The organism is Pseudomonas extremorientalis (assembly GCF_001870465.1).
In the GTDB taxonomy this organism is placed as follows: Bacteria; Pseudomonadota; Gammaproteobacteria; order Pseudomonadales; family Pseudomonadaceae; genus Aquipseudomonas; species Aquipseudomonas extremorientalis.
In genome coordinates this window covers 1-56986 of sequence record NZ_MDGK01000003.1, presented here as the reverse complement: position 1 = coordinate 56986, position 56986 = coordinate 1, and the positions used below count along the sequence as shown (strand labels likewise).

Genomic DNA, 56986 nt, shown 5'->3' with positions numbered 1-56986 from the left:
GGGGCGCGTTTTTCTCGGTGACCAACAATGTCATAGGCTTGGCGCAGCTGGATGCCTTGTCGTTGGTCTACGCCCGCAGCGAGGCCGGGCAACTGGTGGCGTACCCCGCAACAGCCTCCGGTGTCCGCAGTTCCGGCTATGCGGTCGGTGCAGCGGCCGGGGTTAGCCAGGTACTGTTCGCCAGCACCGCCCACTGGAAGTACACCTTTGGCGGGTGCGCATTACTCACTCACCATGATGGCCGCCAGAGTTGGCGCCTGGTGACCCACGACAGCTTCCCCGCGAAAAGGGCGCAGATCGATTTGGCGCCGGGCTGGAGTGCTATCGGCCTGCATCACCACGTGGCCGCGCAGGAGTGCTATGCACTGGTACTGCTGGGCCCGAACCAGCACACCGTCGGCCTGTACTCGGAAGGCCTGCAACAGACGCTGTTCACCACCTCCGCACCGATTGCCCGTGCGAGCTTCTGTCCCATGAGCGGGCTGGTGGCGGTGCTGACCACCGCCCGGGAACTACTGGTGTTCAACGTCACCGAGCGCGACATGCGTCTGCAAGTCATGTGCGACCTGAAACAAGAGCCTGCCGATGCATGAGCACGAACCCCTGCTGATCCGCCGACCGCTGCTGACCGGCCACCAGTCCATCGACGGTGTGTGGTTGCCTGCTGACCGCTTCACCACGCAGGAGCGGGCTCGCCTGATCCTCGGACACTGGCGCACGGGTGCCGCTGCCTACCGTTTTGCCGACGGAGATGTGTTGCAGTTCAGCGCGCCCGTCGCACTGGATTGCCAGACCCTTGCCGGCTGGCCGCTGGTCCGCCAGGGGCGTGGGTTGTGTTCGGCACGGCTGACCGCTGACGAGCTGCGTGCTTTACCCACCGCCGACTTGTGGCTGGTGCGCGGCAGCCAGGTTCACGCCTTGCAGCTGCGCGACGCCGAGGTCCTTGAACCTGGGTTGTGGCTGGAGATCAGTGCCTACACCTTACTCGATACCTTCGATTGTCATGCGCCGGTTGTGCCGCTGCTGCCCGTGCCGGACATCACCGATGTGCGTGAGATCCTTGGCGGCTTGGCGCCGGTCAGTCCCGAGCAGGAAGGCGTGATCCGCGCATTGCTGGAGCGCCAACTGCCAGCGCCGAAAGCAGCGCCTCCCAAGGCGGCCCAGCCATGGGCCAGTGAGGCGCCCGCGCAGTACCCAGCGTTGAAACTGGGCGCTACCCTGGCGTTGGTCGCCGGGTTGATCTGGATGGCCATTCACAGCCAATCCCAACCCTTGACGCCGATTCCTGCTTCGACCACTGAAGACATCAGCCGCGTGATCCTGGGTATGTTGCTAGGCGCAACGGTGTTCACTGCCTTGTTGATGGGCATCAACAAATACCTGCGTCGAGGCGTGCGGCCCGTCGGCGCCGTGCCTTCAGCACCGGCTGATCCGGGCATCGCCGAGCGGGCCAGACCGGCTCGGTATAAACCCTCCGCCTGGCGCCGTTGGCTGACCCGTCTGACCGAGCGTTCAAAATTGTCCAGGCTCTACGGCAAACGCCAGGCCGCCTACATGCAGCGCATGCTGGAGATGTTCGAGGACGGTGATTTTGCCGAAGCCTTGCGCCATGCCATTCCTCTGGGAGGCCAGGAACCGGAGGCTGAACAGAACTTCGGCACGCCGCAGCGGCGCGAGGACCTGACCCTCAGCCAGCAGAGCGGGCCAGGCCGCGCCTATCACTTCGAACAAAGCCTGACCGAGCACCTGCGCGAGGTCTATCGCCGCTCCTACGAGCGCCTGGCCCGGGAAAACCGGATCGAAGAAGCGGTATTTGTCCTCGCCGAACTGCTCAAGGAGCGGCAGGAAGCCCTCGACTACCTGGAAAAACACGCACGTTACCAACAGGCTGCCGACCTGGCCCTGGCCTGGGACATGCCGTCAGCGGTCATCGTGCGCTTGCTGTGCCTGGCCGAGAACTGGCAGCGTGCCTTATTGGTGGCACGGCGTGACGATGCGTTTGCCGATGCCGTGGTGTTGCTCCAGGCCAGGCAGCCGCAGATTGCCGAGCGTTTGCGCCTGGAGTGGGCCGAATCGCTGATCGCCAAGGGCCTGTGGCTGCAAGCCGTCGAGGTGGTGTGGAGCCTGCCGGATGAGCGCCCGCGCGCGGCGCAATGGTTGCTGGATGCCGAAGCGGCCGGTGGGCGGCTGGCGATGGGCGCCTTGGTCAAACGCGCGATTCTGCTGCCGCAGACCCTGGAAGCTTATGGGCCGTGGATCGAACAGTTGCGTGACGATCCCGACCGATACGCCGAGCGTGATGCCCTGGCGCACGCCCTGTTGGCGCACAAATCCGATGCCGCTGCCCTGAGTTGGCTGGCCGGTGCCACCGTGCACGCGGTGATCGCCGACCAACTCAGTGGTCGCGGCGGGCTGAACTTCAATCAGCTGCAAGCGCTGGTCAAGATGAGCCGCGATAAATTATTGCAGGCGGACTTGCCTGGCCAGGCCCTCAAGCGGCCTGCCATGCGCTCGTTGGTACGGGTGGGCGACGCGCTGGAGTGGACCGCCCCGACCCAGGGCAGCCGACCGATATACGACGCGGTGGCGCTGGATGACGAGCGTTACCTGGTGGCGCTGGGCGAGGCCGGTGCGATGGTGACGGATGCCAGCGGCCAGCCACTGTTCCACTTCGCCGTGCCGGCCCAGCGGATTGTCCTGGCCCACAGTCGGCAGATGGCGCTGGTGCTGGCCCGGCGTGACCGGGTGTGGCGCATCAGCAAGCTCGACCTGGTCAACCGTACCGCCACCGATCTGGGCGTGCAGGTGTTGGATGTATTCGCCGAGCAGTTTGACGGCAGCGCCTGGACCCTCGGTCACGACCGGCAACTGCGCGTGGTGGACGTGGACCGCAACTTTCAGACCCTGTGGCATGTCAGCGACTTGCCGGGCGCGCTGCGCGCGCTCAAGAGCAACGAACATAATGAATTCCTCTGGCTCTACAACCCGCGCGAGGGTGTCGAACGCTGGCACTATCGCTTGCCTGAGCGTCGCTTGGCCGGGCGCGATCCGGCATCCGCGCAGTCGGAGGAGAGCCACGCGCTGTACTGTGCACTCGACCAAACCATCGAGTACGGGATCAGGTGTCGCGATGACGAAGAGCCGACGCTGATCCTGGATGTCAATGGCAACCGCAAGGGGTATCGCATGCCGGGCTGTGACGAAGGTTTCTTCGACGGCGACCCGGTGCGCGTTGCCCTCGACGCGCAGTGGTTGGTGTTCGGCTATATCGCTGGTGAACGCGACACGCGCTGGCACTTTATCCATCGCGCCAGTGACCACCTGTGTGCGGTGCTGCACTGGCCTCGTTACGAAGTGAACATCCGTCGCACCGAGGACGGCTGGCTGTTATTCGATGACCAGGGGCGTTTGAGCCATGTCACCGTGGACGGTGCGCGTCTGCGTAACCTCAGCTTGCACTGACCGAGTCCGGCATCAACGTGGCAATCAACGCCCGAATGGTGCCGGGCAGCGCCTCCAGCTCCCGCACCAGGATGCTGCGCTCGCGGATTGCCCATGGCTCATCCAGCTTCACCGCCACCAGTTGCATGGTGCGGCTGTGGCGTACAGCGGCGGACTCGGGAATGATGCCGATGCCCACGCCGGCTTCGACCATGCGGCAGATCGCCTCGAAACTCGACACCTGGATGCGCAGCGACAAGTGTTTGCCCAGTCGCTCGACATGTTCACGCAAGAAGCTCAGCAAGGTGCTGCCTTCATGCAGGCCGATGTGCTGGTAGGCGAGGGTCTGTTCCAGGGTGACTGAGGTTTGTTGCGCCAGTGCATGCCCCACCGGCACCATCAGCACCAGTTTATCCGTGCTGAAGTGCAGCACCTGCAACCCCGAGGCTTCCACGGGGCCGGCGATGATGCCCATGTCGCTGGTGCCATCCAGCACACCACGCACGATGTCGCGGGACAGGCGCTCCTGCAGGTCCACCGTTACGCCAGGGCGCTGGGACAGGAAGCCCGCCAGCACCTCTGGCAAGAATTCGGTGACCGCCGTGGTGTTGGCAAAAATGCGGATATGCCCGGCCGAATCCACGCCGTATTGGGTGAACTCGCTTTTCAGGTAATCCACCTGGCGCATGATCAACCGCGCATGGTGCAGAAGGCGCTCCCCGGCCGGGGTGATCTCCACGCCACGGCTGTCGCGGTACAACAGGCGGGTGTCGAGTTGGCCTTCGAGGGCCTTGATCCGCGCACTGGCGGCGGCCGGCGAAAGAAACGCACGCTTGGCGCCCTGGGTCAGGCTGGGGGATTCGGCGATGTGGATAAACAGGCGCAGGTCGGCCAGATCGAAGTGCATGCAAGACTCCCGGGACAGGATGGCGGCGTTCAGCATAACCGAACGCTGGTTTATTGAAATGCAAATTCCCGGAACGGGTGCGTCCTTGCATGATCCGGGGCAGACACTCACTGCCCGAGGACCTGCACCCGATGAGCGCCACCGATTGGATCGGCCGAAGCGAAACCGCCCACGACCACCTCAGCCATAACCTGCTCAAGCGTATTGCCGCTACCTTCGGCGAAGCCGTGCCCGAAGACGGCGCAGACATCCCGCCGCTGTGGCAGTGGTGTTTCTTCCAGGACCCACTGCCGGAAACCGCCCTGGGCACTGACGGTCATCCGGCCCGTGGCGGCTTCCTGCCGCCAGCCGACAAGCGCAATCGCATGTGGGCCGGTGGGCGCATCGAGTTCCTGCATGCCCTGCGTGCCGGTGAGGCGGCGACCCGGGTGTCGACCATCACCCAGGTCGAAGAAAAGACCGGCCGCACTGGCGCGCTGCTGTTCGTCACCGTGCGCCACGACTACTCCCAGCAAGGCCGCCTGGCGATCCGCGAGGAACAGGACATCGTCTACCGCGAACCCACGCCGCCCAAATCGGGCAGCGGCGAGGCGCTGGAGCAGGGCGAGTGGTCCGAAACCGTCGACCCCACGCCGACCCTGCTGTTTCGCTACAGCGCGGTGACCTTCAACGGCCACCGCATTCACTACGACTACCCCTATGTCACCGGCACCGAAGGCTATTCGGGGTTGGTGGTGCACGGGCCGCTGATCGCCACCCTGGGCCTGCGTGCGTTCTGCCGCGCCCGTCCCGACGCCACCTTGCGCCGGTTTGCCTATCGCGGTGTGCGCCCATTGATTGCGCCGCAACCTTTTGAAGTAGGCGGGCGCGTCACCGAGACCGGCGTAGCCCAACTGTGGGCCGGCAATACCGATGGCCTGGCACAGCAAGCCCAGGTGCATTTCGAATAATCCAAGAACAACAGGCGGAGAGCCGCAGATGAACCCGAATGACAACGAAGAACTCAATGCCATCCGCGACGGCGTGCGCGCCTTGTGCGCTGAATTCGATGCCGCTTACTGGCGCCGGATCGATGAAGAGAAGGGCTTCCCCGAAGCCTTCGTCAAGGCGCTGACCGACGCCGGCTGGCTGTCGGCGATGATCCCCGAAGAATACGGCGGTTCCGGTCTGGGCCTGGCCGAAGCTTCGGTAATCCTTGAAGAAGTGAACCGCTGCGGCGGCAACTCCGGCACCGTGCACGGCCAGATGTACAACATGTTCACCCTGTTGCGGCACGGCAGCGAAGCGCAGAAACGCTTCTACCTGCCCAAGCTGGCCAGCGGCGAATTGCGCCTGCAATCGATGGGCGTGACCGAGCCCACCACCGGCACCGATACCACCAGGATCAAGACCACCGCGATCAAGCGTGGCGACAAGTACGTGATCAACGGCCAGAAGGTGTGGATCTCGCGGATCCAGCATTCCGACCTGATGATCCTGCTCGCGCGCACCACGCCGTTGGCCGAGGTGAAGAAGAAATCCGAAGGCATGTCGATCTTCCTGGTGGACCTGCGCGAAGCCATCGGCAACGGCCTGACCGTGCAGCCCATCGCCAATATGGTCAACCACGAGACCAACGAGCTGTTCTTCGACAACCTGGAGTTGCCGCTGGACAGCCTGATCGGCGAAGAGGGCAAGGGTTTCAAATACATCCTCGACGGCCTCAATGCCGAACGCACGTTGATCGCCGCCGAATGCATCGGCGACGGCCGCTGGTTTATCGAAAAAGCCAGCGCGTATGCCCGTGACCGCGTGGTGTTTGGCCGGCCCATCGGGCAGAACCAGGGCGTGCAATTCCCGATTGCCGAAGCGCATATCGAGATCGAAGCGGCTGACCTGATGCGCTGGCGTGCCTGCGAGGAATACGACAGCGGCAAGCATGCCGGCGCCAGCGCCAACATGGCCAAGTACCTGGCAGCCAAGGCGTCCTGGGAGGCGGCCAATGCCTGCCTGCAAACCCACGGCGGTTTCGGCTTTGCCTGCGAGTACGACGTGGAGCGCAAATTCCGCGAGACGCGCCTGTACCAGGTGGCGCCGATCTCCACCAACCTGATCCTGTCCTACGTGGCCGAGCACTTGCTCGAACTGCCACGCAGCTTCTGAGGGCCCGACCATGAGCCATACCCAAGCCTTGTGTCGCTTCCTGGCAGACCTGCACTACGCACAGTTGCCCGAAAACGTCCTGGCGCGCACCGAAGACCTGTACCTGGACTGGCTGGCCTCGGCGCTGGCGAGCAAGGGCGCGCATCCGATTCCATTGTTCGAGCGTTATGCGCAGAAGATGGGGCCGAGCAGCGGCCCGGCGCAAGTGATCGTCAATGGCGCCGGCAGCAGCGCCTACTTCGCCGCGTTGGTCAACGGTGCTTCGTCGCACCTGGTGGAGCAGGATGACCTGCACAACAGCTCCGTGTTGCACCCGGCCACCGTGGTGTTTCCGGCTGCCCTGGCCGCCGCCCAGGACCTGGGCAAATCCGGCCGTGACTTGCTGCTGGCCTCGGTGGCCGGCTACGAGGCTGGTATCCGTATCGGCGAATTCATGGGGCGCTCCCATTACCGCATCTTCCACACCACGGCCACCGTCGGCACGTTGGCGGCGGCGGTCGCGGTGGGCAAGCTGCTGGATTTCAACCAGGAACAATTCATCAACCTGCTCGGCAGCGCGGGCACCCAGGCCGCCGGCCTGTGGGAGTTCCTGCGCGATGCCGCCGACTCCAAACAACTGCACACCGCCAAGGCGGCAGCGGATGGGTTGCTCGCCGCATACCTGACGGCGGATGGGCTGACGGGGGCGCGTAATATCCTGGAAGGTGACCAGGGCTTGGCGGCGGGCATGTCCAGCGATGCCGAGCCGAGCAAGTTGTCCGCCGGCCTTGGCAGTCGCTGGGCGCTGCTGGAAACCTCGTTCAAGTTCCACGCCTCGTGCCGCCATACCCATCCGGCCGCCGATGCGCTGCTGGACCTGATGCAACGCGAACGTCTCGCCGCCGCCGATATTGCCCGCGTCGAAACCCGCGTGCATCAAGGCGCGATCGATGTGCTGGGGCGCGTGAACGTACCGACCAGCGTGCACCAGGCCAAGTTCTCCATGGGCACCGTGCTGGGCTTGATTGGCGTGCATGGCAAGGCCGGTCTCACCGAGTTCCATGAGCTGGCATTGACCGATCCAGCCGTCTCGGCTTTTCGCGACAAGGTCAGCATGACCCTCGACCCCGAAGTCGACGGCGCCTACCCGCAACGCTGGCTCGGCCGCGTCACCGTCACCACGGTGGACGGTCGCACGCTCACGGCGCTATCGACGAGCCCAAGGGCGACCCGGGCAACACCCTGAGCCGCGCGGAGCTGGCGGATAAATTCCAGCGGCTGAGCCTGTTCAGCGGCGCCCGCACACCGGCCCAGGCCAACGCCCTGATCGAGAAGGTCTGGGATTTGCGCAACGCCACGTCCATGGCCCACTGGCTCTGAGGAACTGTCATGACTAACCCGAGACCGCTGGACGGCATCACCGTTGTCAGCCTGGAACATGCGATTGCCGCGCCATTCTGCACACGCCAGTTGGCAGACCTGGGCGCCCGCGTGATCAAGATCGAACGCCCCGGCGCCGGCGACTTTGCCCGTGGCTACGACGAGCGCGTGCGCGGCCTGGCCTCGCATTTCGTGTGGACCAACCGTTCCAAGGAAAGCCTGACCCTGGACCTCAAGCAGGACGAGGCAGGCGATATCCTCGGCACCCTGCTGGCCGATGCCGATGTGCTGGTGCAGAACCTGGCGCCCGGCGCGGCGGCGCGCATGGGCCTGTCGTTCGAGGCGCTGCACGAGCGTTTCCCACGGTTGATCGTCTGCGATATTTCCGGCTACGGCGAGGGCGGGCCGTACGAGAAAAAGAAGGCCTACGACCTGCTGATCCAGAGCGAAGGCGGTTTTCTCTCGGTGACCGGTGGCCCTGGCGACGACCAGATGGCCAAGGCTGGTTGTTCCATCGCCGACATCTCGGCAGGCATGTACGCCTACAGCGGCATCCTCTCGGCGCTGCTGCTGCGCGGCAAGACCGGCAAGGGCAGTCGCATCGACGTGAGCATGCTGGAAAGCCTGGTGGAGTGGATGGGCTACCCGATGTATTACGCCTTCGACGGCGCACCGCAGCCACCGCGTGCAGGCGCTGCGCACTCAACGATCTACCCCTATGGGCCGTTCCCCACTGGCGATGGTGGCACCGTCATGCTGGGGTTGCAGAACGAGCGCGAATGGGCGGCGTTTTGCGACAAGGTGCTGCTCACGCCTGAACTGGCGGCGGACGAGCGTTTCAGCGCCAACTTCAAGCGCTCGGCCAACCGTGAAGTGTTGCGCCAGATCATCGTCGACCGCTTTGCGCAATTGGATGCGGAAGCGGTGATCCAGCGCCTGGAGGAGGCGCAGATCGCCAGCGCCCGGGTCAACGATATGCAAGGCGTGTGGGACCACCCGCAACTCAAGGCGCGCGACAGCTGGCGTGAAGTCGACAGCCCGGCCGGTCCGCTGCCGTCGCTGTTGCCGCCGGCCCGCAATGCCGCGTTCACCCCACGCATGGACGGCGTTCCGGCATTGGGTCAACACAGCCAGGACATTCTCGATCAGCTCGGTTACTCCGGCGATGCCATCGACAGCCTGCGCGCGCGCGGCGTTATCTGAATAAGGAATTGTGTCATGCCAAAGCCATTGGTGCGTTCGGCGTTGTTTGTACCCGGTAGCCGACCGGAACGATTTTCCAAAGCCCTGGCCAGTGGGGCCGATGCGGTGATCGTGGATTTCGAGGACGCTGTGGAAGAGCCGCTCAAGCGCCAGGCGCGGGATAACCTCGGGGTGTTTTTGACGGCGAACCCCGCTGCCCAGGTGTGGGTGCGCATCAATGCGCCGGAACATGCCGAGCATTTTGAGGATGTGGCGTTCTGCAAGGCCCATGCGAATGTGGCGGGGGTGTTGCTGCCCAAGGTTGAAAGTGCCGCGCAGGTGGCGGTGGTTGCCGCCACCGGCAAAGTGATCTGGCCGATTATCGAAAGCGCCCGTGGCTTGTTGGCTGTGGCCGAGATCGCCCATGCGCCGCAGGTGCAGCGCCTGTCGTTTGGTGGGCTGGACCTGGCGCTGGACCTGAACCTGAGCAGCAACTCCCCGGCTGCGCAGTTCGCCCTGGACCAGGCGCGCCTGGCGCTGATCGTACACTCCCGCGCCGCCGGGTTGGTCGCGCCGTTGGACGGCGTCCACCCGGCCATCGATGACCCGGAGGGCCTGCGCCGTTCGATCCGGCATGCCTATGAAATGGGCTTTGCCGGGGCGTTGTGTATCCATCCCAAGCAGGTGGCCGTGATCCATGAAGCGCTCGCACCGAGCGCCGCAGACCTGGCCTGGGCGCAGCGGGTGGTGGACGCCGGCGCCCATGGGGCAGGGGCCTATCAGATCGATGGGCAGATGGTGGATGCGCCGGTGTTGCTGCGTGCACAAAGGTTGTTGGCGGCCCAGGCGCAGCGTTCAGCCACTCCGAACGCAGGTATCTAAAATTCGAAATTCACTACACGCGTCACATCAGGCACCTTGCCTTACAACACAACAATAAGAAGGTAATTTTCCATGCTCAAGCTCTCCCGGGCGCTGCTGTGCGCCGCCACCTTGTTTGCCGCAGGCCTGGCTCAGGCGGCGGACCCGATCGTGATCAAGTTCGCCCATGTGGTGGCCGAAAACACCCCCAAAGGCCAGGGCGCGTTGTTGTTCAAGAAGCTCGCCGAAGAGCGTCTGCCCGGTAAGGTGAAGGTCGAGGTGTACCCGAACTCGTCGCTGTTCGGCGATGGCAAGGAGATGGAAGCGCTGCTGCTGGGCGACGTGCAGATGCTGGCGCCGTCCCTGGCAAAGTTCGAGCAATACACCAAGCAGGTGCAGATCTATGACCTGCCGTTCCTGTTCAATGACCTGGCTGCTGTCGACCGTTTCCAGGCGGCCCAGGGCAAGGAACTGCTGACCTCGATGCAGGACAAGAACATCCTCGGCCTGGCCTATTGGCACAACGGCCTAAAGCAATTGTCGGCCAACAAAGCGCTGCATGAGCCCAAGGATGCCCGTGGCCTGAAGTTCCGCGTACAGGCCTCCAGCGTGCTGGAAGAGCAGTTCAAGGCGATCCGCGCCAACCCGCGCAAGATGAGCTTCGCCGAGGTGTACCAAGGCCTGCAGACCGGCACGGTCAACGGCACCGAGAACACCTGGTCGAACTATGAAAGCCAGAAGGTCAACGAGGTGCAGAAGTTCTTCACCGAGTCCAATCATGGCCTGATCGACTACATGGTGATCACCAACGCCAAGTTCTGGAACGGCCTGCCACCGGACATCCGCAGCACCCTGGAGCAGATCATGGTCGAGGTCACCGTCGAGGTGAACAAGCAGGCCGAGGCGCTGAACCAGTCGGCCAGGCAGAAGATCGTCGACGCCAAGACCAGCGAAATCATCGAATTGACCCCGGAGCAACGCCAGCTGTGGCGCGAAGCCATGCGCCCGGTGTGGCAGAAGTTCGAAGGTGAGATCGGGGCTGATCTGATCAAGGCCGCGGACGCCTCCAATCGGTAACCCCCAATGTGGGAGGGGGCTTACCCCCGATAGCGGTGTGTCAGCTTGCCCATCTGTCTCTGACCCACCGCTATCGGGGGCAAGCCCCCTCCCACTTATCGATATCTCATTTGCTTTCGCGAGGTTTTGCCATGCAAACGCTAAGGCGCGTCTGGGAGCACCTGGAGGAAGGTTTCATTGCCTTCCTGCTGGCAGCCATGACCCTGGTGACATTCGTCTACGTCATGCTCAACAACATCTACACGCTGTTCTTTGCCCTGTCGGACAAGTGGGCCTTCAGCAGCACCTTCTTCGCTGCCCTGGGCGACCACACCATGACCTGGGCCCAGGACATGACCTGGAGCGTGGCGCTGACCAAGGCCATGTTTGGCTGGCTGATTTTCTTCGGTATTTCCTACGGCGTGCGCACCGCCGGCCATCTGGGCGTGGACGCCCTGGTCAAGCTGACCAAGCGCCCGGTGCAACGCGTGCTCGGGATGTTCGCCTGCCTGTGCTGCCTGGCCTATGCCGGGCTGTTCATGATCGCCAGCTACAAATGGGTGAGTGCGGTGATGACCGCCCATATCGGCGCCGAAGACCTCGACCAGTACGGCATCGACGTCGGTGACATCGTGATCATCGTGCCCATCGGTTTTGCCATGGTGTTTATCCGCTACCTGGAAATTTTCTACCGCATCCTTACCCACCGTCAGGTCGGGCTGGGTTTGGCCGACGAGGCCGGTGAGGCCAGCAAATTGGCCGGCAGCCATGAGGAGCGTCACTGATGGCCGTGCTCTGTCTGTTTCTGTTGTTGTTCGTGTTCATGTTCCTCGGCGTGCCCATCGCGATTTCCCTGGGCCTGTCCGGTGCGGTGTCGATCCTGATGTTCAGCCAGGACTCGGTGAGTTCCCTGGCGATCAAGCTGTTCGAGACCTCCGACGCCTACACCTTCCTGGCGATCCCGTTCTTCCTGTTGTCCGGGGCGTTCATGACCACCGGCGGGGTGGCGCAGCGGCTGATCGACTTTGCCAACGCCTGTGTCGGGCATATTCGTGGCGGCCTGGCGATTGCGGCGGTGTTGGCGTGCATGCTGTTTGCGGCGCTGTCCGGTTCGTCACCGGCGACGGTGGCGGCGGTGGGGTCGATTGCCGTGGCGGGCATGGTGCGTTCCGGTTACCCGAAGGCGTTCGGTGCGGGGATCATCTGTAACGCCGGCACCCTGGGCATCCTGATCCCGCCGTCGATTGTGATGGTGGTGTATTCGGCGGCGACTGAAACCTCGGTCGGCAAGCTGTTCATGGCAGGGGTAATTCCAGGGCTGTTGCTGGGCCTGATGCTGATGATCGCCATCTACATCGTCGCACGCATCAAGAAGCTGCCGGCCCAGCCCCGGGCGACGTTCCGCGAATGGCTGACCTGCGCACGCCGCGCCTTCTGGGGCCTGTTGCTGCTGGTGATCATCCTCGGCGGCATCTACAGCGGCATGTTTACCCCGACCGAAGCGGCCGCAGTGGCGGCGGTATACTCGGCATTCGTGGCGTTGTTCGTCTACAAGGACATGAAGCTGCGCGACTGTCCCAAAGTGCTGCTGGAGTCCGGGCGCCTGGCAATCATGCTGATGTTCATCATTGCCAACGCCATGCTGTTTGCCCATGTGCTGACCACCGAACAGATCCCCCAGGAAATCACCGCGTGGGTGATCTCCGAAGGGCTGACGCCGATTGGCTTCCTGATCATGGTCAACGTAGTGCTGCTGGTAGCGGGCAGCTTCATGGAGCCGTCGGCCATTGTGCTGATCCTGGCGCCGATCTTCTTCCCGATTGCCATGAAGCTGGGCATCGACCCGATCCACCTGGGGATCGTGATGGTGGTGAACATGGAGATCGGCCTAGTGCACCCGCCGGTGGGGCTGAACCTGTTCGTGACCTCGGCGGTGACCGGGTTGACCCTGGGGCAGACCATCCGCGCGGCGATGCCGTGGCTGATGATTCTGTTGGTGTTCCTGATCATGGTCACGTACTTGCCGTTCATTTCGCTGGCGCTGCCGCATTGGCTCGGTATGTAACCCAACGTGCAGGAGCCGGCTTGCCGGTTCCTGCGGGGCGTGTGCATCAGTGGTCCAGCGCACTCAGGATCGCATGGGCCACTTTCACCCGTTCGGCATTCGGGTAGTTCTTGTTGGCCAGAATCACCACCCCCATGTCCTTGCTCGGCACATAGGCCACATAGGCACCGAACCCACGGGTCGAGCCGGTCTTGTTGTACAGCACGTTGGCCGGCTGCGCCTGGGCCGGGGCCAACCATTTCACCGTGTGCGGCTCCATGGCCATCGGTGTGGAGTTGCCCTCCATCAGCGCTTGCAGCGTGATCGGGTAGGGGTAGTACTCCCAGCCCAGGCCCTGGGTCATGCCGTTCACCGTGTAGTAACCGGTGTGGGTGGTGGCGATGGCCTGTTGCAGCGGTTTCTCCAGGGTTTGCGGGTGCATGTTCAGCATCACGTACTGCGCCAGATCCTGCGTGCTGGTCTTGATGCCATAGGCTTCGCTGTCCAGCGCGCCGGGGCCGACGCGCACGGGTTTCTGGTCCTTGTCGTAGCCTTGGGCGTAGGTAGGGATTTTGTCTGCCGGCACGCTGACATGGGTGTTCGTCAGGCCCAGCTTGGGCAGCAGGGTTTTCTCCATGGCGACGTTGAACGGCTGGCCCAGGCTTTGCGCACTGAGGTAGCCGAACAGGCCAATGCTGGGGTTGGAATACAGACGCTGTGCGCCTGGGGCGTAAGTGGGTTTCCAGTGCTGGAAATAATTGAGCATGGTGCCGGCACTGTCGGCGGCATCTGGAAACTGCAGCGGCAGGCCGCCAGGGGTGTAGGTGGCCAATTGCAGCAGGCTGATGCGGTCGAAGGCACTGCCCTTAAGCGCGGCCAAATACTGGCTGGCCATGTCCGACAGTTTCAGCTTGCCGCTTGCCGCAGCGTAGCCGCCGAGGGTGGCAGTGAAGGTCTTGCTCACCGAGCCGATCTCGAACAGCGTGTCTTCGGTCACGCGCTGTTGTTTGTCTTTGTTGGCGACGCCGTAGTTAAAGTATTGCACCTTGCCCTTGTTCACCACCGCCACCGACAGGCCGGCGATGCCTTGCTGCTGCATCAGGGGTTCGACGCTGCTGTCTACGACCTGGCGCAGGTCGGTGGCGGCCATGCAGGTGCCGGAGCTGATAAATAAGGCTGAAATCAGGAAATTTCTAACGTTGGAATTCATGGTTATTCGCTTCCATGTAAATGATGCACTGACGATCGGGGCCTGCGCAGGCGTGGCAAATCTAGTCAGGTTCGGTTCCTTCGACAAACGATGATATCTTGCAGCTGCCATTAGAAAATCTAGGGTAGGACATGCTGCGTTCCCATTTGCCCCTCAACGCCCTGCGCGCGTTCGAGGCGTCGGCCCGCCATTTGAGCTTTACCCGGGCGGCCATCGAGTTGTGTGTGACCCAGGCTGCGGTCAGCCATCAGGTGAAAAGCCTGGAGGCGCAACTGAATGTCACCTTGTTCAAACGCCTGCCACGAGGGCTGATGCTGACGCGCGAAGGTGAAACCCTGCTGCCGGTGTTGCGCGAGTCCTTCGACCGCATTGCTCACACCCTCGGCCAATTTGAAGGCGGGCATTACCGCGAGGTCCTCACCGTCGGTGCGGTCGGCACGTTCGCGGTCGGCTGGTTGCTGCCACGCCTGGCGGATTTTCAGCAGCGCTACCCGTTTATCGACCTGCGCCTGTCGACCCACAACAACCGTGTCGACGTGGCCGCCGAAGGCCTGGATTACGCCGTCCGTTTCGGTGCCGGCGCCTGGCACGGTACGGATGCCTGCGAACTGCTGGAGGCCCCGCTTACCGTACTCTGCATACCGCAACTGGCCGAACAGTTGCACGCACCGGCCGACCTCTTGAAACACACCTTGCTGCGGTCCTACCGCGCCGATGAGTGGAACCTGTGGTTCCAGGCTGCCGGTTTGCCCGCCGATACCCTGCTGCCGCGCAGCATTGTGTTCGATTCTTCGCTGGCGATGATGGAGGCGGCCTTGCAAGGCCTCGGCGTGGCCTTGGCGCCGGCGATGATGTTTGCGCGGCAACTGGAGAGCGATGTGATTCGCCAGCCGTTCGATGTCGGCATCACCACCGGCAGTTACTGGTTGACGCGCTTGCAGTCGCGGGCCGAGACGGCGGCGATGCTGGCGTTCAAAGGCTGGTTGCGGGACATGGCTGCGGAAGATTGAAACGCTTTTTTTGAAACATAATGAAACATTTGTCGAGGGCCAGCGCTCTACCGCAACACCTGCACTGAGTTTTTCCATGAAGATACCGCGCCCCTCCGCCCGCCTGCCGCACCTGACCCAACTACGTAACCTGAAAATGGCCCGCTCTGCCCACGCCTACGTGCGCGGCAGCACCGTGCAATTCTACGAATGGCTGCACAGCCAGAGCGGGCGCCGCTTGCCCCATGGCCCGGCGATCTGGATCTGCGGTGACTGCCACGCCGGCAACCTGGGGCCTACCGGCGATATCAAGGGGCGCATCGATATGCATATCCGCGACCTTGACCAGACGGTGATCGGCAACCCGGCCCACGACCTGGTGCGCCTGGCGCTGTCCCTGGCCACCGCCGCACGCGGCTCGGACCTGCCCGGCGTCACCACCGCGCGCATGCTCGAAGAAATGATGGTGGGCTACGAACAGGCGTTCAAAGACAAGCCTGACGAAGCGCCGCCGCGTCCGTCCCAGGTCAAGGCGGGCATGCGCAGCGCCGTGGCGCGCACCTGGAAGAACCTGGCGCGTGAACGCATCGAGAACGCTCGCCCGAGTATTCCGCTGGGCAAGCATTTCTGGTCGCTGTCGCGGGCCGAAAAGCACGCGCTGCAAACGCTCTGTGCCTCCGCGGACATCCATCAATTGGTGACGTCACTCAAAGGCCGCCCCAAGGACGCGAGGGTCGAGCTGCTGGATTCGGCCTATTGGGTCAAGGGCTGCAGCTCCCTGGGCCTGCAGCGTTATGCCGCCTTGCTCGGCGTGGGCGACAAGGACGACCAGGAATATTGCCTGATCGATATCAAGCAGGCCGTCGGCGCGGCGGCGCCCCGTGTGGCACGGGCGAAGATGCCCAGGGACAATGGCCGCCGGGTGGTTGAGGGGGCCCGTCAACTGTCACCGAGTTTGGGGGAGCGCATGGTGGCGACGCGGATGCTGGACAACGGTTTCTTCATCCGCGAACTGCTGCCCCAGGACATGAAGCTGGAATTGGACGAATTGAGCGAGATCGACGCCATGCACGCCGCCGGTTACCTGGCGCGGGTGGTGGGTGTCGCCCATGCCCGGCAGATGGACCGCGACACCCGCAAGGACTGGATGGCGGTGTTGCAGGAGAACCGTTCCAGACAGCTGGATGCGCCGTCGTGGCTGTGGACCAGCGTGGTGCAACTGGTGGGGAGCCATGAGCAGGGTTATCTCGACCATTGCCGGCGCTACGCACTGGAACATTGAGCCCATCCCTGTGCGCCCCGCGCTCAAACCAGGTATTTGCGGAACCAGCCCAGTGTGCGCTCCCACGCCAGGTTCGCCGCCGCTTCGTCATAACGCGGCGTCGAATCATTGTGGAAACCGTGGTTGGCCCCCTTGTAGATGTACGCCTCATAGGTGGTGCCGGCTGCTTTCAACGCCTTTTCATACGCCGGCCAGCCTTCATTGATCCGCGTGTCCAGCTCACCGTAATGCAGCATGATCGGCGCCTTGATGCGCGGTACGTCCTTGGCTTCCGGCTGGCGTCCATAGAACGATACGGCCGCGCCCAGCTCCGGGTAGGCCACGGCCGCCGCATTGGTCACGCCACCGCCATAACAGAAACCGGTGATGCCCACCTTGCCGGTGCTGCTGTCGTGGTGCATGAGCCATTCGATGGCGGCGAAGAAGTCGTTCATCAGCTTGGTTGGGTCGACTTTCTGTTGCAGTTCCACGCCTTTTTCGTCGTTACCGGGGTAGCCGCCCACCGAGGTCAGGCCATCCGGCGCCAGCGCGATAAAACCGGCCTTGGCCAGGCGCCGGGCGACGTCTTCGATGTAAGGGTTGAGGCCACGGTTTTCATGGACCACCACCACCGCCGGCAATTTGCCCGCCGCTTTGGCCGGGCGCACCAGATAACCGCGCACGCTGCCGTTGCCTTTGGGCGACGGGTAGGTGATGTAGTCGGCGACGATGTCCGGGTCGGTGAATTTCACCTGTTCGGCCAGGGCGTAGTTGGGGCTCAGGGCCGCGAGCAGGGCCGAGGCGGTGAGGCCGCCGAAGGTGAACAGGGCGGCGCGGTCGAGAAATTCGCGACGGTTGAGCTTGCCGTGGGCGTAGCCGTCGTAGAGTTCCAGCAGTTCGGGCGCAAAGTCTTTCGCGGTGAGACGAGTCATCGGTGCAGTCCTCGATTAGCGGTGGCCATCAATGTAGACCAGGATCAGCTGTCACGGCCATGGGCGGCGGCGGCCAGTTGGCCGGTGTCGACGCGCACGAAGATCGAGTCGCCTACGGCGGTCAGCACGTCACCGGCGTACACCTCGCAGATCACGCGGGTTTTGCGCCCCACGTCGCCCTCGACACGGGCGCGCAGCGTGAGGGTGACGCCCATGGGGGTCGGCTTGATGAATTTGATGCCCAGGTTGCCGGTCACGCAATCGATGCGCGGCAGGCTGCCGGGTTCGCGGTGTTCGGCGCGGTAGTGGTAGGCCATGGCGGTCCAGTTGGAATGGCAGTCCACCAGCATCGCGATCAGGCCACCGTAGACCAGGTCGGGCCAGCCGCTGTACCTGGCCTCGGGCAGGTGTTCGGCGACCAGGTGGACACCGTCCGCGTCCCAGCGGCTCTTGATATGCAGGCCATGGGGGTTGCTGCCGCCGCAGCCGTAGCAGATGCCTTCCGGCGCGGTGGTGTCCTGGAGCGAAGGGGCGTGCATGCAGCGTCCTTATTGTTGTGGGGCGACTACTCTGTTTAGCAGGACAAACGCCCGATGGGAATAAATCCCTGGTATGAAGTGTCAGCTCGATACTGTGTCCTTACCTGTTGCGGAGTGCTGTATGAAACCTCGAAAGTCCCCGGTCGCCGTCCTCGCCTTGATCCTTGCCTATGGCGCCGGCGCCCAGGCGGTGGAGTACAAGGACGTCAACCGCACCGCCAGCCAGATCAGCTTCACCTACAAGCAATTGGGGCAGCGGGTATACGGCACCTTCAGCGACTTCGAGGGCACCTTGACCTTCGATACGCAACAGCCGGAAGCCGGGCATGCCTTGCTCAGGATACAGCTCGCCAGCATCGACGCCGGCAGCCCGGACGCCAACGATGAGCTGCAACGCGCCTCCTGGTTCGATACCGCGACCTACCCGGTGGGCGTGTATGAATCCACCGGGGTCAAGGCGCTGGGGGGTAACCGCTACACGGTCAGCGGTAACCTGACAATCAAGGGCACCACGCGGCCGGTGGACGTCGACGTGGTGCTCAAGGAGCAGGGCGGCATTGGTGTGTTCGACGGCGAGTTCATCCTCAGGCGTGGCGACTTCAAGATCGGCGAGGGCGAGTGGGCCGGCAACAGCGTGGTGTCCAATGACATCAACATCAAGTTCAAGATGGTCGCGCCGCAGCGTTAACGGGCGAACTTCTTCGCGCCAGCCACACAGCCGATCACCGCGACGGTGACCAGCACCATGCCCAGGCTGACCTGCTCATGCAACAGGCCCGCCGCCAGCGCCAGGCCGAAGAAGGGTTGCAGCAATTGCAACTGGCCGACGGCGGCGATCCCGCCTTGGGCCAAGCCGCGATACCAGAACACAAAGCCGATCAGCATGCTGAACAACGCCACATAGCCCAGGCTGAGCCAGGCGGGCAGCGTGATGTCGCTGAAGCTCGTGGGCGCCAGTATCAGGCTCAGTGGCACCACCACCGGTATCGAGACCACCAACGCCCAGCAGATCACCTGCCAGCCGCCGAGGCTGCGTGACAGCTTGGCGCCTTCGGCATAGCCCAAGCCGCAGACCAGCACCGCCAGCAGCATCAGCAGGTCGCCGGTCGGCGCGGCGCTCAAACCCTGGGCGAAGGCATAGCCCACCACCAGCACACTGCCCAGGATCGAAAACAGCCAGAACACCGGGCGCGGACGCTCGCCGCCGCGCAGCACGCCAAACACTGCGGTGGCCAATGGCAGCAAGCCGATGAACACGATGGAGTGGGCCGAGGTCACGTATTGCAACGCCAGGGCGGTGAGCAGCGGGAAGCCGATCACCACGCCCAGGGCGACAATCGCCAGGGGCATCCACTGCTGGCGGGCGGGGCGTTTTTCCTTGAACAGCCACAGCAGCAGCACGCCCAGCAGGGCGGCGATGGCCGCGCGGATCATGGTGAGGAATACCGGGTCGAACTCCATCACGGCCAGGCGCGTGGCGGGCAAGGAGCCACTGAAGATCACCACGCCGATAAAGCCGTTGATCCAGCCTTGGGCGCTGGTATTCAAGGTGTCGAGAGAGGAGGTGCGTTCCATGATCAGGCGTCCGGACAAGGAGGGGTTGCGTTGCGGTCATCCTAGGGGTGAGGATTGAGACAATCAAAAAATTGTCATGGATACAGCGCAATGCCCCGCGCCCGCTACAAGTCGTTGGTCGATACCTTCGCCCAAGCCATCCGCAGTGGAACCATGCCTCCCGGGACACGCCTGCCGACCCACCGGCAACTGGCCGCCGAGCATGGCCTCGCGCTGGTCACCGCCAGCCGGGTGTATGCGGAGCTTGAGGGGATGGGACTGGTCAGCGGTGAAGCCGGGCGTGGCACCTTCGTGCGCGAAATCTCGCTGCCGCCGGGGCAGGGCAGCGGGCAGATGACGGTGGCGCCGGGCATGCTCGACCTGAACTTCAACTACCCCTCGTTGCCGGGCCAGGCGGATATGTTGCGCACGGCGTTGCGCCAGTTGGCGCTCTCCGGTGACCTCGAAGCCCTGTTGCGTTACCAGCCCCATGCGGGCCGCTTGCATGAGCGCGCAGCGTTTGCGCGGCATTTGCTCAGTCGAGGGTTGAGGGTGGACGCCGAGCAGGTGCTGCTGGTCAGCGGCGCCCAGCACGGCCTGGCGGTGACGATGATGGCCTTGCTCAAGCCTGGCGATGTGATCGCCGTGGATGCCTTGACCTATTCGGGGTTCAAGGTGCTGGCCGAGACCCTGCACCTGGAAATCGTCGCGATCCCGGTCACCCCGCTGGGGCCGGACCTGGATGCGCTGCACAAGCTGTGTCGCAAGCGCCCGGTGCGCGCGGTGTACAGCATGCCAACCCTGCACAATCCATTGGGCTGGGTGATGGACATGGCCCGGCGCGAACAACTGGTGTCGATCGCCCGTCAGCACAATCTGATGATCATCGAAGACGCGGCCTACGCGTTCCTGGCCGAAGACGCGCCGCCGCCGCTGGCGACATTGGCACCGGAGCGCACGGTGTATGTGGGCGGGCTGTCGAAAAGTGTCGCGACCGGGTTACGTGTCGGGTTCGTCGCAGCGCCAATGGAATGGGTAAAACCACTGGAGCGCACCCTCATGGCCACCACCTGGAACGTGCCGGGCGTGATGAGCGCCATTGCGGTGGCCTGGCTTGAAGATGGCACGGTGGCGCAACTGGAAGCACAGAAGCGCCAGGATGCCCAGGCGCGGCAGACCTTGGCGGCGCAGGTGCTGAAGGGGCTGGCCTATGTGAGCCATCCGTCCTCGTATTTCCTGTGGTTGCCCCTCGGGGAAGAGGCGCGGGCCGATCAGGTGGCCATGAGCTTGCAGCGCGAGGGCATTTCCGTGTCCACCGCCGAGCCGTTTGCCGTTTCGGCCCATGTGCCGCACGCACTGCGTCTGGCCTTGGGCTCGGTGGCGCTGCCAGCGCTGCGCGAAGCGCTGTTGACGGTGCGCAAGGGGGTGGCGTGGTGAGCCGGTTTCAGCGGCTCACCGCTGGGCATCAGTACTTGTAGGCCTGACGTCCGATCAGCAGCCATTTGCCTTTTTGCTTCTGCCAGACCTGGAAGTTGTCGATATCGGTGGGCACTTCAACGCCACTGTTCACCGCCAGGGCATGGAAGTGGTTGCGCACCAGTGCGGTGTCGCCTTGCAGGGTGATGGTCTGGTTTTGCATTTCCAGGGTCTTGAACGCGCTGGTGTGGGTTTCCAGGTCAGCAATGAATTGGTCTTTGTTCTGCACCTTGCCGCTGGAGTGGCCGTAGGTGAGCTTGTCGGAGGTCAGCGCGTGAAGCTGCTTGAGGTCCAGGTGCAGCATGGCCTGGGTCAGTTGGTCGACCGCTTGGGCCACGTCCTTTTCGGCTGGGGCAGGCGCTGCGGCGACATAGCCGCTGAACAGGCACAGAAAACCGATCAACACTTTGACGTTTTGCATGGATGTTTCCTTATTGTTGTTGGGGGCTGGCACGACGGGTTGAGTCGTCGTACAACCATGCAATATTTCGGATGGGGAAGGAAAGTGAAATTTTGAAATATCCTGAAAAGCTTCGGTTTTATGGCGTTATAAATAGATCTTGTGCTTATGTGATGTCCTAAGACATCAAGCAATGCACGCCTTGCTTCCTGCACGGGTAGCACATCGCTATGCTAGCGCCGAAACCCCACGGCGCCCGAGAGACAACATGGATTTTGACTGGCACAGCGACCCCATCACCCGCACTACCCCCGTCACCCCACACTACAAGAACACTCAGAACGTTCGCCGCTTCATGCTTGAGCACTGCGGCCCGGGGTTCAAGTTCGACCGGCCGTTCATGGCCTGGATTCGCAACGATAGGCCCAAGACCCTGGGCGACATGGTGGATGAGTGGCAACGTCGCAACGAGGAAACACGCCCATGACCCGCGACGAAAAATACCAGGCCGCCCAATTGCGTATCGGCTATCAGTTGAATGAGTTCAAGATCGGCGGCAACTACACGCCGCTGGTCCGCGATGGCAACCACCTGTATATCAGCGGCCAGATCCCGCGTGTCGGCGATGCCATCGTGCTGCCGGGCAAGGTTGGTGACAGCCTGACTCTGGCCCAGGCGCAAGTCGCCGCTGGCATCAGCGCGTTGCGCTGCCTGGGGTTACTCCAGCAAGCCCTGGGTTCGCTGGACCAGATCAAGGCCATCCCGCGCATCACCGTGTACGTGCGCAGTGCCGAGGATTTTGATCAGCAGAGTGAAGTGGCCAACGGCGCGTCGGACCTGTTGCACGAGGTTCTCGGTAGCGCCGGGGTGCATACGCGGACGTCGATCGGCGTGATGCAGCTGCCGAAGTCGGCGGCGGTGGAGATCGACATGATTGCGCTGGCGCACGGCTGAGCGAGCGATGATTACCCACGGCACGGCAATCCTGTTGATTGCCGTGCCCCTGCCTTGAGTTAGAGTGCCGGCGTACGCGGCGGCACCAGGCGCTTGCTGCCGGTCGACTCATACGCCGACGCAAACCGCAGCAACGCCGAGTCATCATAGGCGCGCCCGGCAAACGTCAGCCCCACCGGCATGCCGATATCGGCCATCACGCCCATGGGCACGGTGACGGTCGGCACGCCCAGGTGGCGGATGGCAAGGTTGCCGTTGGCCACCCAGACACCGTTGCTCCAGGCGATGTCGGCAGAGGCTTCGTTCACATCGGCGTCAGCCGGGCCTACGTCGGCCACGGTGGGGAACAGCACGGCGTCGAGGCCAAGCTTGTCCATCCAGTCTTCCAGGTCGATCCGGCGCGTCTGTTCCAGGCCGCGCAGGCCATCGGGGACGGTGCTGATCCGGTCCCACGGGGTGATGCCACGCTGGGCCATGCGCACGTACTCATCCATGCCGGCGGCCAGGTCGTCTTCGCGGTTGGGCAGGGTGCCCGGGTCGTGGGGGAAGATCTTCGGCCCGTCCACATCCGCCAGACGGTTGAGCGCTGGATCGTCGTTGGCGCGCAGGAAATCATCGAAGGCCCAGGCCGATAGTTCCCACAGTTCATCGTGCAGGAATTCCTTGGACACCAGCCCACGGGTAAACACGGTGGGCGCGCCGGGGCGGTCGCCTTCGCAGTTGGACACCAGCGGGAAATCCACGTCGATCACTTCAGCGCCGGCCGCCACCAAGGCTTGGCGGGCGTCGTTCCACAGGTCGATAACGCTGGCGCGGGTGTTGATCTTCTGCCCGGTGGGGCCGCCGATGCCGGGTTTCTCGCTGGTGCCGGCGTCGGGGTCGGCATTGATGTACATGCGCGGTACGCCAAAGCGCTTGCCTGCGAGGGAGGCCGCGCTCACGGCCAGGTCAGCGTAAGACGCCGGGCGCACCGAGGCGACGCTCGGGATCGGCACCCAGGGCTGCAGGCGCCACAGGTCGCCACGGGTGTCCGGGTCTTCGGCCACCACCACATCGAGCACTTCCAGCAGGTCGGCCATGGTGCGTGCGTAGGGCACCACCACGTCCATGGTGGGTGTGAGCGGCCAGTTGCCGCGCACCGAAATCACCCCCCTGGACGGCGTGTAGGCGCACAGGCCGTTGTTGGACGCCGGACCGCGCCCGCTGGACCAGGTTTCTTCGGCCAGGCCAAAGGCCGAGAAACTGGCTGCCGTCGCCGTGCCGGCACCGTTGGACGAGCCGGAAGCAAACGGTGCCGTCAGGTAGTTGGCGTTGTACGGGCTTTCCGCCCGACCATAGACGCCACGCTGCATGCCGCCATTGGCCATCGGCGGCATATTGGTCTTGCCCAGACAGATAGCGCCGCCGGCGCGCAGGCGCTCGATGGTGAACGCATCGCGTTGGGCCACCAGGTCGGCAAACGCCGGGCTGCCGGAGGCCGCCGTCAGGCCCTTGACCAAGTAGCTGTCCTTGGCGGTGTAGGGAATGCCATCCAAAGGCCCCAGGGTTTCGCCTTTGGCCCGGCGCGCATCGGACGCCTCGGCTTCTTCGAGCGCCCGGGGGTTGCGCACCACCACGGCGTTCAAGGCCGTGGCGGTCTGCGGACCGTCATAGGCCTCGATCCGCGCCAGGTAGGCTTCTACCAGTTCAACGGCCGTGGTCTGGCCGGATTCAAGTGCCGCGCGCAATTGGGCAATGGAGACTTCGGTAACTTGCATCAGGTTTTTTTCGCCGCCTTCAGGTGGGGGTATGGCGGCAGTCTACGTACAGATATTTCACAAAACCAGCGCGGCATAACTCGCATAGGCCGCGCGCATCACCTGCCAAGTGGCGTCGTCGGCAGGAATCAGATGTTCGATGCGCAGGGAGGAGAGGGTGATGTCCTGAGGCATGCCGAAGGTGGTGAAGGTGGAGAGAAAACTCAGTTCGCCCCGGCTTGAGCGGATGCGCGTCAGCACCAGCGGTGGCATGTCGGCGGGCAGCTCGGTGCTGGCCGGTGTCGGTAAACGCGCCAGCAGGGCGGCCAGTTCAGGATTGCCCAACGCCTCACGGGTGGCGCGTTGCCAGGCGAGGGTGCGGACCTCGTTGGCGTTGATCAGGTGATCGCCCAGGCCGCCCGACTGCAGCAGCGTGGTCAGCAGGTTCAAGCCCTCGGCTGAATCGGACGGGATGCCAGCCAGTTCAAACAGCACGGCGGTGCTGGCATTCGCTGCCAGCACCTGCCACTGGCTGTCCAGCAGGATGGCCGGCGCGGGGTTGTTGGCGTGCAGCACATGGCTGACCGCTTCGCGGATCGCGGCCATCGCCGGTGAGGCCAGTGGCGTGGCGCTGTAGCGCGGGGCGTAGCCAGCGGCGAGGAACACGCGGTTGCGCTGGTCCAGCGGCGCTTCCAGTGCCGTCAGCAGGTTGTGCAAGGTACCCGGGCTCGGCTTGGCGCGTCCGGTTTCGAGGCAACTGAGGTGGCGCTGGGAAACACCGGTGATCAGGGCCAGGTCGAGCTGGCTGAGCCGCGCTTGCCGGCGCAAGTGGCGCAGGTGTTCGCCGGCGGTGGCAGGGGTGTCCATGGCGGGATCATGACCTCCGAGGTCATTGCGAGGGGCCGAACCTTATCACTAACGTGGGCCTTCATCACCCCAAGGAAGAACCCATGAAAAGATCCCGTGTTGCGCTGGTCGGTTTGCTGCTGTTTTCGTCATACACCCTGTTCACGCTGCTGACGGCCGAGCAGTCGCTGCTGGCGTTCGGGCGCGAATTGATGTCGCGACCGGACACCGCGCAAGTGGTGATCGACCTGTACCTGATGGCGCTGCTGGCGGGCGTGTGGATGTACCGGGATGCGCGGCGGCGCGGGCGGTCGGTGGCTTCGCTGGTGCCGTATTTTGTGCTGACGGCGGTGTTTGTGTCGGTGGGGCCGTTGCTTTATCTGGTGGTGAATGGGCTTGAACCGTTCAGCGAGAAGACCGGTTGACGCAAACTCCCTTTGGTGAGAGGGCTTGTTGTGGCAAGCCCGCTCGCCACAACAGGTTCGTTCGGCTCAAGGGTTGAGGAAGGCCTGGTAGTTGTCCTTGGTGATCTGCTGATAAGGAATGGTCAGCTCAGCAGTGTACGGCTCCTTCTTCACCATCTTCACCGCCAGGTCGATCGAGCCCACGGCCTGGCCCTTGTTGTCCTGATACACCGTCACCAGCAACTGGCCTTTCTTCACCGCATCCAGCCCGGCAGCCCCACCGTCGCTGCCCGCCACCAGGATGTCCTTGCCCGGCTGCATGCCCGCCTGGCTGATCGCCATGGCCGCGCCGATCGCCATCTCATCCGCGTTTGCCGCCACCGCATCGATTTTGCGCCCGGACACGATCCAGTTGTTCATCAGGTCAATCGCTTTGCTGCGCTGCCACTCCGCGCTCTGTTCCTCGACGATCTTGATGTCGGGATACTCCTTGAGCACGGTCTTCACCCCCAGCGTCCGATTATGCGTGGCGTTGTTGGACAGAAGCCCGAGCATGATCGCCAGGTTGCCCTTGCCACCCATCTTTTGCGCCAGGTAACGCATCTGAATTTCACCGGCCTTGACCTCGTCCGAGCCCACATACCCCACGCCCGGTGGCAACTGCTGAGCATCCGGGCGGCGGTTGACGTACACCAGCGGCGTCTTGGCTTGCTGGGCGTTGGCGGTCATTTTTTGCGTGGCGGCAGTGTCCACCGGGTTGACGATAATCGCGTCCATGCCCTGGGCGGTGAAGTTCTGCACCTGGTTGAGCTGGCGCACCACGTCGCCCTGGGCGTCTTCGAATTGCAGGGTCACGCCGGGCAGTTGCTTGGCGTGGGCGGCCATGTAGTCACGCATCTGCGCGAGGAAGACGTCGTCGACCTGGGCGATGCTCACGCCGATGCGTATATCGGCCAGCGCCCAGGGGCTTATCGCCAGGGTCAGGAGTGCCGCAAGGATTTGCTTCTTCATGATGGTGCTCCGTTGTTTTTGTTGTTGTTGAAACAGAGGGTTCACGCCTGGCGCTTGGTCCGCAGTTGCTCCACGGCAGCGGCAAACGCCGGGAATGGCCAGCGTTCGTCGAGGGCTTGCTGCATCAGTTGCTGCCCGGTTTGCGGGGCCAGGCCCTTCAAGGGCGGGTCGGTGTCGAGGTTGGTGGGGAAGGAATAGCCGTCGGCGGTGCAGGCGATCACCGCCGCCAAGGCCTGGGCATCCAGTGCGGTGTTGTCCAGCAAGGCCGGGTACACCGCCAGCATCATGCGGTCGCGGTCGAGGGCTTCCATGGGCTTGCCGAACGCCGAGGAAATCTGCAACAGGTTGGCCATGCGTTGGCGGTCGGCTGTGCGGTTGGTGCCGGCGGCATGGAACAGCGCCGGGTTGAAGAACAGCAGGTCGCCCTTGTTCAGCGGCAGTTGCACGGCGTGCTGCTGGAAATAGTCGATAAACTCCGGACGCCGCCACGCCAGGTAACCCAGGGCGTATTGCTGGGAAAACGGCAGCAACTGGGTCGGGCCGGTTTCCAGCGGCATGTCCGAGTGCGCCACCGCGCCTTGCAACGTCAGGTACTGGGACAGCAGGTGCAGGGGCAGGGGAAAGCGCTCCACTACATCATTGGTCTGAAAGCCCAGGTGGTAATCGCGGTGCGGTTGCTGGGCCTGGCCACCGGGATGCACCACGTTGACCTGCGCCGTGACCTGATAGCTCGGCCCCAGCCACGCCTCGGCAATCAACCCCAACAGCGGGTTGGCGTAGTACTCCACAAACGACGCCGGCGACTGCAGCGCGGCTTTCTGCAATGAATTCCAGATGCGCCCGTTGCTGCCGGCCTTGGCGAAGTGATCGGCCGCCACGCCCTGCGCCGCCTCATGGGCAAAGATCGCCTCGAACACCTGGCTGTGGCGGTCGACCACTTCCAGGTCTTCATAGGCCCGGCGCACCACCATCACCCCGGGCCCCTCGCGGAACAGGTGGTGCAGTTCATTCATCACCGCCAGGCGGTCGCTGTTGCGCAGGGTGTGGGCCTGATAGATCGGCACATTGCTCTGCACTTGAGCGCAGAGAGGGTAATCCTCTCGGCTCACGCGTTGCGCACAGAGGTCATTGAAATCCACCAGGCGCACGGCCTGTTCCGTCACGAACGCCGACATCACACACCTCCCAGCGCCTGATTCGGTTGCGGGCTGCCGCCGTCGGTACAGCCGACCACGCCTTGCTCCAGGTCGATCACCGAGCCGGTCATCATTCCCGACTCGCTGGACAGCAGGAAGGCCACGCTGCGCGCCACTTCTTCAGGCTTGAGCAGGCGCCCGAACGGCTGTGCGCGCTCGGCCTTTTCCAGCCAGCCATCCTGGGCACCGTGGTACTGGCGCTGGATGTCATCTTCGTGGGGCGTGTCCATCCAGCCGATGTTCAGGCCATTGACTCGGATGCGATTGCGCAGGGCACTGAACGCCACATTTTTGGTGAGGATCGCCAGCGCGCCCTTGGACGCGGCATAGGCACTCAGGAACGATTGCCCGCCGTGCCCGGTGACGCTCTGGATATTCACCACCGCGCCTTCCACGCCGTTGCTGACCATCAGCTTCAGCGCCTCCTGCATCAGGAAAAACGGCGCCCGCACATTCACCGCCATCAGCCGATCAAACAGCTCGGGCGAGGTGTCCAGGATGGTGCCGCGATCCGACATCCCGGCGCAGTTGACCAGCCCATGCAAGGTGCCGAAGTGGGTACGCGCCGCATCGATGATCGCGCGGCAATCCTCGACCTGCTCCAGGTCCGCCTCGACAAAAAACGCCGGGCAATCCAGCTGGGCCAACTGCCGCACCTGCTCCTCGCCCTGGGCGCGTCTTCGCCCGCAGATGATCAGCCCGGCGGCGCCACGTTGCGCCAGGGTACGGGCGACCGCCGCGCCCAGGCCCTGGGTGCTGCCGGTGACGACAAAGTATTGGCCGCTGAACGACGTGGCGAGATCGGTGTTAGGCATGCAGTTCTCCAGGCATTTTTGTTGTTGTGCATCGCCCGGCTCGACGCCGGACAAAACTGAGACTAGCATTGCAAAACCTCAGTAATACCCAAAAAACACCTCAAAAACACCTCATGCGAGGCCCCATGCTCGAACGCGCCAAACACTTCTCCATCAAGCAACTGGCGACGCAGGCCGGCGTCAGCAAAGCTACGGTCGACCGCGTCCTGCATCAGCGTGGCAGCGTGCATGCCCAGACCCGGCGGCGTATCGAGCAGGCGCTGGAGGAGTTGGAGTCCCAGGAAAAAAACGGCCTGGCGGTAGGGCGCACGTTCCACGTCGACGTGATCATGCACACGCCCAAGCGCTTCAGTAGCGCGGTGCAGACGGCGATTACCGCACAACTGGGCAGCCTGGCGCCGTTCCGCATTGCCCCGCGCTTTCACCTGTTCGAAGAGATCGAACCCCAGGCCATGCACGACCAACTGCTGCGCTGCCTGGATACCGGCAGCCAGGGCGTGGTGCTCAAGGCCGCCGATGAGCCGGCGGTGAACCTGGCGGTCAAGGAACTGATCGCGGCGGGGATTCCGGTGGTGACCCTGGTTACGGATTTGCCGCAAAGCGAGCGCATCGGCTATGTCGGCATGGACAACCGCACCGCCGGCCAGACCGCTGCCTACCTGATGTCGCGCTGGCTGCCGACGCAGCCCCAGGACGTGGCGGTGGTGATTGGCAGCGAACTGTTCCGTGGCGAAGAAGAACGCGAGATGGGCTTTCGTGCCTGGCTGCGTGGGCGTGCCGCGCACCTGCGAGTGCTGGACGTGAGCGGCGGCTTTGGGGTGTACGACCGCACCTTCGAGCGGGTGACCCAGGCGCTGCAACAGCATCCCGAGCTCAAGGCGGTGTACAGCGTCGGCGGCGGCAACCGCGCGATTGTCGACGCGTTCGCGGCCCTGGATCGGCCACTGGAGGTGTTTATCGGTCACGACCTTGACGAAGAAAACCGCCAATTGCTGCGCGAAGAAAAGGTCGCGGCGATCATCGATCACAACCTGCAGATCGATGCCCGCCACGTGTTCCTGCACATCCTGCACTACCACCGGCTATGGAAGGCCGGGCCGATTGCACCGTCCCAGGTGCAGATCGTCACGCCGTTCAACCTGCCGGACTGAATCTCCCTCAATAACAACATCAGGAGTTCGACCATGCTGAGAATCGCCGTCCTGGGTGCCGGGCGCATCGCCAGGATCCACGCCGCCAATGTCGCCGCCCATCCCAATGCCACGCTGGTGCTGGTGGCCGACCCCTGGCGCGAAGGGGTCGATGCCTTGAGTACCCAACTGGGGTGTGAGGCGGCCTACGATTGCGCCGCGGTGCTTACGCGTAATGACATCGACGCCGTGGTGATCGGTACGCCCACCGACACCCATATCGACCTGTTGCTGGCGGCGGTCGCCGCAGGCAAGGCGGTGCTTTGCGAAAAACCCATCGACCTCGATATCGTCAAGGCCCGTAGCGCCGCCCAAGCCGTGGAGCGCCAGGGCGGCCGCGTGATGCTCGGCTTCAACCGGCGCTTCGACCCAGACATGCTGCGCCTGCGCGCAGCCCTCGACGCCGGGCAGATCGGCGCGGTGCGCCAAGTCATCATCACCAGCCGCGACCCCGGCCTGGCCCCGCGTGACTACCTGGCCCACTCCGGTGGCATCCTGCGCGACATGACCATCCACGACTTCGACACCGCCCGCCACCTGCTCGGCGAAGAACCGGTGGAAGTCAGCGCCATCGCCAGCCGCCTGGTCGACCCGAGCCTGGCCGAGATCGACGACTACGACAGCGTGATGGTGCTGCTGCGCACCGCCTCCGGCAAGCAATGCCATATCAATTGCTGCCGCCAGGCGGTGTACGGCTACGACCAGCGCGTCGAAGTCTCCGGCGTCACCGGCGTGCTGCTCACCGACAACCACCGCCCCAGCACCTTGCGCCACTGGAGTGCCGAGCACACCGAGGCGCTTGAGCCGTTGCAGCACTTTTTCCTGGAGCGCTATGCGGATGCGTATCGCAATGAGTTGATGCAGTTCATCGACGCGTTGAACAACGGCACAGCATTGCCCACCGGCGTGCGGGACGGGTTGTATGCGTTGCATTTGGCGGAGTGTGCGTTGGAGTCGGTGAGGACTGGGAGTAGTGTGACGGTGAGTTACGACCTTGCGCCATAGGGGCTGGCGCCCGTGCGGTCGACGAGGCGAATGCTATCGCGCCCACCGCGCTTGGTTTCATACAGCGTGGTATCGCCTTGCTCGATCAGTGCCGTCAAACTCGGCGGCGGCTGGTCGAACAGGTTCGCGCCGATGCTCAGGGTCACCGGGGCAGGTGTGGTGAAGCTCTGTGCGGACAGTTGCTGGAACTGGTCGCGCAGGCTGCTGCCCAGTTCGACAATCTGTTCGGTGGACGCCGGGTTCAGCAGGATCACGAATTCATCCCCGCCCAGGCGGGCGGCCAGTGCGCCTCGGGGCACCACGCTGCGGATCATCTCGCTGAGGGCGATCAGCAGGCGGTCGCCGGCGCTGTGGCCGTGGAGGTCGTTGACCGATTTGAAGTTGTCGATGTCGATCAGCAGCAGGGCGCCCGGTTGTGCGGGGGATACCTGGGCGAGCAGACGTGGTGCGCGCAGGTCGAGGGCACGGCGGTTGTAGAGGGCGGTGAGCGGGTCGCGCGCGGCGAGGCGGGCGATCTGCTGCTCGCGGCGATAGCGTTCGGAGCCGGTCATCGACAGTGCGATGAGCATGATCGCCATGGCGCCTTCCACCAGGGAGATCTGGATGATCTCGCCCTTGAAGGCGGCGAGGTCGATCAAGGTGCCGGGTATCAGCACCGACAAGGCCTTGGCCACATAGAACGCGCCATGGATCAGCAGCACATAACGCAACTGCACCGCGCCGATACTCAGGGACTTGCCGTGGGGGCGCAGCAAGAAGCTGGCGCGCAGGGTCGGCAGCGCCACCAACAGGGACTGCACCGCCAGCATGGCTTTGGACCATGATGGATCGGCCGGCAACATCAGCATGCCCAGCCAGACCAGCAGCATCAGCAACCACACGGGCGACAGCCGCGTTTGGGTGAACCGCGCCACACCCAGTAAAAACAGGAAGTGCGCGGTCACCAGCAGGCCGTTGGCGAACCAGATGCCGATCATCAGCAAGCCATTGAGCCGCAGCAGGGCGAGGGTGGAGCCGACGGTGATCGTCGCGAAACCGGCGCTCCAGCACAGCAGCGAAGGTTCGCGCACACTGCGCCATTCAACGGCCAGATACAGGGCGGCAGCGGCTGCCAGGGCAACAGTGAGTGCCAAAATGGTAGGAGGGTCGAGCGTCATGTGCTGCCAGGTTTGCGTTGAAAACCGCGATTGTAAGCGTTCGCGCGGCCTTTTCGGAGCCTTACTGGCGAACGGCTATCAACGTGTGCCTGTCACCGTACCGGGACCGTCACGCGGAATACTGTGCCGGATGCCGGATCTGACTCAACCTGGATCTCGCCGTGATGGGCCGTCACGATTTCCGAGGCGATAAACAAGCCAAGCCCCAAGCCTTCCGCCGGGCTGGGCTCGGTCGCCGAACGTTGGGAAAAGCGCCCCATGGGATTGAAGATAAACGGCAGCACTTCGGCCGGAATCGGATTGCCGTGGTTGTGCACGGTAAAGAGCACCGTTTCTGCCGCAGCCGACAATCGCACCGTGATCGGCGACTGCACAGCGCCGTGTTGCACGGCGTTGCTAATGATGTTGGAAAACACCTGCTCCATGCGCGGGCCATCGAACGCACCCGTGGCCGGGCTTTGGGCTTCGAACAGGATGTCGGCGTGCGGGTGAAAGGCGCGTATTTCTTCAACGATACGTTCGCACAGCGGTGCCAGGTCGATGGGTGTGCGCTTGACCGGGATGCCCGGGCCCATCTGGCTGCGCGTCAAATCCAGCAGGTCGCCGACGATCTGGCTGGCGCGTCGGACACTGGTGTAGATCTGCGTGGCCACGCGAGTGCCGCGCTTGTCCAGGGTGGGCGAGCATCTGAGCATATCGGCCCCCAGCAGAATCGCGCCCAGGGGCGTGCGCAGGTCATGGCCAAGTATGCCCAGGAACACATTGCGTGAGGCTTCGACCGCGCGCGAGTAACTGGCGATGGACTCCGCCAATGCCTGGTCGATGGCTTCATGAAAGCGGTTCATGTCGTCGATTTCCAGCGTCGTGCCGTGCTTGACCTGGTTGAGCCACTGGCTGAGCACGCTGGTGCGCAACGCGCGGTATTCGGAGACCATCTGGTCGATGGAGAAGCCGGCCATCAGCCGGGTCATCGCATGGGTTTCAGCCGGGGTTTCCTCTTCACTCTGCGGGGCCATGCCCTGGGCCTTGGCGATTTGCTCCTGGACGGTCTGGGTGGTGCGCAGGTCAAGCACGATGGCGCGCAACATCTGCTCGGCGTGGTCACGCAGGCCAACACGATCAAGGTCGGCGCCGGGAGTCTTGAGCGTATCGGCAAAGTCTTCCCAGGCCTGCAGGATCGGTTCGAGGTTCGCAAGAATGAAGTCGGGCAGGCGCATGTGGGGAGTCCTTGTGGAGGCGGCGAGCAGAAACCCACGGGAAGCTGCCAAACAAGGATTTAAGCACGGATTGGCCTGGCGCAGGCGTGCTTGCCTGCGCCAAGCGGGTAACGGGCGTGGTCAGGCGCCTTTGGTCGAGGGCAGCAACAGGGTCAGGATGCCCACCAGCGGCAGGAACGAGCACAGTTTGTAGACATACTCGATGCCGTGGGTGTCCGCCAGCAAACCGAGCAGCGCCGCGCCAATCCCGCTGAAGCCGAACATCAGGCCGAAGAAGATCCCGGCGATCATGCCCACATTGCCGGGCACCAGTTCCTGGGCATACACCACGATGGCCGAGAAGGCCGATGCGATGATGAACCCGATCACCACGCTGAGTACCGCCGTCCAGAACAGGTCGACGTAGGGCAGGGCCAGGGTGAACGGTGCCGCGCCGAGGATCGAGAACCAGATGACTTTCTTGCGGCCGATCTTGTCGCCGATCGGCCCGCCGGCGAAGGTGCCGACGGCCACGGCGCCGAGGAACAGGAACAAATACATCTGCGAGCTTGCGACCGACAGCTGGAATTTCTCGATCAGGTAGAAGGTGAAGTAGCTGGTCAGGCTGGTCATGTACCAGTACTTGGAGAACACCAGTACGGCCAGCACCACCAGGGCAAAGGTCACGCGGCCTTTGGACAGGCCATGGGTGGCTTTGCCGCCTTGCTTGAGCTTGAACAGGTTGAGGTGGTGACGGTACCAGCGGCTCAAGCCATACAGCACCAGGATGGCAAACACCGCAAACAGCCCGAACCAGGCGATATGGCCCTGGCCGTAGGGGATGATGATCGCCGCTGCGAGCAGAGGGCCCAAGGCGCTGCCGGTGTTGCCGCCGACCTGGAAGGTCGACTGCGCCAGGCCGTAGCGCCCGCCGGAGGCCAGGCGCGCGACGCGGGAGGTTTCCGGGTGGAAGGTCGACGAGCCCACGCCCACCAGGCCCGCCGCCAGCAGGATCGCCGGGAAGCTGCCGACAAACGCCAGCATCAGGATGCCGACCAGGGTGCACACCATGCCCGCCGGCAGCAGCCAGGGTTTGGGGTGGCGGTCGGTGTGATAGCCGATCCAGGGTTGCAGCAGGGAGGCGGTCAACTGGAAGGTGAGAGTGATCAGCCCGACCTGGGTAAATGTCAGGCCGTAGTTGGCCTTGAGCATCGGGTAGATCGATGGCAGCACAGCCTGGATCAGGTCATTGATCAAGTGGGCCAGGGCGCAGGCACCGAGGATGCGCATGACCAACGGGCTGGCCTGGGGTGCAGTGGTTGCAGCGGCGGGTGACGCGGTAAGGGTCGACATGCAGGCATTCCATACAAGGCAGCTAATCAGAGGCGGTCACTTCTTAAGGTGGCCATCCATTACAAAATGATTCGGCGTTCATGCTAGATTTGTCAGTAATGCCTGTCTCGCGCAATTGGGGCGGCAACTGTCGCAAAAAGGGCGAAATGATCAAACCTCTGAACGAATTTCTCCAGGAAATCAACGAAGGCGCCTGGGCTGTCATCAGTTCCGCCACCGATTACCCGGAGAACTGGGTGATCCCCGACCACAGCCACGAGAAGCATCAACTGCTCTACGCCATCGAAGGCGTGATGGTGGTGTACTCGGCGCTGAACCAGTGGACCGTGCCGCCCAACCGTGGCATCTGGATGCCCGCCGGGCACGTGCATTCACTGCGTTGCGTGGGCACCCTGAAAATGCGCAGCGTGTTTGTGCGCCCGGATCGCTTCCCGAACATGCCCGGCGAGCCGAAAACCGTGAGTATCTCGCCGTTGCTGAGCGAGCTGATCAAGGCGTCCGTGAGCCTGAAGCCGCCGTACGCCGAAGACTCGCGGGATGCGCGGATCATGCACCTGATCCTCGATGAACTGGCGATCCTGCCGGCGTTACCGCTGTCCTTGCCGCAGCCCGTCGACCCTCGGCTGCAACGCATCTGCCTGGCGCTGCAGGAAGAGCCGGGCGATGCCTCCACCGTGGCGGACTGGAGCGAGCGCCTGCACCTGGACCAGAAAACCATCCAGCGCCTGTTTCGCAAGGAAACCGGCATGACCTTCGGCCAATGGCGCCAGCAGGCACGTTTGCTGCTGGCGCTGGAGCGCATTGCAGTGGGCGAGAAGGTGATCGATATCGCCATGGAGCTGGGTTATGACAGCCCGAGTGCGTTCACCAGCATGTTCAGGAAACAGTTTGGCAAGACGCCGAGTCAGTTTTTCCGCTAGTGCCGAGCAGCCCGTTGAACGTGTCGATATCCAGCGGCCGACTGAGGTAGTAGCCCTGGCCTTCGTCGCAGGACACCGCCCGGAGCATCTCCAGGTGCCCGGAGGTCTCGATACCCTCGGCGGTCACCGTCAATGCCAGGGCACGCCCCAGGCCGACGATGGCCTGAATGATCGCCTTGTCATCCTCACTGTCTTCCAGGCGGCTGAGGAAGCTGCGGTCGATCTTCAACCCGTCGAAGGGGAAGGCCCGAAGGTAGCTCAACGAGGAATACCCGGTGCCGAAGTCATCCATGGCAATACGTATGCCCAGGCGTTTGAGGGTGTGCATTACCGCCAGTGCGCCCGCCGCGTCTTCGAGCATCACGCTTTCGGTGATTTCCAGTTCCACTCGCGCCGGATCGATCCCCGAGGTCGTGAGGGCGTTGCGAATGCGCTCTACCAGGTCGCCACGCTTGAACTCCGTGGACGACAGGTTCACCGACACAAACAGTGCTTCGGGCCACTGGGCGGCGCAGGCGCAGGCGGTTTGCAGTACCCAGTCGCTCAGCGACAGGATCAGCCCGGACTCTTCGGCAATCGGTATGAAGGTGTCGGGTGGAATCAGCCCGCGCTGTGGGTGCTGCCAGCGCACCAGCGCTTCGGCGCCGACCATCCGCCCATCGGCAATGCGATAGCGTGGTTGGAAGTGCAGGCGCAGTTCATTGTGCTTGATTGCAAAACGCAGGTCGCTTTCCAGGCGGCGACGCTCGATGATCCGTGCATTCATCTCCCCTGAGTAAAACCGCCAGGTGTTGCGGCCAGCAGCCTTGGCTTCGTATAGCGCGATATCGGCATAACGCAGCAGTTCGGCGGCTTCGCTGGCATCGTCGGGGGCCAGCACGATGCCGATACTCGCGCTGACGAACACTTCCTGCTCACCGATCCTGACCGCCTGTTCAACGGACTCGATCAAGCGCAGGCACAAGGACTCGACATCGTCCTGGGTACCCGCATTCGTGAGGATCATCACAAACTCATCGCCACCCACCCGGGCCACCAGGTCGCCGTGGCGCACGCAATCGGCCAGGCGGGTCGACACTTCGTTGAGCACGTGGTCGCCTGCGGCGTGCCCGAGCAGGTCGTTGACCGGTTTGAAGCGGTCCAGGTCCAGGCTGAGCATGACCAAAGGCTGCCCCGACGCAGGCAGTGTCTTGAGCTTGTCGTCGAGGAACGCTTGCAGGCGCGTTCGGTTGGCCAGCCCGGTGAGTGCGTCGTGCTGAGACAGGAATTCAATGCGCCGCCGTGCTTCGACTTCCTCGGTCACGTCGGTGGCGGTTCCGCGGAAACCGCCACAGGGCATTTGCCTTGCCGCAAGCCGTGTGGTGCGTTCCTGGCCGTGGGCGTCGACGTAGCGGCATTGCACGCTGAGGTCCGCGGTACGGCTGGGCGTGTTCAGCCATTGCGAAAGCGCGCCGGCTTCCGTGTCCAGGAGCTCGTTGATGGCGGCGCCGATCCAGGTATGACGGGCCAGGCCGGTTACGTTCTCGAAGCGCTCCGACAAGTACGTGAAACGCCAGCCGGCGTCGATTTCCCAGACCCAATCGGAGCTGGCTTCCACCACATCGCGAAAGCGCGCTTCACTGGTAGTCAGGGCATTCTGGCTGTCTAGCAGCGACGCATGGCTGGCATCCAAGGCGAGGGCAGCGGCACTGGCGCGACGCAGGATCACCCAGGTCATCAGGCATACCAGCAATGCGGCCAGGCCCAGCAGCGGCAAGCCAACACCCATCAACCGCACACCTGGGCGCGCCGGCTGCCAATGCAGGCTGCCGGCAGCACCGTTTTCGCCCAGGGGGACCAGCAAGGTATTGCCGACCTCATCGGTGCTGGCGATATGCAGTTGATTCACCCCGAAATCATTGCCGATCAGGGCCAGGTGGGCGCTGTCGAGAATGTCGACAAACACCAGTACCGACGCAGGGCGCCCATCCACCTTCACCGTGGGGTCGGTGCCGGGCGTGATGGCGGCTGCGGCCACCAGTGCCGGGCTGCCGCGCACGTTGATGAAGGCGGTGACCGGCGTTTCCTGTTCGGCTCCGGCACGAGCCTGCTCGAGGACCTGGGTGATGGGCTGGGCGAGCCAGTCGCTAAGGTCAATGGGTTGCAGCTCGCCTTCGACTACGGCGTATACCGTGCGGTTGGCGTCGTTGACCACAAACAGCCCCTGGAAGCCGAAATCCTGGAACAGTGTGGCGCCGACGTTGCCGCGACCGTAGGCCCAATCGGTGTCCACCTTCAGGTGCAAGTGCTTGTAGGCGTCGCTCCAGAAGGCGTAGTCCTTGACGGTCACCCGCAGCGATTTTTCCAGGGACTGCACGGCTTTACGCGTGTAAAACGCGTTTTCCTCTTGCTCGGCGTGGTCCAGGTCATGGGCCAGGTAGATCAGCGAGTAGGCTGCTGCTGCAAATACCAGGACCAACAGGGCCGTGAAATTGAACAGTGAGGTCCGTGTCAGCGACAGGCTGGTGCGGTTGGAGAACGTTCGGGTGATCGGGACGAGAGTGTTCGGCATTGTTTCCCGCAGGGCAGCGCTGCAAGTCAGGGGTATCTCTGGTTATCGGCGGCGCTGCTGGAAAACTGAACGCTCAGGTATCGCTGGTCGTCAGGTTGGCGAAAAAAATGCAGCCGATCAGCCGAGCAAACAGGCTGAGGGTTTCCGGCAGGTTGGGATCTTCGAACAACATTGCCCGCGAATCCAGTGCACACAGCGCGCCGAACAGACGGCCGTCGGGCAGGAAGATCGGTGCACCGGCATAGCTCTCGATGGCGAATTGCTTGACCACCGGACGTGCGGCGAAGCGGCCGCTCTGGCTGATCTGCGGGATGAACAGGGTCTGTGGGTTGATACAGAACTCGCTGCACAATGTTGTTTCCAGCTCAAGCACGTCATCGACATGAATGCCCATGTCGACGGTGTCATGCACGGAGCAGACCACCCATTCCAGGTCGGTGAATTTGGCGATGCCGGCGAAGCGCATGCCGGTCAGGCGGGTAACCAGTTGCAGGATGCTGGTGGTGGCTTCTATTTCGGCAATGGCGGCGCGTTCATCTGCGCTGAGCAACGACTGTGGTGCGGTGACGCTTGGAACCATGGTTGAACTCTCCAGAAACATGGCGGCGGGTGGGGCCGCCATGCAGGGTCAGGCTTCAGTTGATACGCGGATGTTGCTGCGCCAGGGTCTGGCGCTTGGCTTCCAATTCGGCAATCCGCGCGTCGATATCTTCGATCTTTTGCTCGATGTTGTCGTGATGTTCCTGCAACAACTCCTTGGCTTCTTCCATGTCCGACGCCGCCGGCGCTGCGCCACGCAATGGCTTGTTGGCGGTTTCCTTCATGGTCAGGCCAGTGACCAGGCCGACCACCGCAAACACCATCAGGTAGTAGGCGGGCATGTACAGGTTGTCGGTGCTTTCCACCAGCCAGGCCACGGCGGTCGGCGTGACACCGGCGATCAATACCGAGACATTGAACGCACTGGCCAATGCACTGTAGCGCAAGTGAGTGGGGAACATCGCGGGGAGTGTGGAGGCCATTACGCCGATGAAGAAGTTGAGGATCACCGCGAGGATCAGCAGGCCGGCGAAAATCAGGCCGATCTTGCCGCTGGTGATCAGCATAAACGCCGGAATGGACAGGAACAGCAGACCGATACTGCCAGCGATGATGAACGGCTTGCGGCCGATCTTGTCGCTGACAAAACCGATGAACGGCTGCACGAACAGCATGCCGACCATGATCGCGATGATGATCAGCACGCCGCTGTTTTCTTTGTAGTGCAGGTTATGGGACAGGTAGCTCGGCATGTAGGTGAGCAGCATGTAGTACGTCACGTTGGTGGCCGCGACGATACCGATGCAGGTCAGCAGGCTGCGCCAGTGCTTGGTCGCGACCTCCTTGAACGAGACTTTGGGGCCGTGGGTCAAGCCTTCACGGTCGCCCTGTTCCATTTTGTCCATGTGCTGCTGGAACGCCGGGGTTTCCTCCAGGGCGTGACGCAGGTACAGGCCGATGATGCCCAGGGGCAGGGCAAGGAAGAACGGCAGGCGCCAGCCCCATGACTCGAAGTCGGCTTCGCCCAGGATGCTGGAAATCAGCACCACCACACCGGCGCCCAGCACGAAGCCGGCGATGGAGCCGAAGTCCAGCCAGCTGCCGAGGAAGCCGCGCTTGCGGTCCGGCGCATACTCCGCGACGAAGATCGACGCACCGGTGTATTCGCCACCCACCGAAAACCCCTGGGCCATTTTGCACAGCAACAGCAGGATCGGCGCCCAGATGCCAATCGAGGCGTAGGAGGGGATCAGGCCGATGGCGAAGGTGCTCAGGGACATGATCACGATGGTCGCGGCCAGGACCTTTTGCCGCCCGTATTTATCACCCAGTGCACCGAAGAACAGGCCACCCAGGGGACGGATCAGGAACGGCACGGAGAAGGTGCCCAGTGCTGCGATCATTTGTACGCTGGGCGAGGCATCGGGGAAGAACACCTTGCCGAGCACATAGGCGACAAACCCATAGACGCCAAAGTCGAACCATTCCATGGCGTTACCCAGGGCGGCGGCGGTGATCGCCTTGCGCACCTTGGTGTCGTCGACGATGGTGATGTCTTTCAATCCGATGGGCTTGACGCTTTTCTTACGTAATTTCATGCGGGGCACTCTAAAGCAGAACAGGGGAGGCGCCATCACTGCGATGGCACCGCTCTGTCACTTCAGATACAAGCGGACATGAAATAATTCACCACTATTTGCGTTTTTTTGCAGATGGATTGAACTTTGTCCGCCCACACACGAGTTATGCGAATGCCAGCCGCCCATTCCCGCCTTGTCTACCGCCAGCCGCAGCCGGGCGACCTGCAGCGATTGTTCGCGATCTTCGGCGACCCGCAGACCAACCTGTTCAACCCATCGGGCCCCATGGCCAGCCTGGCGGCGGCGCAGCGCCTGCTGGATCACTGGCGTGAACAGTGGGCGACCCAAGGGTACGGCTGGTGGGCAATTGCACGGCGCGAGACGCCGGACCACATCATCGGCTTCGGCGGTATCGCGCCGCTCAACTACCTGACCGAGCGGCGCATCAACCTGGGTTACCGTCTTGCGGTGGAGGCCTGGGGGCAGGGCTATGCCACCGAGTTGGGGCGCGACGCGTTGGCACTGGCATTCGACAGCCTGGGGTTGCCCGAGGTGTTCGGGCTGGTGCGACCGGATCATGGGGCCTCGATCCGGGTGCTGGAAAAGATCGGCATGCAGCCTTTTGGTGTGCTCGACGATGTACCGGGCAAAGCGCCCAGCCTGGTCATGCGTATTTGTCATCCTACAACTGTATTTGCCTGACCTTTTACAGACCCACGTAGAACCTCGATAAACGGCAATCTTTCAGATTGACAGCCGGTAGGCGGCCCGATATAAAAGTCGCAGTTGTACGACGACATATGACGTTACATATGTCCTACCTAACAAAAATAAAAAGTGATGCCATGAACTTGAACGAGCCCATCCACGCTCACCGCGTTGGCCAAGCGGTAGGCAACTATCGCTGGACCATCTGCGCGATGCTGTTCTTCGCGACTACCGTCAACTACCTAGACCGCCAGGTGCTCAGCCTGTTGGCACCGCAGTTGTCCACGCAATTTGGCTGGAGCAACACCGATTACGCGAACATCGCGGCGGTGTTCCAGTTTGTCTACGCGATCTCCATGCTGTTCGCCGGGCGCTTCGTCGACAAGATCGGCACCAAGGCGGCCTATGTGGTGGCGATTGGCATCTGGTCCACGGGCGCGATCATGCATGCCTTCTCGGTGCCGATGGGCGAGGGCATCGCGGTCATCAGCGGCGCGATCGGCCTGGCGGTGATCCCGGTGTCGATTGCCGGCTTCATGTTGTCCCGTGCGGTACTGGCGATTGGCGAGGCGGGCAACTTCCCGATCGCGATCAAGGCCACAGCCGAATATTTCCCCAAGAAAGAACGCTCGCTGGCCACCGGTATCTTCAACTCCGGCGCCAACGTGGGCGCGATCCTGGCGCCGATCTGCGTGCCATTGATTGCCGGTCTGTGGGGCTGGGAAGCGGCGTTTATCGTCATCGGCGGGCTCGGCTTCGTGTGGGTCGCGGTGTGGATCGCGCTCTACCGCAAGCCGGAGGAGCAAAAACGCCTGTCGGCCGCAGAACTGGCCTACATCCGCAGTGACCAGACCGTGCAGCCGTTCACCCCGTCACCGGCCGGCGCCGTGGAGAAAAAAGTCTCGTGGTTCAAGTTGCTCACCTATCGCCAGACCTGGGCCTTTGCCTTCGGCAAGTTCATGACCGATGGCGTGTGGTGGTTCTTCCTGTTCTGGCTGCCCACCTACCTGTCGGCGCAGTACGGCATGAAAGGCGCCGATATCGTCATGCCGCTGGCGGTGCTGTACAGCATGACCATGGTCGGCAGCATTGGTGGCGGCTGGTTCCCCTGCTACTTCATGGCGCGCGGCGATGCACCGTACGACGGGCGCATGAAAGCCATGCTGGTGATCGCATTGTTCCCGCTGGTGGTGTTGCTGGCCCAGCCGTTGGGCTATATCAGCTTCTGGGTGCCGGTACTGCTGATCGGTGTGGGCGCCTCGGCGCACCAGGCGTGGTCGTGCAACATCTTCACCACCGTCTCGGACATGTTCCCGCAGAAAACCGTGGCCTCGGTGGTCGGTATCGGTGGCATGGCCGGCGGCCTGGGCGGCGTGGTCATGACCAAGATCGGCGGCTGGGTGTTCGACTACTACAAGTCCATCAACGACATCCATACCGGCTACATGATCATGTTCGCGATCTGTGCGCTGGCCTACCTGGTGGCCTGGAGCGTGATGAAGACGTTGGTGCCGCGCCACAAGGAAATCACTGACCTGTAAGGCTCCACGTCCCGCGCCGCCATGGCGCGGGGCTGTTTCACAGCGGGCGAGCCCAGGTCTGGCTGACCAGGGCTTTGCCGAAGCTGACCATCGGCTCTTCCTCCACCAGCTCGAACCCGGCTTTCTGATACAGCTTGCGCGCGTCGGTCAGAATATCCACGGTCCACAGCAGCATGCGTGTGTAGCCCACCTGGCGGGCAAAACGTACGCACTCATCCACCAGGCGCTGGCCAATACCCATGCCCCGTGCGCTGGCATCCACGTAGAGCATGCGCAGCTTGGCCGTGGTCTGGTCATGGCGGATCACGAACACCGAGCCCACCACCTCGCCGTCCTTTTCCGCGATCCAGCAGCGCTCGCACGTGGGGTCATATTCGCGCAGATACTTGGCGACGATCTCCGCCACCAGCGCTTCGAATTCCCAATTCCAGCCGTATTCACGGGCATAGATCGCGGTTTGCTGCTGCACCACGCGGCCCATGTCGCCGGGTTGCGGGTCACGCAACAGATAGCTGGGCGCGGTGCCTTGCAGCAGAGCTTGGATGCGCTTCATCGCTTCGGTGAGTTGTTGCTGTTGCGGTTCGGGCAGGCTCTCGAGCAGGGCGATGACTTCGCGCTGGGTTTGCTGCTCCAGCGGCGCCAGCACGGCGCGGCCGTGGTCGGTGAGGTGCAATTGCACGGCGCGGGCGTCGGTGGCGCAGCGGACTTTCTGGATCAGGCCGCGCTTTTCAAAGCCACTGGTCAGCCGGCTCAGGTAACCCGCGTCGAGGCCGAGCATCTGGCACAGGTCGGCGCTGGTAAGGTCCCCCCGGGAAGACAACTCGTACATCACGCGGATTTCAGTGAGGGAGTAGTCGCTTTGCAGCAAGTGTTCCTGCAACACGCCGATCTGGTGGGTGTAGAAGCGGTTGAAGCCGCGCACGATGCCGGCGCGTTCGACAAGCAAGGGGGTGGACATGCTGAAATGCTCGAATGGTTGCCTGAGGCAACAATATTGTTGCTTCAGGCAACCATGTCAAACATTTTGTTTAGCGGTTCCGCGTCACGCGCCAAACGGTATTGGCCAGGTCATCGGCAATGATCAGCGCACCTTTCGGGTCCACCGTCACACCCACCGGGCGCCCACGAGTCTTGCCGTCGTCGCCGCGAAAGCCGGTGGCGAAGTCGATGGGCTCACCGGACGGCTTGCCATTGCTGAACGGCACGAAGATCACCTTGTAGCCCACCGGGTTGTCGCGGTTCCAACTGCCGTGCTCGCCGACGAACACACCATCGGCAAACTGCTCGCCCATCTGCGGGATGGAAAAGTCCACGCCAAGGGCGGCCACGTGGGAGCCCAGGCTGTAATCCGGCTTGATCGCGGCGGCCACCTTGGCCGGGTTCTGCGGTTGGGCGCGTGGGTCGACGTTCTGACCCCAGTAGCTGTACGGCCAGCCGTAGAACGCGCCTTCACGCACCGAGGTCAGGTAGTCCGGCACCAGGTCCGGGCCCAGTTCGTCGCGCTCGTTGACCACCGTCCACAGTTGTCCGGTGTCCGGCTGGATGGTCAGCGCCGTGGGGTTGCGCAAGCCAGTGGCGTAGGGCTTGTGCGCACCGGTGGCGGCATCGATCTGCCAGACCATCGCGCGGTCGATCTCCACTTCCATGCCGCGTTCGGTGACGTTGCTGTTGGAGCCGATGCCCACATAAAGCTGGCTGCCATCGGCGCTCACGGCCAGGGACTTGGTCCAGTGATGGTTGATCTGCGCCGGCAGGTCGGTGACGGTGCTCGGCGGGCCGCTGGCTTTGGTCTGGCCGTCGGCGTAGTCGAAGCTCACCAGTGCGTCCTGGTTGGCCACGTAGAGTTTGCCGTTGGCAAACGCCAGGCCGTAGGGGGCGTTGAGGTTGTCGGCGAACACGGTCTTGAGTTCGTAGGTGCCGTCACCATCGGCGTCGCGCAGCAGGGTCAGGCGGTTGCCGCTCTTGACCTTGGTGTTGCCCTCGGCCTTGATCAGGCTGGCGATCACATCCTTGGGCTTGAGCTTGGCCGCACTGCCGCCACGGCCTTCGGCAACCAGGATATCGCCGTTGGGCAGCACCAGGGTCTGGCGCGGGATGGCCAGGTCGGTGGCAATCGCGGTGATGCTGTAGCCGTCCGGCACCTTGGGTTTCTGTTCGCCCCAGGGCGCAGGTTCGGCGATTTTCATGCTCGGCAACAGGCTGCTTTGCTGTTCCGGCAGCTTGGGATCGGGGCCACGGGCCTGGGTCTTGTCGCCTCCGCCACCGCAGGCACTCAGCAACAGCGCGGCGCTCAATAGGGTCAGGGTGCTGGACGTTTTCATTTGACACCTCCCGAACGCAGGCCGGTCCAGGTGGCCGCCAACGTCAGCAGCAAGACAATGGCCGACAGGATCAGGCCGCCGGGCATCGAGGCGTAGGCGTCCTTGGCATGCTGGAAGGCATTGACCAGGCCCAGTACCCAAGTGGCCAACAGCAACAGCACATAGCGAGTGGGTTGACCGGCCTTGTGCTCGGCGCGCAGCAGGTTGACCAGCGCGAACAGAAACGCGAAACCGGCAAACACCAACGCGCCGGCAATCAGCCAGGAGGCGAAGTTGGCCCATTGGATCTGGTAGGTCTGGGTGTAGGCAATGTCGCTGAGCAAGGCACCAAGAAACAACGGCACGGTGCCGGCGAGCAAGGTCGCATGCAGCGGCCCTGGGGCATATCGGTAAACGGGGAGGGTAGTCATACGGGGGCGGCTCCTTGTTGTACAACGCCCCTGGACGGGGCAGCGCATAAGAAGTGAACGCAGCGCCGGTGAGAAAGTTCAGCGTGAAACGTTTCGAAATAGTGGGAACCCGCCTGGGTCGACCCCGGACTAACCCCGTATCATTCGCTCCTTTTTCCTACGCCAGGCGCCTCCATGACTCACCCTCGCATTGGCTTCGCGTGCCAATACAAACATCCCGAACGGCTACTGTCGGCCAGCGCCCAAAAGCTGATCGAAGGTCCGTTCAACCCGCGCACCACCACGTTGCGTTGGATGGACAGCGTTACACCGCAGGTGGCCCGGGACAAACTGGTGGAAGTGGTCACGCACAACCTGGCCGCTCAATTGCGCCTGCTGGCGTATGTCGCTGAATTGCCTTCGACCCTGCGCATGCTGCGCTTGAGCAGCGACCTGTTGCCGTTCTACAGCCATGCCAAAGTGGCCAGCGTCTACAAGGACCCGGCTATCGAGCGTCAATTGGTTGAGGGTTTTACCGCCATCGGTGAGTTGGCCCGCGCCTCGGATATCCGCCTGTCATTCCACCCGGGCCAATACTGTGTACTCGGCTCCGAAAACCCCGGCGTGGTGGAAAACAGCCTTGCCGAATTCGAATACCACGCCGACATGATCCGCATGATGGGTTATGGCCGGCGCTTCCAGGACCTCAAGTGCAACGTGCATATCGCCGGCCGCCTCGGCGTGGAAGGCACCCGCGCCGTGTGGTCGCGCCTGTCGGAGGTGGCGCGCAACTGCATCACGTTCGAGAACGACGAAAAGACCTATGGCCTGGACCATTGCCTGCAAGTCGCCGACCTGGCACCGGTGGTCCTGGACATCCACCACTGCTGGATCAACGAAAACGACTACATCGACCCCCACTCGGAGCGGGTCGCCCGGGTGATTGAAAGCTGGCGCGGCGTGCGACCGACCATGCATTACTCCCAGCCCCCGGAGAGCCTGCAAGAGCTGGGCTTTGATGCCGAGCACAAGCTGGAAATGGACGCGTTGTTGCAGGTGGTGTCCAAGCGCGACCTCTACGCCCACAGCGCACAGATGTGGAACCGCTGGACCAACGATTATGCGCTGCAGTTTCTCGACCGCTTCGACATCATGCTCGAAGCCAAGGACAAGAATGTCGCGGCCCTGGCGTTCCACGAGCATTGGAAACGGGGCGTTGTGTGATCAATCCATGGCGGTCATGCTGGCGGGACTGACATAAGGAACCGCCCCATGCCAACCCTGCATTTGCTCTGCGGCAAGATCGCCTCCGGCAAGTCCACGCTCGCCAAGACCCTCGCCACTGAGCACGCTGCCATTGTGCTCAGTGAAGACCACTGGCTCGCCACGCTTTACCCCGGTGAAATCCACGCGATTGCGGATTACATCAAATGCGCCCAGCGTATTCGCGGCGTACTGGGCCCCTTGGTGATCAATGTGCTGCAGTCGGGCCTCGACGTGGTGCTGGATTTCCCTGCCAATACAGTGGCCAGTCGCGAATGGCTGCTGGGGTTGGCACACGCCGCCAAGGCCCGGCACTGCCTGCACTACCTGGAACTGGATGACGCCACCTGCCGGGCCAGGCTGCATGCGCGCAACGCCCAGGGTGAGCATGACTTTGCCGCCACTGATGCTGAGTTTGATCTGATTACCCGCCATTTCAGTGTACCGAGCGAGGCTGAAGGCCTGGTGATCGAGAGGCATCACCCATGAGCCCGGCGCAATCCGTGGGGGTGGACGCCGAGGGCTTTATCCTTACGGTTCCCCACGTCCCCGTGCAGCGTGAGTTTCAGCCACTGCTCGAGGCTGCCTGCAACGTGCTCTCGCAGCCTGACTTGGGAGTGGACGGCCTTTATCTTTATGGCAGCGTCGCGCGTGGCGATGCGCTGCCGGGCGTTTCCGATCTTGATCTGACGGTGGTGCTATGTGAGCCGCCGACTTCTGCAGTTTTGGAGCGGTTGGAGCGGGTGCGATGTGACCTGGCCGTGCGGTACCCGCAAGTCACCAAGGTGGATTTCGATATCGGCAGCCGCGCACAGGTACTGGCCATCGAAAACGGCAACAGCTGGGGATTCTGGCTCAAGCACCACTGCCGGTGCGTGTGGGGCAATGATCTGTCGGCGCAGTTCGAGCGGTTTCGGCCATCACTGGATATTGCCCTGGCCGTGAACGGTGACTTTGAAGCGGTGCTCACCGCTTACCTTGGCCGCATCGCACATGCCGCCAACGAACAGGAGCGACTCCGCCTGCAGCGCGAAGCGTCACGCAAGCTGCTCAGAGCCACCCAGATACTCTGCGGTGAGCAGGCATCGTGGCCGCATACGCTGGAAATGCATGTGGCGCTGTTCGTAAAGGAGTACCCATCCAAGATGACTCAGGTGGCCTTCTTTTTGTTCGAGGCCCGGAACCCGAGTGCCGACCGTGAAACATTCACGGCTCGACTTCAGGCGTTCCAGGCCTGGATGGTTGCGCAATCGCGCATTTGAGCGTTTGCCATGTGGCGCCAGAGCACTGACTTCCTCAGGACTTGAAGCGCCCCACCAATCCATTCAATTCATCCGACAGAGTGGACAAGCGCCCCGAGTCGTCCTGCGCCGAGTTGGCCAGGCTCTCCACCAGGCGTGCCTCGTCGTAGATCTGCTGGATGTGCCGGTTGATCTCTTCGGCCACGCTGTGTTGTTCCTCGGCGGCGGCAGAAATCTGCAGGTTCTGGTCGCGGATCTCGTTCACCGACGTCTGGATACCTTCGAAGCTGTCCCGCGCACTTTCGATGGATGACACACTGGCCCGCGACAAGTCCAGGCAACTGCCCATCTTCTGGGTGACTTCCTGGGTCTTGTTTTCCAGGGTGCCGAGCAGTTGCTCGATCTCGCCGGTGGAGTCGGACGTGCGCTTGGCCAGGGCTCGCACTTCATCGGCCACCACCGCGAAGCCACGGCCCTGGTCACCGGCACGGGCGGCCTCGATGGCGGCGTTGAGGGCCAGCAGGTTGGTCTGTTCGGCAATCGCGCGGATGGTGCCGAGGATCTGGTTGATGCTGCGGCTGCCAGCTTCCAGTTCGACCATGGCCTGGGACGACTCGGTGAGACGGCGCCCCAGGCGGTTGACGTTGTCGGTGGTGACTTCGATCTGCTGCTTGCCCTCGGCCACGCGACGGTGGCCGTTTTCGGCGGACTCCGCGGCGCCGCTGCAGGAGCGGGCGACTTCGTTGGCGGTGGCGACCATTTCATTGAATGCGGTCGACACCAATTCAACGGCCTCGCGCTGGCGTCCGGCCGCCTCGTTCATATTGTGCGCCACCTCGCTGTTGACCTTGGAAGCGTTCTGCAAATTGGCCGACGCCGCGCCGATGTGCTGGATCAGTTGGCGGATCGCCGCGAGGAACTTGTTGAACCAGCCGGCCAGCTCGGCGGTTTCATCCTTGCCCTGCACCTGCAGTTCGTGGCGCAAGTCGCCTTCGCCCTGGGCGATGGACTGCAAGCCGGTGCTGACCTGGCCGATGGGCTTGACGATGACCTTGGAGAACGCCGCCGCGATCAGCCCGAAAATCAGCACCAGCACGCCGACGATGATGGCCGTGAGGTAGGTCATGCGCGTGGCTTCGGCCATGACTTCACGGTGTTCGATCAGGCCGATATAGCGCCAGCCAAGGCCGGGGGAGGTCCACACGTTGGCCATGTAGCGCACGCCGTCGATCACCACCTCAGTAGATCCCTGAGGTGTGTCGGCCAGCTGCGCATAGGGCGCGCCCAGGTCCTTGAGCGGCTTGAAGCTGTGGGCGGCGTCACGCGGATCCACCAGCACCACGCCGTCTTCGATCAGCATCACGTAGCCGCTTTCGCCCAGCTTGATGCTCTTGACCAGTTCGGTGAGGTTTTTCAGGGAGACGCTGACCACGAACACGCCCTTGGCCTTACCGTTTTCCAGCATCGCCCGGGCTGTGCCCACCAATGCTACATCGTCCTTGTCGTAGTAATACGCGGGGGTGCGCACGGTTTTACCGGGGCTGGCCATGGCCGCCTTGTACCAGGGGCGGGTGCGCGGATCGTATTTGGCCAGTTGGGGGTCATCCGGCCATTTGGCGTAGGTGCCGTCTTCCAGGCCGATGGACAGGATCGCCGCCGCCGGGTGGGTGGCGCCAAAGCGTGCGAAGCGCTCGATCACGGCTTGAGCCTCGGCCGGCAGCGGTTGGCTGGCGGCATCGGCGGCCTGGTAGTTCTTCAGCGTGCTGACGGAAGTGTATACAGGATCAGTGGCCATCTGATCGACGTTTTGCAACGTGCCATCGAAGAACTGGCGAATGTTGCCGTCGATCTGGCGAATCTCCCGGGTGCTGCCATCGATGAACTGATCCACCGCCTGGGTCCGCGTGTTCATGACCGAAATCACGGCCACCAGGCTGACCGGAATAAATGCAACAGAGACAAATGCCAGGACCAGCTTATTTTTTATTTTCATCGAGACGACCATCAGCGTGAAGGGCGGCCAAATCGCTGCGTTCCTTGATCAGGAATCAGGCGATTTGCTATCACTGCTGTTTCGGCCTGGCACCGATAAATCTTTAGGGTTTTTTGTACACAATACAAAGTGCGTATTGTTCTGTATCCAATCAATACACATCACGCAGATAACGTTTCTGTTCGCTCATCTGCCGCCAGTACTCCACGGCGCCCTCAACGCCAAGCCCGCCGTGGGTTTGCGCGACCTGGCGCAAGGCCTGGTCGACGTCCTTGGCCATGTGGCTGGCATCGCCGCAGATGTACAGCCTGGCGCCGTCCTGTAGCCAGCGCCACAGCTCGGCACCCTGTTCGCGGATGCGGTCCTGCACATACACCTTTTGCGCCTGGTCGCGGGAGAACGCCAGGCTCAGGTGGGTGAGCAGGCCATCGCGCTGCATACCTTGCAACTCGTCTTGGTAGTAGAAGTCGCTGGCGGCGTGCTGTTCACCGAAGAACAGCCAGTTGCGCCCCTGATGACCCAGCGCCCGGCGTTCCTGCAAGAACCCACGGAACGGCGCGATGCCGGTGCCGGGGCCGATCATGATCATCGGCACCTCTGCGTCGGTGGGCGTGCGGAAGTGTTTCGACGGTTGCACGAATAGCGGCACTTCCCCGTCACCGACGCGGTCGGCGAGGAAGGTCGAGGACACGCCTTTGCGCTTGCCATAACGCACAGCGGCCACGGTGAGGTGCACCTCGTGCGGGTACGCCTTGGCGCTGGAGGCGATCGAATATAAGCGCGGTTGCAGACGCTTGAGGGTGCCCAGCAGCTCGTCCGCCGAGCACTCGATGGGGTATTCCTGCAACACATCCGCCAGTTGCCGACCCCACAGCCAGTCATTGAGTTCGGCCTTGTGCTCGGGGTTGAGCAAGTGCTTGAGACCCGGGTTGACGCTGCGCTCGGCGATGAAGGCCAGGGTGTCGCTGCTGGGCCGGGCGATTTCGAAGTGCTGGGTGAGGGCCTGTTGCAACGGCACATCGCCGAAGGTGTCGATGTTCACGCAAGTACTGGCGTTCAGACGGGTGAGGTCGAGCAGTTCGCTGACCAGTTCGGGGCAGTTGCGTGGCCGTATACCCAGCGCATCCCCGGCTTCATAGGTCAGCCCGGAGTCGGCCAGGTCCAGGGCGAACTGGCGGGTTTCCTTGTGCGCGCTGTGCGGGTTGAGATGGCGGTTGAGCAGCAGGCGCGAGCCGTACAGCTTGGTTTTACCGGCGGGAGTGGCCGGTGCCACCGGTTTTGCCGGGTTGAGTGCCTGTTGGAACCGCGCCAGCCAGGCATCCGCGGCGGCTTCGAATTCAGTGTCGCAGTCCACCCGTTCCAGCAGGCGCGTTGCCCCCAGTTCCAGCAAGCGCCGGTCCAGTTGCTTGCCGTGGTTGCAGAACTGGTCGTAGTTGGCGTCGCCCAAGGCCAATACCGCAAAGCGCAACGACTCCAGGCGAGTCTCGGCGGTGCGCAGGCTGTGCCAGAAACCTTCGCCGTTGTCGGGCGGGTCGCCGTCGCCAAAGGTGCTGCTGATCAGCGCCAGGGTGTGGGTGCTTGCCAGTTTGCTCGCGGGGAAATCCGCCATCGCGCTCAGTTCCACGCTGATGCCTGTTTCGCGCAGGCGCTTGGCAAAGCGTTCGGCCAGGGCTTCGGCATTGCCGGTCTGCGAGGCCCACAGCAGGGTGACGGCCGGGGAGGGCGCGGCGAGGGGTTCAGTAGGACTGAACAAGCCGGCGAGCAAGCCGTTCAGCCATAAGCGTGACGCCTCGGTCAGCGGCGCAGTCGCCGGCAGGGTCGGTACGCCGAAACCCTGGCGCGCGGCGCTGGTGTGCAAGCCGCTGAGGAAGCCGGCGAGGTAGGTGCGTTCGTTGTCGCTCAGGGGCGGTGGCGATAGGTGGCGGATGCCGGTGATGTCAGCGAAGGCGTCGAGGCGCGACATGGCGGTGTCCTCTGCTACGGAGGAAGGGAGGTCGAGGAACTGGTGGTCGATCAGCTCGACACGGCTGAGGGCGACGGCGCAGCACTTGAACTCCGGCTGCAGGGAAATCGGGTCCACCGCATCATGGGTCACTGCGTTGATCGCCAGGTGTTCGCCGAACACGTCGTTCCAGTGAAACGGCGCAAAACAGTTGCCCGGCTGCACGCGGTCGGTGACTACGGCGGGCAGCACGGCATGGCCGCGTCGGGAGCGTATTTCGACCCGGTCCTTGTCCTTGATGCCCAGGCGGGCGGCGTCTTCGGGGTGCAGTTCGACGAAGGGGCCGGGGTTGAGTCTGTTCAGGGTGGCGATCTTGCCGGTCTTGGTCAGGGTATGCCATTGGTGCTGCACACGACCGGTGTTGAGTACGAAGGGAAATCCGTCGTCGGGCATCTCGGCGGGCGGCATATGCGGGCGAGCGAAGAACCGCGCCTTGCCGCTTTCGGTGGCGAAGGTGAGGGTGCCGCCATGGCGGTAGCGGATCGGGTTGCGGTGCGCTGCCTCAACCGATGCGCAGGGCCATTGCACAGGGTTTTCACGCAGGCGCGGGTAGCTGGCGCCACGGATGTCGTAGCCGGTCTTGGGGTTCCAGGCCTGTTTGATTTCTTCAAAGACCTCGGCGGCGGATGCGTAGGTGAAGGCCTCGGCAAAGCCCATCTCACAGGCGACCCGGGCGATGATCTGCCAGTCGGGCAGGGTCTCGCCGGGCGCGTCCACGGCCTTTTGCATCAGGGTCAGGTTGCGCTCGGAGTTGATCATCACGCCCTCGGCCTCGGCCCACAGTGCGCCGGGCAGCAGGATGTCGGCGTAGCGGTTGGTCTCGGTGTCGAGGAAGGCGTCTTGGCTGATCACCAGCTCGGCGGTGTGCAGGCCGTTGATCACGGTTTGCCGGTTGGGCACGCTGGCCACCGGGTTGGTGCAGATGATCCAGCAGGCCTTGATCCGGCCGGCGGCCATCTGCTCGAACATCGCCACGGTGCCACTGCCGGCCTGGCGCGGCAGGCTGTCGTGGGGGATCTGCCACAGGTTTTCGATGAAGGCGCGGTCCGCGTCCACCAACACTGAGCGCTGCCCCGGCAGGCCCGGACCCATGTAGCCCATCTCACGCCCGCCCATGGCATTGGGTTGGCCGGTGAGGGAAAACGGCCCGCTGCCTGTGCGGCAAATGGCGCCGGTGGCCAGGTGCAGGTTGCACAGCGCGTTGGTGTTCCAGGTGCCGTGGGTGCTCTGGTTGAGGCCCATGGTCCAGCAGCTCATCCACTCGGTGGCCTGGCCGATCCAGTCGGCGGCTTGGCGGATATCCGCTTCGGCGAGGCCGGTGATGGCGGCGACGTGCTCGGGGCAATAGTCCTCCAGAAATGGCGGCATCGCCTCCCAGCCTTCGGTGAAGTTCGCGATGAAGGCAGGATCGGTATGGCCGTTTTTCACCAGCAGGTGCAACAGGCCATTGAGCAGGGCCAGGTCGGTGCCGGGGTTGATCGGCAGGAACAGGTCGGCCTTGTCTGCCGTGGCGCTGCGCCGGGGGTCGACCACGATCAGCTTCGCCCCGGCCTTGACCCGGTCCATCATGCGCAGGAACAGGATGGGGTGACAGTCGGCCATGTTCGCGCCGATCACGAAGAACAGGTCGGCGCGGTCGAAGTCTTCATAGGAGCCCGGTGGGCCGTCGGAACCGAGGGACAGTTTGTAGCCACTGCCGGCGCTGGCCATGCACAGGCGCGAGTTGGACTCGATGTTGGCGGTGCGCACAAAGCCCTTGGCCAATTTGTTGATCAGGTACTGGGACTCCAGCGACATCTGGCCTGATACGTAGAAGGCCAGCGCGTCCGGGCCGTGTGTGTCGAGGGTCTGGCGCAGGCGCCGGGCGGTTTCGCTGATGGCCTTGTCCATGCCGAGGCGTACGGGGTCATGGTCGCGGGCCTGGCGCACATAGGCGTTCTCCATGCGGCCGGACTCGGCGATGGCCTGGCCGCAGGTAGTGCCCTTGGTGCACAGGCGCCCGAAGTTGGTGGGGTGGGCCTTGTCGCCGATCACCTTGACCACTTTATTGTGCTCGACCTGCAGGATGATGCCGCAGCCCACGCCACAATAGGGACACACACTGCGTATGTTTTGGTTGGCCATCTGAAACCCGTATAAACAAAAAAGGCGCCTTGTAACCCTCCGTTCAGAACGGGGGTTACACGGCGCCTTTGTCGTGAGAGGGCAGTCTGCGTTGACTGCCTGGTTGGAGTGTTCCTAGCAAGTCACGCGCCAGGTTTTTTTGTGGCGAGCGGGCTTGCCCCGCGTTGGGCTGCGAAGCAGCCTTGATCCAGACGCCGCGAGCTTCCAGAAAGATCGCGGCGTTTTCCTTTAGGGCCGCTACGCGGCCCAACGCGGGGCAAGCCCGCTCGCCACAGAAGGGGTTTGTGCACTTTTATGACGCGAGGTGCACCAGTTGGAGGCGATTACGCGCAGTTTCATCGCCGTTGTTTTGCGTGTGATGCCTTGAGTGCGGGCTTTGTCTTCGCTTGGCACAGACCCTGCAAGTTCCCCATCAACCCACCTCGGTCAACGACGATCGACAACCAGGGCAATAGCGGTGAGTCCGGCGCAGTCGCCTGATCCGAACCCGCACAAGAACAGGCAAAGACGCCTGGAACCGCAAGGTTTCAGGCGTTTTTTTTTGCTTTTAAAACCGTGATGAGCGTTGTCAGGTGCTTACTATGAATTCTCTCAAAACCTTGATCGTCGTCGGCAATGGCATGGTCGGCCACCACTGTGTGGCGCAACTGATCGAACGCGGCGCGCTGGCTCACTACCGTTTGCACGTGTTCAGCGAGGAGCCGATGCGCGCCTATGACCGGGTGCATCTGTCCGAGTATTTCACCGGGCGCGATGCCGAGTCGCTGGCGCTGTCCGACGCTGCGCTGTACCAGACGCCGGGGGTGACCCTGCACCTGGGCGTGCCGGTGCTGGAGATCGATCGCGTCCGCTGTGAAGTGATCACCGCCGACGGCTGTGTCGCCTACGACAAGCTGATACTGGCCACCGGCTCCTATCCGTTCGTGCCGCCGATCGAAGGCGCCGAGGGCGACTCACGCCTGGTGTATCGCACCCTTCAAGACCTGGATGCGATCCGCAAGGCCGCCGCCAATGCCCGACGCGGTGTGGTAGTGGGCGGTGGCCTGCTGGGCCTGGAAGCCGCCAATGCGCTGAAAAGCCTGGGCCTTGAAGCCCATGTGGTGGAGTTCGCGCCGCGCCTGATGCCGGTGCAACTGGATGACTTCGGCGGCCAGGCGCTCAAGGCGCAGATCGAGCGGCTGGGCGTGGGCGTGCATTTGTCACGGGCGACCCAGTCGATCAGCGCCGGCGCGCAGTACCGCTACCGCATGAACTTTGCCAATGACGAGTTCCTCGAAACCGACCTGATCGTGTTCTCCGCCGGCATCCGCGCCCAGGACGCACTGGCCCGCCAGGCCGGCCTGGACATCGGCCCGCGTGGCGGTGTGGTGATCAACGATGAATGCCTGAGCTGCGACCCGAATATCTACGCGATTGGCGAGTGCGCTTCCTGGAACGGCAGCCTGTTCGGCCTGGTCGCGCCGGGCTACCAGATGGCGCGGGGCGTCGCCGCGCTGCTCTGCGCGCAAACCGCCGAGCCGTTTGTGGGCGCCGACATGTCGACCAAGCTCAAGTTGCTCGGCGTGGACGTGGGGTCCATCGGCGACGCCCATGCGCACACGCCCGGGGCGCGCAGCTACCAATTCATCGACGAGGCCAGCGCCAGCTATCGGCGCCTGGTGGTGGATGCTTCGGGCAAGCAGGTGATCGGTGCCGTATTGGTCGGCGATAACAGCTACTACGACACGTTGCTGCAGTACATGCAGAACGGCATCGCGTTGCCGTCTGAACCGGCCAGCCTGATCCTGCCGTCTTCCAGCGGCGCACCCACCCTCGGCCCCGGTGCGCTGCCGGAATCGGCTACCGTATGCTCTTGCCATAACGTGACCAAAGGCGCGATCTGCTCTGCCATCGACGGCGGTTGCAGCGACCTCGGCCTGCTCAAGTCGCAGACCAAGGCCTGCACCGGTTGCGGCGGCTGCGCCGGGTTGCTCAAGCAGGTGTTCGAGCATGAGCTGATCGCCCGTGGCGTGAGTGTCGACAAGAGCCTGTGCGAACACTTTGCCCATACCCGCCAGGAGCTGTACGCGCTGGTGCGCGTGGAAGGCATCGTCACCTTCGACGAACTGCTGGCCAAACATGGCCGTGGTCACACTGGTTGCGACGTGTGCAAGCCGGCGGTGGGCTCGATCCTGGCGTCGTGCTGGAACCAGCCGATCATGGATCCGTCCCTGGTGCCGTTGCAGGACACCAACGATACGTTCATGGCCAACATGCAGAAGAATGGCACCTACTCGGTGGTGCCGCGTATTCCGGGTGGCGAGATCACTGCGGACAAACTCATTGTGATCGGTGAAGTGGCGAAGAAATATGACCTCTACACCAAGATCACCGGCGGCCAGCGCATCGACCTGTTTGGCGCACAGCTGCACGAGTTGCCGGATATCTGGGGCGAATTGATCGCGGCCGGTTTCGAGACCGGCCATGCGTACGGCAAGTCCACGCGTACGGTGAAGTCCTGCGTGGGCAGCACCTGGTGCCGCTACGGCGTGCAAGACAGCGTGAAAATGGCGCTGCTGATCGAAGACCGCTACAAGGGCCTGCGTTCGCCGCACAAGCTCAAGTTCGCGGTGTCCGGCTGCACCCGCGAGTGCGCCGAAGCCCAGAGCAAGGACGTGGGCGTGATCGCCACCGAGAAAGGCTGGAACCTCTACATCGCCGGCAACGGCGGCATGCGCCCGCGCCATGCGGAGCTGTTCGCCACCGACCTGGATGACGCCACGCTGATTCGCTACATTGATCGCTTCCTGATGTTCTACATCCGCACCGCCGACAAGCTGCAGCGCACCTCGGTGTGGCGCGAGAGCCTGGACGGCGGCCTGGATTTTCTCAAGGACGTGATCCTGCACGACAGCCTGGGCCTGGGCGCCGAACTCGAAGCGCAGATGCAACGGGTGGTCGACCGCTACGAATGCGAGTGGGCCAACGCCCTCAAGGACCCGGAAAAACTCAAGCGCTTTCGCACCTTCGTCAACGACAAACGCCCCGACCCGGACATCCACTTCGTCCAGGAACGCGGCCAGCGCCGGCCAATCATGGCCGCCGAACTCAACCTGATTGCCGTCACCGAGGAGATTGCCTGATGAGCCAAGCCACTACCCAACGCAACCTGGCCACCTGGACGCAGGTGTGCCGCGAGCAAGACCTGGTGAGCAACTCCGGCGTGGTGGTGTGGCTGGACGGCGCGCAAGTCGCACTGTTCTATCTGCCGGGCGCGCAGGCGCAGACGCTGTATGCCATCGACAATCACGACCCGCAGTCGGGGGCGAATGTGATCGGTCGCGGTTTGATCGGCAGCATCAAGGGTGACCTGGTGGTGGCGGCGCCGATCTACAAGCAACATTACCGCCTGGCAGACGGGCAGTGCCTGGAGGCGCCGGAGCAGCGCTTGCGGGTATGGCCGGTGCGGTTGAACGGTGGGGTGGTGGAGTTGGCGTTGGATTGATGCCGTGCGCGGGCTTGCTGAGGTGAACGGGCTTGCTGAGGTCAAAGGGCTTGTTGTGGCGAGCGGGCTTGCCCCGCGTTGGGCTGCGCAGCAGCCCCAATCCCAACACCTCG

48 protein-coding genes and 2 pseudogenes (1 of these 50 cut by a window edge) are annotated in these 56986 nt (G+C 63.2%); 27 read left to right on the top strand and 23 right to left on the bottom strand.

Translation table 11 applies throughout. The annotated features are described in order from the left end of the window. On the top strand, nt 1-593 hold the final stretch of the coding sequence (locus BFN10_RS00280) for a hypothetical protein (RefSeq protein WP_071487926.1). Its footprint begins 1204 nt before the window's first position; only the last 593 of its 1797 coding nucleotides appear in the window; the start codon falls outside the window, past its left edge; its stop codon occupies nt 591-593. After that, entirely contained in the window at nt 586-3462 is a 2877-nt protein-coding gene (locus BFN10_RS00275) for a bpX6 domain-containing protein (protein WP_071487925.1), read from the top strand. The genes BFN10_RS00280 and BFN10_RS00275 overlap by 8 nt, the downstream gene beginning before the upstream one ends. Here BFN10_RS00275 and BFN10_RS00270 read toward each other — a convergent pair. Beyond that, nucleotides 3449-4348, bottom strand: a complete 900-nt coding sequence (locus BFN10_RS00270; RefSeq protein WP_071487924.1) for a LysR family transcriptional regulator — start codon at nt 4346-4348, stop codon at nt 3449-3451. The genes BFN10_RS00275 and BFN10_RS00270 overlap by 14 nt on opposite strands. A 131-nt stretch (nt 4349-4479) precedes the next feature. On the opposite strand from BFN10_RS00270, the gene BFN10_RS00265 reads away from it, so the two are divergent. The 8 genes and pseudogenes from BFN10_RS00265 (at nt 4480) to dctM (ending at nt 13013) form a co-directional block, all read left to right on the top strand. Further along, a complete protein-coding gene (locus BFN10_RS00265) occupies nt 4480-5298 on the top strand; it encodes an HTD2 family dehydratase (protein WP_071487923.1) in 819 nt (272 codons plus the stop codon). A gap of 28 nt (nt 5299-5326) precedes the next feature. Continuing rightward, entirely contained in the window at nt 5327-6490 is a 1164-nt protein-coding gene (locus BFN10_RS00260; protein WP_071487922.1) for an acyl-CoA dehydrogenase family protein, read from the top strand. A gap of 10 nt (nt 6491-6500) precedes the next feature. Then, nucleotides 6501-7849: pseudogene (locus BFN10_RS00255) on the top strand (MmgE/PrpD family protein). Nucleotides 7850-7858: 9 nt separating this feature from the next. Beyond that, a complete protein-coding gene (locus tag BFN10_RS00250) occupies nt 7859-9052 on the top strand; it encodes a CaiB/BaiF CoA transferase family protein (RefSeq protein WP_071487921.1) in 1194 nt (397 codons plus the stop codon). A gap of 15 nt (nt 9053-9067) precedes the next feature. Continuing rightward, nucleotides 9068-9913 (top strand): HpcH/HpaI aldolase/citrate lyase family protein, encoded by an 846-nt coding sequence (locus BFN10_RS00245; RefSeq protein WP_071487920.1) that lies wholly within the window; start codon nt 9068-9070, stop codon nt 9911-9913. Nucleotides 9914-9985: 72 nt separating this feature from the next. Beyond that, the gene (locus BFN10_RS00240) at nt 9986-10969 is read left to right on the top strand and encodes a TRAP transporter substrate-binding protein (protein ID WP_071487919.1); all 984 of its coding nucleotides are present in this window, start codon (nt 9986-9988) and stop codon (nt 10967-10969) included. Between the two features lie 131 nt (nt 10970-11100). Next, the gene (locus BFN10_RS00235) at nt 11101-11733 is read left to right on the top strand and encodes a TRAP transporter small permease (RefSeq protein ID WP_071487918.1); all 633 of its coding nucleotides are present in this window, start codon (nt 11101-11103) and stop codon (nt 11731-11733) included. After that, complete coding sequence (gene dctM, locus BFN10_RS00230; protein WP_071487917.1) at nt 11733-13013, top strand: C4-dicarboxylate TRAP transporter large permease protein DctM; 1281 nt, start codon at nt 11733-11735, stop codon at nt 13011-13013. Before BFN10_RS00235 ends, dctM begins: the two co-directional genes overlap by 1 nt. A 46-nt stretch (nt 13014-13059) precedes the next feature. On the opposite strand, the gene ampC is transcribed toward dctM, so the two are convergent. Beyond that, nucleotides 13060-14202 carry a class C beta-lactamase gene (gene ampC / locus BFN10_RS00225; RefSeq protein WP_071487916.1) on the bottom strand — a complete coding sequence of 381 codons (1143 nt, stop codon included), beginning with the start codon at nt 14200-14202 and terminating at the stop codon, nt 13060-13062. Between the two features lie 131 nt (nt 14203-14333). Here ampC and BFN10_RS00220 point away from each other — a divergent pair, with 131 nt between their 5' ends. Together BFN10_RS00220 and BFN10_RS00215 are read left to right on the top strand one after the other, a co-directional pair. Further along, nucleotides 14334-15212: a LysR family transcriptional regulator gene (locus BFN10_RS00220; protein WP_071487915.1), complete on the top strand. Its 879-nt coding sequence runs from the start codon at nt 14334-14336 to the stop codon at nt 15210-15212. A gap of 76 nt (nt 15213-15288) precedes the next feature. Then, nucleotides 15289-16473, top strand: coding sequence for a DUF2252 family protein (locus BFN10_RS00215; RefSeq protein ID WP_071487914.1), 1185 nt, complete (start codon nt 15289-15291; stop codon nt 16471-16473). A gap of 23 nt (nt 16474-16496) precedes the next feature. Here BFN10_RS00215 and yghX read toward each other — a convergent pair whose 3' ends face one another. Further along, entirely contained in the window at nt 16497-17384 is an 888-nt protein-coding gene (yghX, locus tag BFN10_RS00210; RefSeq protein WP_071487913.1) for a YghX family hydrolase, read from the bottom strand. Nucleotides 17385-17428: 44 nt separating this feature from the next. Further along, nucleotides 17429-17923, bottom strand: coding sequence for a PaaI family thioesterase (locus BFN10_RS00205; RefSeq protein WP_071487912.1), 495 nt, complete (start codon nt 17921-17923; stop codon nt 17429-17431). Between the two features lie 121 nt (nt 17924-18044). On the opposite strand from BFN10_RS00205, the gene BFN10_RS00200 reads away from it, so the two are divergent. Beyond that, complete coding sequence (locus BFN10_RS00200; protein ID WP_071487911.1) at nt 18045-18611, top strand: YceI family protein; 567 nt, start codon at nt 18045-18047, stop codon at nt 18609-18611. Here BFN10_RS00200 and BFN10_RS00195 read toward each other — a convergent pair. Then, complete coding sequence (locus tag BFN10_RS00195; RefSeq protein ID WP_071487910.1) at nt 18608-19498, bottom strand: DMT family transporter; 891 nt, start codon at nt 19496-19498, stop codon at nt 18608-18610. The two genes, BFN10_RS00200 and BFN10_RS00195, sit on opposite strands and share 4 nt — an antisense overlap. Nucleotides 19499-19588: 90 nt before the next feature. Between BFN10_RS00195 and BFN10_RS00190 the strand changes: the two genes are divergently transcribed. Beyond that, nucleotides 19589-20914: an aminotransferase-like domain-containing protein gene (locus BFN10_RS00190; protein WP_071487909.1), complete on the top strand. Its 1326-nt coding sequence runs from the start codon at nt 19589-19591 to the stop codon at nt 20912-20914. Between the two features lie 28 nt (nt 20915-20942). On the opposite strand, the gene BFN10_RS00185 is transcribed toward BFN10_RS00190, so the two are convergent. After that, nucleotides 20943-21374: a nuclear transport factor 2 family protein gene (locus BFN10_RS00185; protein WP_058424070.1), complete on the bottom strand. Its 432-nt coding sequence runs from the start codon at nt 21372-21374 to the stop codon at nt 20943-20945. A 247-nt stretch (nt 21375-21621) separates the two neighbouring features. Between BFN10_RS00185 and BFN10_RS00180 the strand changes: the two genes are divergently transcribed. Then, nucleotides 21622-21840, top strand: coding sequence for a DUF6434 domain-containing protein (locus BFN10_RS00180; protein WP_071487908.1), 219 nt, complete (start codon nt 21622-21624; stop codon nt 21838-21840). After that, on the top strand, nt 21837-22307 hold the full coding sequence (locus tag BFN10_RS00175; protein WP_071487907.1) for a RidA family protein: 471 nt from the start codon (nt 21837-21839) through the stop codon (nt 22305-22307). The genes BFN10_RS00180 and BFN10_RS00175 overlap by 4 nt, the downstream gene beginning before the upstream one ends. Before the next feature lie 59 nt (nt 22308-22366). On the opposite strand, the gene BFN10_RS00170 is transcribed toward BFN10_RS00175, so the two are convergent. Both BFN10_RS00170 and BFN10_RS00165 read right to left on the bottom strand, forming a co-directional pair. Then, a complete protein-coding gene (locus BFN10_RS00170) occupies nt 22367-24067 on the bottom strand; it encodes an amidase (RefSeq protein WP_162276402.1) in 1701 nt (566 codons plus the stop codon). A 54-nt stretch (nt 24068-24121) separates the two neighbouring features. Next, nucleotides 24122-24910 (bottom strand): helix-turn-helix domain-containing protein, encoded by a 789-nt coding sequence (locus BFN10_RS00165; RefSeq protein ID WP_071487905.1) that lies wholly within the window; start codon nt 24908-24910, stop codon nt 24122-24124. 83 nt (nt 24911-24993) lie between these two features. Here BFN10_RS00165 and BFN10_RS00160 point away from each other — a divergent pair, with 83 nt between their 5' ends. Beyond that, nucleotides 24994-25314: a DUF2834 domain-containing protein gene (locus BFN10_RS00160; RefSeq protein WP_071487904.1), complete on the top strand. Its 321-nt coding sequence runs from the start codon at nt 24994-24996 to the stop codon at nt 25312-25314. Nucleotides 25315-25380: 66 nt separating this feature from the next. On the opposite strand, the gene BFN10_RS00155 is transcribed toward BFN10_RS00160, so the two are convergent. Genes BFN10_RS00155 through BFN10_RS00145 form a run of 3 tightly spaced genes read right to left on the bottom strand, consistent with a single transcriptional unit; the run spans nt 25381 to nt 28315 of the window. Next, complete coding sequence (locus BFN10_RS00155; protein ID WP_071487903.1) at nt 25381-26304, bottom strand: sugar ABC transporter substrate-binding protein; 924 nt, start codon at nt 26302-26304, stop codon at nt 25381-25383. Nucleotides 26305-26345: 41 nt separating this feature from the next. After that, the gene (locus BFN10_RS00150) at nt 26346-27479 is read right to left on the bottom strand and encodes a phytanoyl-CoA dioxygenase family protein (protein ID WP_071487902.1); all 1134 of its coding nucleotides are present in this window, start codon (nt 27477-27479) and stop codon (nt 26346-26348) included. Beyond that, nucleotides 27479-28315, bottom strand: a complete 837-nt coding sequence (locus BFN10_RS00145) for an SDR family oxidoreductase (RefSeq protein ID WP_071487901.1) — start codon at nt 28313-28315, stop codon at nt 27479-27481. Before BFN10_RS00145 ends, BFN10_RS00150 begins: the two co-directional genes overlap by 1 nt. 125 nt (nt 28316-28440) lie before the next feature. Between BFN10_RS00145 and BFN10_RS00140 the strand changes: the two genes are divergently transcribed. Then, complete coding sequence (locus BFN10_RS00140) at nt 28441-29466, top strand: LacI family DNA-binding transcriptional regulator (RefSeq protein ID WP_071487900.1); 1026 nt, start codon at nt 28441-28443, stop codon at nt 29464-29466. Nucleotides 29467-29499: 33 nt separating this feature from the next. After that, complete coding sequence (gene iolG / locus BFN10_RS00135) at nt 29500-30510, top strand: inositol 2-dehydrogenase (protein ID WP_071487899.1); 1011 nt, start codon at nt 29500-29502, stop codon at nt 30508-30510. Here the strand turns inward: iolG and BFN10_RS00130 are convergent. From BFN10_RS00130 to BFN10_RS00120, 3 genes are all read right to left on the bottom strand, one after another. Beyond that, complete coding sequence (locus BFN10_RS00130) at nt 30492-31667, bottom strand: GGDEF domain-containing protein (protein WP_071487898.1); 1176 nt, start codon at nt 31665-31667, stop codon at nt 30492-30494. The two genes, iolG and BFN10_RS00130, sit on opposite strands and share 19 nt — an antisense overlap. A gap of 92 nt (nt 31668-31759) precedes the next feature. Beyond that, nucleotides 31760-32884, bottom strand: coding sequence for a sensor histidine kinase (locus tag BFN10_RS00125; protein WP_071487897.1), 1125 nt, complete (start codon nt 32882-32884; stop codon nt 31760-31762). 120 nt (nt 32885-33004) lie between these two features. Further along, nucleotides 33005-34216 carry an MFS transporter gene (locus BFN10_RS00120; RefSeq protein ID WP_071487896.1) on the bottom strand — a complete coding sequence of 404 codons (1212 nt, stop codon included), beginning with the start codon at nt 34214-34216 and terminating at the stop codon, nt 33005-33007. 98 nt (nt 34217-34314) lie between these two features. On the opposite strand from BFN10_RS00120, the gene BFN10_RS00115 reads away from it, so the two are divergent. Continuing rightward, on the top strand, nt 34315-35136 hold the full coding sequence (locus BFN10_RS00115) for an AraC family transcriptional regulator (protein WP_071487895.1): 822 nt from the start codon (nt 34315-34317) through the stop codon (nt 35134-35136). On the opposite strand, the gene BFN10_RS00110 is transcribed toward BFN10_RS00115, so the two are convergent. From BFN10_RS00110 to proP, 3 genes are all read right to left on the bottom strand, one after another. Then, nucleotides 35093-37687 carry a bifunctional diguanylate cyclase/phosphodiesterase gene (locus tag BFN10_RS00110; protein WP_071487894.1) on the bottom strand — a complete coding sequence of 865 codons (2595 nt, stop codon included), beginning with the start codon at nt 37685-37687 and terminating at the stop codon, nt 35093-35095. The two genes, BFN10_RS00115 and BFN10_RS00110, sit on opposite strands and share 44 nt — an antisense overlap. Nucleotides 37688-37760: 73 nt before the next feature. After that, the gene (locus BFN10_RS00105; RefSeq protein WP_071487893.1) at nt 37761-38267 is read right to left on the bottom strand and encodes a GAF domain-containing protein; all 507 of its coding nucleotides are present in this window, start codon (nt 38265-38267) and stop codon (nt 37761-37763) included. Between the two features lie 55 nt (nt 38268-38322). Then, nucleotides 38323-39825 (bottom strand): glycine betaine/L-proline transporter ProP, encoded by a 1503-nt coding sequence (gene proP / locus BFN10_RS00100; protein ID WP_071487892.1) that lies wholly within the window; start codon nt 39823-39825, stop codon nt 38323-38325. 153 nt (nt 39826-39978) lie between these two features. Here proP and BFN10_RS00095 point away from each other — a divergent pair, with 153 nt between their 5' ends. Together BFN10_RS00095 and BFN10_RS00090 are read left to right on the top strand one after the other, a co-directional pair. Further along, a complete protein-coding gene (locus tag BFN10_RS00095) occupies nt 39979-40509 on the top strand; it encodes a GNAT family N-acetyltransferase (protein WP_071487891.1) in 531 nt (176 codons plus the stop codon). Between the two features lie 143 nt (nt 40510-40652). Further along, nucleotides 40653-42056: an MFS transporter gene (locus BFN10_RS00090; RefSeq protein WP_071487890.1), complete on the top strand. Its 1404-nt coding sequence runs from the start codon at nt 40653-40655 to the stop codon at nt 42054-42056. 37 nt (nt 42057-42093) lie between these two features. Here BFN10_RS00090 and BFN10_RS00085 read toward each other — a convergent pair whose 3' ends face one another. The 3 genes from BFN10_RS00085 to BFN10_RS00075 form a co-directional block, all read right to left on the bottom strand. Next, nucleotides 42094-43014 (bottom strand): bifunctional helix-turn-helix transcriptional regulator/GNAT family N-acetyltransferase, encoded by a 921-nt coding sequence (locus tag BFN10_RS00085; RefSeq protein WP_071487889.1) that lies wholly within the window; start codon nt 43012-43014, stop codon nt 42094-42096. A 70-nt stretch (nt 43015-43084) separates the two neighbouring features. Further along, complete coding sequence (locus BFN10_RS00080; protein ID WP_071487888.1) at nt 43085-44377, bottom strand: PQQ-dependent sugar dehydrogenase; 1293 nt, start codon at nt 44375-44377, stop codon at nt 43085-43087. Continuing rightward, nucleotides 44374-44787: a DUF2231 domain-containing protein gene (locus BFN10_RS00075; RefSeq protein WP_071487887.1), complete on the bottom strand. Its 414-nt coding sequence runs from the start codon at nt 44785-44787 to the stop codon at nt 44374-44376. Before BFN10_RS00075 ends, BFN10_RS00080 begins: the two co-directional genes overlap by 4 nt. A gap of 174 nt (nt 44788-44961) precedes the next feature. Between BFN10_RS00075 and BFN10_RS00070 the strand changes: the two genes are divergently transcribed. Genes BFN10_RS00070 through BFN10_RS00060 form a run of 3 tightly spaced genes read left to right on the top strand, consistent with a single transcriptional unit; the run spans nt 44962 to nt 47291 of the window. Beyond that, the gene (locus BFN10_RS00070) at nt 44962-45990 is read left to right on the top strand and encodes an apurinic/apyrimidinic endonuclease family protein (RefSeq protein WP_071487886.1); all 1029 of its coding nucleotides are present in this window, start codon (nt 44962-44964) and stop codon (nt 45988-45990) included. Between the two features lie 48 nt (nt 45991-46038). Continuing rightward, the gene (locus BFN10_RS00065; RefSeq protein ID WP_071487885.1) at nt 46039-46518 is read left to right on the top strand and encodes a P-loop nucleotide/nucleoside kinase family protein; all 480 of its coding nucleotides are present in this window, start codon (nt 46039-46041) and stop codon (nt 46516-46518) included. After that, on the top strand, nt 46515-47291 hold the full coding sequence (locus BFN10_RS00060) for a nucleotidyltransferase domain-containing protein (protein WP_071487884.1): 777 nt from the start codon (nt 46515-46517) through the stop codon (nt 47289-47291). The genes BFN10_RS00065 and BFN10_RS00060 overlap by 4 nt, the downstream gene beginning before the upstream one ends. 34 nt (nt 47292-47325) lie before the next feature. On the opposite strand, the gene BFN10_RS29955 is transcribed toward BFN10_RS00060, so the two are convergent. The 3 genes and pseudogenes from BFN10_RS29955 to BFN10_RS00050 all read right to left on the bottom strand — a co-directional run bounded on the left by BFN10_RS29955 (nt 47326) and on the right by BFN10_RS00050 (nt 53389). Then, the gene (locus BFN10_RS29955) at nt 47326-48093 is read right to left on the bottom strand and encodes a methyl-accepting chemotaxis protein (protein WP_371322060.1); all 768 of its coding nucleotides are present in this window, start codon (nt 48091-48093) and stop codon (nt 47326-47328) included. 87 nt (nt 48094-48180) lie between these two features. Next, a pseudogene (locus BFN10_RS29950) lies at nt 48181-49182 on the bottom strand (cache domain-containing protein); the annotation flags it as partial. Between the two features lie 232 nt (nt 49183-49414). Next, complete coding sequence (locus BFN10_RS00050) at nt 49415-53389, bottom strand: bifunctional nitrate reductase/sulfite reductase flavoprotein subunit alpha (RefSeq protein WP_071487883.1); 3975 nt, start codon at nt 53387-53389, stop codon at nt 49415-49417. Nucleotides 53390-53970: 581 nt separating this feature from the next. Here BFN10_RS00050 and nirB point away from each other — a divergent pair. Both nirB and nirD read left to right on the top strand, forming a co-directional pair. Further along, nucleotides 53971-56511 (top strand): nitrite reductase large subunit NirB, encoded by a 2541-nt coding sequence (gene nirB / locus BFN10_RS00045; protein ID WP_071487882.1) that lies wholly within the window; start codon nt 53971-53973, stop codon nt 56509-56511. Further along, nucleotides 56511-56873 (top strand): nitrite reductase small subunit NirD, encoded by a 363-nt coding sequence (gene nirD / locus BFN10_RS00040; protein WP_071487881.1) that lies wholly within the window; start codon nt 56511-56513, stop codon nt 56871-56873. The genes nirB and nirD overlap by 1 nt, the downstream gene beginning before the upstream one ends. Nucleotides 56874-56986 lie beyond the last annotated feature (113 nt).

Coding starts and splice junctions, on each gene's coding strand:
- BFN10_RS00275 (WP_071487925.1), top strand. CDS start 586: ATGCATGAGCACGAACCCCTGCTGATCCGCCGACCGCTGCTGACCGGC.
- BFN10_RS00270 (WP_071487924.1), bottom strand. CDS start 4,348: ATGCACTTCGATCTGGCCGACCTGCGCCTGTTTATCCACATCGCCGAA.
- BFN10_RS00265 (WP_071487923.1), top strand. CDS start 4,480: ATGAGCGCCACCGATTGGATCGGCCGAAGCGAAACCGCCCACGACCAC.
- BFN10_RS00260 (WP_071487922.1), top strand. CDS start 5,327: ATGAACCCGAATGACAACGAAGAACTCAATGCCATCCGCGACGGCGTG.
- BFN10_RS00250 (WP_071487921.1), top strand. CDS start 7,859: ATGACTAACCCGAGACCGCTGGACGGCATCACCGTTGTCAGCCTGGAA.
- BFN10_RS00245 (WP_071487920.1), top strand. CDS start 9,068: ATGCCAAAGCCATTGGTGCGTTCGGCGTTGTTTGTACCCGGTAGCCGA.
- BFN10_RS00240 (WP_071487919.1), top strand. CDS start 9,986: ATGCTCAAGCTCTCCCGGGCGCTGCTGTGCGCCGCCACCTTGTTTGCC.
- BFN10_RS00235 (WP_071487918.1), top strand. CDS start 11,101: ATGCAAACGCTAAGGCGCGTCTGGGAGCACCTGGAGGAAGGTTTCATT.
- dctM (WP_071487917.1), top strand. CDS start 11,733: ATGGCCGTGCTCTGTCTGTTTCTGTTGTTGTTCGTGTTCATGTTCCTC.
- ampC (WP_071487916.1), bottom strand. CDS start 14,202: ATGAATTCCAACGTTAGAAATTTCCTGATTTCAGCCTTATTTATCAGC.
- BFN10_RS00220 (WP_071487915.1), top strand. CDS start 14,334: ATGCTGCGTTCCCATTTGCCCCTCAACGCCCTGCGCGCGTTCGAGGCG.
- BFN10_RS00215 (WP_071487914.1), top strand. CDS start 15,289: ATGAAGATACCGCGCCCCTCCGCCCGCCTGCCGCACCTGACCCAACTA.
- yghX (WP_071487913.1), bottom strand. CDS start 17,384: ATGACTCGTCTCACCGCGAAAGACTTTGCGCCCGAACTGCTGGAACTC.
- BFN10_RS00205 (WP_071487912.1), bottom strand. CDS start 17,923: ATGCACGCCCCTTCGCTCCAGGACACCACCGCGCCGGAAGGCATCTGC.
- BFN10_RS00200 (WP_071487911.1), top strand. CDS start 18,045: ATGAAACCTCGAAAGTCCCCGGTCGCCGTCCTCGCCTTGATCCTTGCC.
- BFN10_RS00195 (WP_071487910.1), bottom strand. CDS start 19,498: ATGGAACGCACCTCCTCTCTCGACACCTTGAATACCAGCGCCCAAGGC.
- BFN10_RS00190 (WP_071487909.1), top strand. CDS start 19,589: ATGCCCCGCGCCCGCTACAAGTCGTTGGTCGATACCTTCGCCCAAGCC.
- BFN10_RS00185 (WP_058424070.1), bottom strand. CDS start 21,374: ATGCAAAACGTCAAAGTGTTGATCGGTTTTCTGTGCCTGTTCAGCGGC.
- BFN10_RS00180 (WP_071487908.1), top strand. CDS start 21,622: ATGGATTTTGACTGGCACAGCGACCCCATCACCCGCACTACCCCCGTC.
- BFN10_RS00175 (WP_071487907.1), top strand. CDS start 21,837: ATGACCCGCGACGAAAAATACCAGGCCGCCCAATTGCGTATCGGCTAT.
- BFN10_RS00165 (WP_071487905.1), bottom strand. CDS start 24,910: ATGGACACCCCTGCCACCGCCGGCGAACACCTGCGCCACTTGCGCCGG.
- BFN10_RS00160 (WP_071487904.1), top strand. CDS start 24,994: ATGAAAAGATCCCGTGTTGCGCTGGTCGGTTTGCTGCTGTTTTCGTCA.
- BFN10_RS00155 (WP_071487903.1), bottom strand. CDS start 26,304: ATGAAGAAGCAAATCCTTGCGGCACTCCTGACCCTGGCGATAAGCCCC.
- BFN10_RS00150 (WP_071487902.1), bottom strand. CDS start 27,479: ATGTCGGCGTTCGTGACGGAACAGGCCGTGCGCCTGGTGGATTTCAAT.
- BFN10_RS00145 (WP_071487901.1), bottom strand. CDS start 28,315: ATGCCTAACACCGATCTCGCCACGTCGTTCAGCGGCCAATACTTTGTC.
- BFN10_RS00140 (WP_071487900.1), top strand. CDS start 28,441: ATGCTCGAACGCGCCAAACACTTCTCCATCAAGCAACTGGCGACGCAG.
- iolG (WP_071487899.1), top strand. CDS start 29,500: ATGCTGAGAATCGCCGTCCTGGGTGCCGGGCGCATCGCCAGGATCCAC.
- BFN10_RS00130 (WP_071487898.1), bottom strand. CDS start 31,667: ATGACGCTCGACCCTCCTACCATTTTGGCACTCACTGTTGCCCTGGCA.
- BFN10_RS00125 (WP_071487897.1), bottom strand. CDS start 32,884: ATGCGCCTGCCCGACTTCATTCTTGCGAACCTCGAACCGATCCTGCAG.
- BFN10_RS00120 (WP_071487896.1), bottom strand. CDS start 34,216: ATGTCGACCCTTACCGCGTCACCCGCCGCTGCAACCACTGCACCCCAG.
- BFN10_RS00115 (WP_071487895.1), top strand. CDS start 34,315: ATGCCTGTCTCGCGCAATTGGGGCGGCAACTGTCGCAAAAAGGGCGAA.
- BFN10_RS00110 (WP_071487894.1), bottom strand. CDS start 37,687: ATGCCGAACACTCTCGTCCCGATCACCCGAACGTTCTCCAACCGCACC.
- BFN10_RS00105 (WP_071487893.1), bottom strand. CDS start 38,267: ATGGTTCCAAGCGTCACCGCACCACAGTCGTTGCTCAGCGCAGATGAA.
- proP (WP_071487892.1), bottom strand. CDS start 39,825: ATGAAATTACGTAAGAAAAGCGTCAAGCCCATCGGATTGAAAGACATC.
- BFN10_RS00095 (WP_071487891.1), top strand. CDS start 39,979: ATGCCAGCCGCCCATTCCCGCCTTGTCTACCGCCAGCCGCAGCCGGGC.
- BFN10_RS00090 (WP_071487890.1), top strand. CDS start 40,653: ATGAACTTGAACGAGCCCATCCACGCTCACCGCGTTGGCCAAGCGGTA.
- BFN10_RS00085 (WP_071487889.1), bottom strand. CDS start 43,014: ATGTCCACCCCCTTGCTTGTCGAACGCGCCGGCATCGTGCGCGGCTTC.
- BFN10_RS00080 (WP_071487888.1), bottom strand. CDS start 44,377: ATGAAAACGTCCAGCACCCTGACCCTATTGAGCGCCGCGCTGTTGCTG.
- BFN10_RS00075 (WP_071487887.1), bottom strand. CDS start 44,787: ATGACTACCCTCCCCGTTTACCGATATGCCCCAGGGCCGCTGCATGCG.
- BFN10_RS00070 (WP_071487886.1), top strand. CDS start 44,962: ATGACTCACCCTCGCATTGGCTTCGCGTGCCAATACAAACATCCCGAA.
- BFN10_RS00065 (WP_071487885.1), top strand. CDS start 46,039: ATGCCAACCCTGCATTTGCTCTGCGGCAAGATCGCCTCCGGCAAGTCC.
- BFN10_RS00060 (WP_071487884.1), top strand. CDS start 46,515: ATGAGCCCGGCGCAATCCGTGGGGGTGGACGCCGAGGGCTTTATCCTT.
- BFN10_RS29955 (WP_371322060.1), bottom strand. CDS start 48,093: ATGAACGAGGCGGCCGGACGCCAGCGCGAGGCCGTTGAATTGGTGTCG.
- BFN10_RS00050 (WP_071487883.1), bottom strand. CDS start 53,389: ATGGCCAACCAAAACATACGCAGTGTGTGTCCCTATTGTGGCGTGGGC.
- nirB (WP_071487882.1), top strand. CDS start 53,971: ATGAATTCTCTCAAAACCTTGATCGTCGTCGGCAATGGCATGGTCGGC.
- nirD (WP_071487881.1), top strand. CDS start 56,511: ATGAGCCAAGCCACTACCCAACGCAACCTGGCCACCTGGACGCAGGTG.